Annotated in this window: 51 protein-coding genes (2 of these 51 running past the window's edge); 23 read left to right on the forward strand and 28 right to left on the reverse strand. The window is 73.1% G+C overall.

What is annotated here, in order from left to right:
* A protein-coding gene (locus GA0070604_RS03480; protein ID WP_091114007.1) for a MarR family winged helix-turn-helix transcriptional regulator crosses the window boundary here: on the reverse strand, positions 1-325 show its 5' portion. Its footprint begins 158 nt before the window's first position; the window shows 325 of its 483 coding nt (coding positions 1-325); it begins with the start codon at positions 323-325; the stop codon falls past the left edge of the window.
* A 57-nt stretch (positions 326-382) separates the two neighbouring features.
* Between GA0070604_RS03480 and yczE the strand changes: the two genes are divergently transcribed.
* The 4 genes from yczE to GA0070604_RS03500 all read left to right on the forward strand — a co-directional run bounded on the left by yczE (position 383) and on the right by GA0070604_RS03500 (position 3,189).
* Entirely contained in the window at positions 383-1,012 is a 630-nt protein-coding gene (gene yczE / locus GA0070604_RS03485) for a membrane protein YczE (RefSeq protein ID WP_091114010.1), read from the forward strand.
* A complete protein-coding gene (locus GA0070604_RS03490; RefSeq protein WP_091114013.1) occupies positions 1,000-1,569 on the forward strand; it encodes an NADPH-dependent FMN reductase in 570 nt (189 codons plus the stop codon). Before yczE ends, GA0070604_RS03490 begins: the two co-directional genes overlap by 13 nt.
* Before the next feature lie 76 nt (positions 1,570-1,645).
* Entirely contained in the window at positions 1,646-2,059 is a 414-nt protein-coding gene (locus GA0070604_RS03495) for a PPOX class F420-dependent oxidoreductase (protein WP_091114017.1), read from the forward strand.
* A 53-nt stretch (positions 2,060-2,112) separates the two neighbouring features.
* Positions 2,113-3,189: an adenosine deaminase gene (locus GA0070604_RS03500; RefSeq protein WP_091114020.1), complete on the forward strand. Its 1,077-nt coding sequence runs from the start codon at positions 2,113-2,115 to the stop codon at positions 3,187-3,189.
* Here GA0070604_RS03500 and GA0070604_RS03505 read toward each other — a convergent pair whose 3' ends face one another.
* Positions 3,190-3,786 carry a uridine kinase family protein gene (locus tag GA0070604_RS03505; protein WP_091114023.1) on the reverse strand — a complete coding sequence of 199 codons (597 nt, stop codon included), beginning with the start codon at positions 3,784-3,786 and terminating at the stop codon, positions 3,190-3,192.
* Positions 3,787-3,979: 193 nt separating this feature from the next.
* Between GA0070604_RS03505 and GA0070604_RS03510 the strand changes: the two genes are divergently transcribed.
* From GA0070604_RS03510 to GA0070604_RS03525, 4 genes are all read left to right on the forward strand, one after another.
* Positions 3,980-7,498, forward strand: a complete 3,519-nt coding sequence (locus GA0070604_RS03510; RefSeq protein WP_091114025.1) for a sensor histidine kinase — start codon at positions 3,980-3,982, stop codon at positions 7,496-7,498.
* Positions 7,495-7,899 (forward strand): roadblock/LC7 domain-containing protein, encoded by a 405-nt coding sequence (locus GA0070604_RS03515; RefSeq protein WP_091114028.1) that lies wholly within the window; start codon positions 7,495-7,497, stop codon positions 7,897-7,899. Before GA0070604_RS03510 ends, GA0070604_RS03515 begins: the two co-directional genes overlap by 4 nt.
* 100 nt (positions 7,900-7,999) lie before the next feature.
* Positions 8,000-8,377, forward strand: a complete 378-nt coding sequence (locus GA0070604_RS03520) for a DUF742 domain-containing protein (protein WP_091114031.1) — start codon at positions 8,000-8,002, stop codon at positions 8,375-8,377.
* Position 8,378: 1 nt separating this feature from the next.
* The gene (locus GA0070604_RS03525; RefSeq protein ID WP_091114034.1) at positions 8,379-8,972 is read left to right on the forward strand and encodes a GTP-binding protein; all 594 of its coding nucleotides are present in this window, start codon (positions 8,379-8,381) and stop codon (positions 8,970-8,972) included.
* A gap of 204 nt (positions 8,973-9,176) precedes the next feature.
* Here the strand turns inward: GA0070604_RS03525 and GA0070604_RS03530 are convergent, their stop codons facing one another.
* The 3 genes from GA0070604_RS03530 to GA0070604_RS03540 form a co-directional block, all read right to left on the reverse strand.
* A complete protein-coding gene (locus GA0070604_RS03530; RefSeq protein WP_091114038.1) occupies positions 9,177-10,403 on the reverse strand; it encodes an ABC transporter substrate-binding protein in 1,227 nt (408 codons plus the stop codon).
* A 135-nt stretch (positions 10,404-10,538) separates the two neighbouring features.
* The gene (locus GA0070604_RS03535; protein ID WP_208601968.1) at positions 10,539-12,917 is read right to left on the reverse strand and encodes a transposase; all 2,379 of its coding nucleotides are present in this window, start codon (positions 12,915-12,917) and stop codon (positions 10,539-10,541) included.
* 63 nt (positions 12,918-12,980) lie between these two features.
* The gene (locus tag GA0070604_RS03540) at positions 12,981-13,967 is read right to left on the reverse strand and encodes a DNA primase (RefSeq protein ID WP_091114048.1); all 987 of its coding nucleotides are present in this window, start codon (positions 13,965-13,967) and stop codon (positions 12,981-12,983) included.
* Positions 13,968-14,084: 117 nt separating this feature from the next.
* On the opposite strand from GA0070604_RS03540, the gene GA0070604_RS03545 reads away from it, so the two are divergent.
* A complete protein-coding gene (locus GA0070604_RS03545; protein WP_091114052.1) occupies positions 14,085-14,426 on the forward strand; it encodes a PadR family transcriptional regulator in 342 nt (113 codons plus the stop codon).
* A 9-nt stretch (positions 14,427-14,435) separates the two neighbouring features.
* Here the strand turns inward: GA0070604_RS03545 and GA0070604_RS03550 are convergent, their stop codons facing one another.
* The 10 genes from GA0070604_RS03550 to deoC form a co-directional block, all read right to left on the reverse strand.
* On the reverse strand, positions 14,436-15,107 hold the full coding sequence (locus tag GA0070604_RS03550) for a permease prefix domain 1-containing protein (RefSeq protein WP_091126877.1): 672 nt from the start codon (positions 15,105-15,107) through the stop codon (positions 14,436-14,438).
* 58 nt (positions 15,108-15,165) lie between these two features.
* Positions 15,166-17,124 (reverse strand): thiol reductant ABC exporter subunit CydC, encoded by a 1,959-nt coding sequence (cydC, locus tag GA0070604_RS03555; RefSeq protein ID WP_244161730.1) that lies wholly within the window; start codon positions 17,122-17,124, stop codon positions 15,166-15,168.
* Entirely contained in the window at positions 17,121-18,800 is a 1,680-nt protein-coding gene (cydD, locus tag GA0070604_RS03560) for a thiol reductant ABC exporter subunit CydD (RefSeq protein WP_091126879.1), read from the reverse strand. The genes cydC and cydD overlap by 4 nt, the downstream gene beginning before the upstream one ends.
* The gene (locus GA0070604_RS03565; RefSeq protein ID WP_091114057.1) at positions 18,797-19,804 is read right to left on the reverse strand and encodes a cytochrome d ubiquinol oxidase subunit II; all 1,008 of its coding nucleotides are present in this window, start codon (positions 19,802-19,804) and stop codon (positions 18,797-18,799) included. The genes cydD and GA0070604_RS03565 overlap by 4 nt, the downstream gene beginning before the upstream one ends.
* 11 nt (positions 19,805-19,815) lie before the next feature.
* Entirely contained in the window at positions 19,816-21,063 is a 1,248-nt protein-coding gene (locus GA0070604_RS03570; RefSeq protein ID WP_091114060.1) for a cytochrome ubiquinol oxidase subunit I, read from the reverse strand.
* Positions 21,064-21,161: 98 nt separating this feature from the next.
* A complete protein-coding gene (locus GA0070604_RS03575; protein ID WP_091114064.1) occupies positions 21,162-22,067 on the reverse strand; it encodes a M56 family metallopeptidase in 906 nt (301 codons plus the stop codon).
* Positions 22,068-22,077: 10 nt separating this feature from the next.
* Positions 22,078-22,533, reverse strand: coding sequence for a BlaI/MecI/CopY family transcriptional regulator (locus GA0070604_RS03580; protein ID WP_091114067.1), 456 nt, complete (start codon positions 22,531-22,533; stop codon positions 22,078-22,080).
* A gap of 136 nt (positions 22,534-22,669) precedes the next feature.
* Positions 22,670-23,494 carry an aldehyde dehydrogenase family protein gene (locus GA0070604_RS03585; protein ID WP_091114071.1) on the reverse strand — a complete coding sequence of 275 codons (825 nt, stop codon included), beginning with the start codon at positions 23,492-23,494 and terminating at the stop codon, positions 22,670-22,672.
* Positions 23,487-24,917 carry an aldehyde dehydrogenase family protein gene (locus GA0070604_RS03590; RefSeq protein WP_091114074.1) on the reverse strand — a complete coding sequence of 477 codons (1,431 nt, stop codon included), beginning with the start codon at positions 24,915-24,917 and terminating at the stop codon, positions 23,487-23,489. Before GA0070604_RS03590 ends, GA0070604_RS03585 begins: the two co-directional genes overlap by 8 nt.
* A gap of 5 nt (positions 24,918-24,922) precedes the next feature.
* A complete protein-coding gene (deoC, locus tag GA0070604_RS03595) occupies positions 24,923-25,882 on the reverse strand; it encodes a deoxyribose-phosphate aldolase (RefSeq protein WP_091114077.1) in 960 nt (319 codons plus the stop codon).
* Between the two features lie 135 nt (positions 25,883-26,017).
* Here deoC and upp point away from each other — a divergent pair, with 135 nt between their 5' ends.
* The 3 genes from upp to GA0070604_RS03610 all read left to right on the forward strand — a co-directional run bounded on the left by upp (position 26,018) and on the right by GA0070604_RS03610 (position 28,386).
* Positions 26,018-26,650, forward strand: coding sequence for a uracil phosphoribosyltransferase (upp, locus tag GA0070604_RS03600; protein WP_091114081.1), 633 nt, complete (start codon positions 26,018-26,020; stop codon positions 26,648-26,650).
* A 151-nt stretch (positions 26,651-26,801) separates the two neighbouring features.
* Positions 26,802-27,341 carry an RNA polymerase sigma factor gene (locus tag GA0070604_RS03605; protein ID WP_091114083.1) on the forward strand — a complete coding sequence of 180 codons (540 nt, stop codon included), beginning with the start codon at positions 26,802-26,804 and terminating at the stop codon, positions 27,339-27,341.
* Positions 27,342-27,351: 10 nt separating this feature from the next.
* Positions 27,352-28,386 (forward strand): CU044_5270 family protein, encoded by a 1,035-nt coding sequence (locus GA0070604_RS03610; protein WP_091114086.1) that lies wholly within the window; start codon positions 27,352-27,354, stop codon positions 28,384-28,386.
* A 112-nt stretch (positions 28,387-28,498) separates the two neighbouring features.
* Here the strand turns inward: GA0070604_RS03610 and GA0070604_RS03615 are convergent, their stop codons facing one another.
* Complete coding sequence (locus GA0070604_RS03615; RefSeq protein WP_091114090.1) at positions 28,499-30,166, reverse strand: phospho-sugar mutase; 1,668 nt, start codon at positions 30,164-30,166, stop codon at positions 28,499-28,501.
* Between the two features lie 49 nt (positions 30,167-30,215).
* Complete coding sequence (locus tag GA0070604_RS03620; RefSeq protein ID WP_091114093.1) at positions 30,216-32,363, reverse strand: serine/threonine-protein kinase; 2,148 nt, start codon at positions 32,361-32,363, stop codon at positions 30,216-30,218.
* A 206-nt stretch (positions 32,364-32,569) separates the two neighbouring features.
* Here GA0070604_RS03620 and GA0070604_RS03625 point away from each other — a divergent pair, with 206 nt between their 5' ends.
* Positions 32,570-34,153, forward strand: coding sequence for an acyl-CoA mutase large subunit family protein (locus tag GA0070604_RS03625; RefSeq protein WP_091114097.1), 1,584 nt, complete (start codon positions 32,570-32,572; stop codon positions 34,151-34,153).
* Positions 34,154-34,835: 682 nt separating this feature from the next.
* On the forward strand, positions 34,836-36,095 hold the full coding sequence (locus GA0070604_RS03630; protein WP_091114100.1) for an amidohydrolase: 1,260 nt from the start codon (positions 34,836-34,838) through the stop codon (positions 36,093-36,095).
* Here GA0070604_RS03630 and GA0070604_RS03635 read toward each other — a convergent pair.
* Entirely contained in the window at positions 36,052-37,044 is a 993-nt protein-coding gene (locus GA0070604_RS03635) for a DUF4349 domain-containing protein (protein WP_091114104.1), read from the reverse strand. The genes GA0070604_RS03630 and GA0070604_RS03635 overlap by 44 nt on opposite strands.
* Positions 37,045-37,165: 121 nt before the next feature.
* Between GA0070604_RS03635 and GA0070604_RS03640 the strand changes: the two genes are divergently transcribed.
* From GA0070604_RS03640 to GA0070604_RS03655, 4 genes are read left to right on the forward strand one after another with little or no spacing between them, the layout of a single operon-like run.
* Positions 37,166-37,795 carry an MBL fold metallo-hydrolase gene (locus tag GA0070604_RS03640; protein ID WP_091114107.1) on the forward strand — a complete coding sequence of 210 codons (630 nt, stop codon included), beginning with the start codon at positions 37,166-37,168 and terminating at the stop codon, positions 37,793-37,795.
* A 6-nt stretch (positions 37,796-37,801) separates the two neighbouring features.
* Positions 37,802-38,728, forward strand: a complete 927-nt coding sequence (locus GA0070604_RS03645) for a hypothetical protein (RefSeq protein WP_091114109.1) — start codon at positions 37,802-37,804, stop codon at positions 38,726-38,728.
* A gap of 37 nt (positions 38,729-38,765) precedes the next feature.
* Positions 38,766-39,506 carry an SCO6745 family protein gene (locus GA0070604_RS03650; protein ID WP_091126880.1) on the forward strand — a complete coding sequence of 247 codons (741 nt, stop codon included), beginning with the start codon at positions 38,766-38,768 and terminating at the stop codon, positions 39,504-39,506.
* Positions 39,507-39,547: 41 nt separating this feature from the next.
* Positions 39,548-40,510, forward strand: a complete 963-nt coding sequence (locus GA0070604_RS03655; protein WP_091114113.1) for a GNAT family N-acetyltransferase — start codon at positions 39,548-39,550, stop codon at positions 40,508-40,510.
* A gap of 73 nt (positions 40,511-40,583) precedes the next feature.
* Here the strand turns inward: GA0070604_RS03655 and GA0070604_RS03660 are convergent, their stop codons facing one another.
* Complete coding sequence (locus GA0070604_RS03660; RefSeq protein ID WP_091114117.1) at positions 40,584-41,039, reverse strand: gamma-glutamylcyclotransferase; 456 nt, start codon at positions 41,037-41,039, stop codon at positions 40,584-40,586.
* Between the two features lie 105 nt (positions 41,040-41,144).
* On the opposite strand from GA0070604_RS03660, the gene GA0070604_RS03665 reads away from it, so the two are divergent.
* Positions 41,145-42,548 carry an NAD(P)H-quinone dehydrogenase gene (locus tag GA0070604_RS03665; protein WP_091114120.1) on the forward strand — a complete coding sequence of 468 codons (1,404 nt, stop codon included), beginning with the start codon at positions 41,145-41,147 and terminating at the stop codon, positions 42,546-42,548.
* A gap of 92 nt (positions 42,549-42,640) precedes the next feature.
* Here GA0070604_RS03665 and GA0070604_RS03670 read toward each other — a convergent pair whose 3' ends face one another.
* Both GA0070604_RS03670 and GA0070604_RS03675 read right to left on the reverse strand, forming a co-directional pair.
* Complete coding sequence (locus tag GA0070604_RS03670; RefSeq protein ID WP_091114123.1) at positions 42,641-43,342, reverse strand: DUF998 domain-containing protein; 702 nt, start codon at positions 43,340-43,342, stop codon at positions 42,641-42,643.
* A 113-nt stretch (positions 43,343-43,455) separates the two neighbouring features.
* Complete coding sequence (locus GA0070604_RS03675) at positions 43,456-44,082, reverse strand: DedA family protein (RefSeq protein ID WP_091126881.1); 627 nt, start codon at positions 44,080-44,082, stop codon at positions 43,456-43,458.
* A gap of 394 nt (positions 44,083-44,476) precedes the next feature.
* Here GA0070604_RS03675 and GA0070604_RS03680 point away from each other — a divergent pair, with 394 nt between their 5' ends.
* Entirely contained in the window at positions 44,477-44,755 is a 279-nt protein-coding gene (locus GA0070604_RS03680) for an excalibur calcium-binding domain-containing protein (protein ID WP_091114126.1), read from the forward strand.
* 222 nt (positions 44,756-44,977) lie between these two features.
* Positions 44,978-46,195 (forward strand): threonine--tRNA ligase, encoded by a 1,218-nt coding sequence (thrS, locus tag GA0070604_RS03685; RefSeq protein ID WP_091114130.1) that lies wholly within the window; start codon positions 44,978-44,980, stop codon positions 46,193-46,195.
* Between the two features lie 115 nt (positions 46,196-46,310).
* On the opposite strand, the gene GA0070604_RS03690 is transcribed toward thrS, so the two are convergent.
* From GA0070604_RS03690 to GA0070604_RS03705, 4 genes are all read right to left on the reverse strand, one after another.
* A complete protein-coding gene (locus GA0070604_RS03690) occupies positions 46,311-48,356 on the reverse strand; it encodes an ABC transporter ATP-binding protein (RefSeq protein ID WP_091114131.1) in 2,046 nt (681 codons plus the stop codon).
* Positions 48,357-48,512: 156 nt separating this feature from the next.
* A complete protein-coding gene (locus tag GA0070604_RS03695; RefSeq protein WP_091114134.1) occupies positions 48,513-50,246 on the reverse strand; it encodes an ABC transporter ATP-binding protein in 1,734 nt (577 codons plus the stop codon).
* Positions 50,240-50,758: a MarR family winged helix-turn-helix transcriptional regulator gene (locus GA0070604_RS03700; protein WP_091126882.1), complete on the reverse strand. Its 519-nt coding sequence runs from the start codon at positions 50,756-50,758 to the stop codon at positions 50,240-50,242. The genes GA0070604_RS03695 and GA0070604_RS03700 overlap by 7 nt, the downstream gene beginning before the upstream one ends.
* 30 nt (positions 50,759-50,788) lie before the next feature.
* Positions 50,789-51,235 (reverse strand): DoxX family protein, encoded by a 447-nt coding sequence (locus tag GA0070604_RS03705; protein WP_091114137.1) that lies wholly within the window; start codon positions 51,233-51,235, stop codon positions 50,789-50,791.
* A gap of 88 nt (positions 51,236-51,323) precedes the next feature.
* On the opposite strand from GA0070604_RS03705, the gene GA0070604_RS03710 reads away from it, so the two are divergent.
* Positions 51,324-51,890, forward strand: coding sequence for a TetR/AcrR family transcriptional regulator (locus GA0070604_RS03710; protein WP_091114140.1), 567 nt, complete (start codon positions 51,324-51,326; stop codon positions 51,888-51,890).
* A 2-nt stretch (positions 51,891-51,892) separates the two neighbouring features.
* On the opposite strand, the gene GA0070604_RS03715 is transcribed toward GA0070604_RS03710, so the two are convergent.
* Both GA0070604_RS03715 and GA0070604_RS03720 read right to left on the reverse strand, forming a co-directional pair.
* Positions 51,893-53,332: a GuaB1 family IMP dehydrogenase-related protein gene (locus GA0070604_RS03715; protein ID WP_091114143.1), complete on the reverse strand. Its 1,440-nt coding sequence runs from the start codon at positions 53,330-53,332 to the stop codon at positions 51,893-51,895.
* A gap of 69 nt (positions 53,333-53,401) precedes the next feature.
* Positions 53,402-54,007 (reverse strand): LysE/ArgO family amino acid transporter, encoded by a 606-nt coding sequence (locus tag GA0070604_RS03720; RefSeq protein ID WP_091114146.1) that lies wholly within the window; start codon positions 54,005-54,007, stop codon positions 53,402-53,404.
* A 70-nt stretch (positions 54,008-54,077) separates the two neighbouring features.
* Between GA0070604_RS03720 and GA0070604_RS03725 the strand changes: the two genes are divergently transcribed.
* Entirely contained in the window at positions 54,078-54,974 is an 897-nt protein-coding gene (locus GA0070604_RS03725) for a LysR family transcriptional regulator ArgP (RefSeq protein ID WP_091126883.1), read from the forward strand.
* Between the two features lie 87 nt (positions 54,975-55,061).
* On the opposite strand, the gene GA0070604_RS03730 is transcribed toward GA0070604_RS03725, so the two are convergent.
* A protein-coding gene (locus GA0070604_RS03730) for an acetyl/propionyl/methylcrotonyl-CoA carboxylase subunit alpha (RefSeq protein ID WP_091114150.1) crosses the window boundary here: on the reverse strand, positions 55,062-56,363 show its 3' portion. Its footprint extends 450 nt past the window's final position; only the last 1,302 of its 1,752 coding nucleotides appear in the window; its start codon lies beyond the right edge, outside the window — the gene reads right to left on this strand; its stop codon occupies positions 55,062-55,064.

Genomic DNA, 56,363 nt, shown 5'->3' on the forward strand with positions numbered 1-56,363 from the left:
GCCGGCCCGCGGGGGTGAGCGCGATGACCGAACCCCGGCCGTCGGACGGGCATTCCTCCCGGATGACCAGGCCACGCTGCTGCATCCGGGTGAGGTGGTGGGACAGCCGGCTGCGTGACCAGAGCATCCGGTCGGCCAGCTCGCTGAGCCGTAGCCGCTGGTCGGGTGTTTCGGAGAGGTCGGAGAGGACGTCGTAGTCCGGCTCGGAGAGGCCGGCGTCCTGCATCAGTTCCCGGGCCAGCTCCAGGTCGAGCAGGCGGCGCATCCGGCGGTAGCCGCGCCAGGCCCGGTCTTCCCGCTCGTCGAGCCAGCGTGGTCCGTCCATGCCGCGATCCTAGCCCAGTTGTTGACATGTCATCTAGGTGGCCCTAGGTTAGGTGACATGTCAACCAGATTGCCGGCGCGCGTCGTCCGGCTTCTACTCGGGCTCGCCCTCTTCGGCGCCAGCGTGGCGCTGATGGTGCGGGCGGACCTCGGGCTCTCCTCCTGGGACGTGCTGCACCAGGGTCTGGCCGAGCGGACCGGCCTGCCGCTCGGCTGGGTGGTCAACGGCGTCGCGCTGGTCGTGCTGCTGCTCTGGGTTCCGCTGCGCCAGCGCCCCGGGATCGGCACGGTGGCCAACGTGGCCCTGGTGGGCCTGGCCCTCGACGGGGTGCTGGCCGTCCTGCCGCCGGTGCACGCCCCGGCCACCCGGTTCGGCCTGCTGCTCCTCGGCGTCCTGCTCAACGGGGTCGCGACCGCTCTCTACCTGGGCGCCCGGTTCGGCCCGGGCCCGCGCGACGGGCTGATGACCGGCCTGGCCGCCCGCGGTCTCCCGCTCGGTCGCGCCCGCACCCTGATCGAGCTGGGCGTGCTCGCCACCGGCTGGCTGCTCGGCGGCACCGTCGGCATCGGCACGGTGATCTACGCGTTGAGCATCGGCCCGCTCGCCCAGTTCCTCATCCCCCGACTCGCCGTGCCGGCACCCCGCCGACCCGCACAGACAGGAGTGACCTCGCCATGCCCCGCCTGAACGTGATCGTCGCCAGCACCCGTCCCGGCCGGGTGGGCCGACGGATCGGTGACTGGTTCACGGCCGCCGCCGTCCGGCACGGTGCCTTCGACGACGTACGCCTGGTCGACCTCGCCGAGGTCGGGCTGCCGTTCCACGACGAGCCGCACCACCCGTCCGAAGGGCGGTACCTGCATCGGCACACCCTGGAGTGGAGCGAGACCGTCGCCGCGGCCGACGCCTTCGTCTTCGTGATGCCGGAGTACAACCACGGCTTCAGCGCGCCGCTGAAGAACGCGATCGACTACCTCTTCCATGAGTGGCGGCACAAGCCGGTGGGCTTCGTCAGCTACGGGATGACCTCCGGCGGCCTCCGGGCGGTGCAGATGATCAAGCAGGTGGTCACCACGCTGAACATGGTGCCGGTCAACGAGGCGGTGACCATCTTCCTGCGGCAGGCGCTGGACGACGCCGGGGAGCTGCGCCCGGACCCCGGGCGGGAGGCGGCGGCGGACCTGATGCTCGACCAGGTGGCCCGGCTGGCCACGGCGCTCACCCCGCTGCGGGTGGCGGCATGAGCGAGCGTCAGCGAGTGAATCGTCAATGCAGTGCGGGTGTGCCTCAGGCCGGTGCCGAGCGAAGCGAGGTGGCGGCATGAGCGACCGGCTGTGGGAGCTGTTCGGCGAGCGGGGGCGCGGCGTGCTGGTGACCCTGCGCCGAGACGGCCGGCCGCAGCTGTCCAACGTCGACTACCTGGCGGAACCGGGGTTGATCCGCTGCTCCACCACCGGCGACCGGGCCAAGGTGCGCAACCTGCGCCGCGATCCCCGGGCCAGCTTCCACGTCACCACCGCCGACGGCGGGGCGTACGCGGTGGCCGAGGGGACGGTGACCCTCACCGCACCGGCCGCCGCGACGGACGACGCCACGGTCGACGAGCTGGTCGAGGTCTATCGGCGGATCCGGGGGGAGCATCCGGACTGGCCGGACTATCGGGCGGCGATGGTGTCCGACGGCCGGCTGGTGCTCCGGCTGACCGTCGAGCGGGTGTACGGGTGGCGTCCCTGAGGTCGGGTCCGGTCCCGTGTCGGGACCGGACCGCCGGTGACTAGTGTCTGAGCATGGTCGCAATCCGGTACGAGGACATCGTCAAGGTCCCGAAGGCGCTGCTGCACGATCACCTCGACGGCGGTCTGCGGCCTGCGACGATCGTCGAGCTGGCCGCCGAGGTCGGCCACGAACTGCCCACCACCGATCCGGAGGGGCTCGGCCGCTGGTTCGTCGAGGCGGCGAACTCGGGCTCGCTGGAGCGTTACCTGGAGACGTTCGCGCACACCGTGGCGGTCATGCAGACCGCGCCCGCGCTGCGCCGGGTCGCCCGCGAGTGCGCGCTCGACCTGGCCGCCGACGGCGTGGTCTACGCGGAGGTCCGGTTCGCCCCGGAGCAGCACCTGGAGCGGAACCTGACCCTGGACGAGGTGGTCGACGCCGTGGTGGCCGGCTTCGCGGAGGGCAGTGCCCTGGCCGCCGAGGCGGGCACCCCGATCCGGGTCGGCACCCTGCTCACCGCGATGCGGCACGCCGCCCGTTCGCAGGAGATCGCCGAGCTGGCCGTCCGGCACCGGGACACCGGTGTGGTCGGCTTCGACATCGCCGGTGCCGAGGCGGGCTTCCCGCCCACCCGACACCTGGACGCCTTCGAGTACCTCCAGCGGGAGAACTTCCACTTCACCATCCACGCCGGCGAGGCGTTCGGGCTGCCGTCGATCTGGCAGGCGATCCAGTGGTGCGGCGCGGACCGGCTCGGCCACGGCGTCCGGATCGTCGACGACATCACCCCGGGGCCGCCGCCGGTGCTGGGCCGGCTGGCCGCGTACGTCCGGGACAAGCGGATCCCGCTGGAGCTGTGCCCGTCGTCGAACGTGCAGACCGGGGCGGCGCCGTCGATCGCCGAGCACCCGATCGGGCTGCTGCGCGACCTGCGTTTCCGGGTGACCGTCAACACCGACAACCGGTTGATGAGCGGCACCTCGATGTCGCGGGAGATGGCGCTGCTGGTGGAGGCCTTCGGCTACGGCTGGAAGGAACTCCAGTGGTTCACCATCAACGCGATGAAGAGCGCCTTCATCCCGTTCGACGAGCGGCTGAAGATCATCGACGAAGTGATCAAGCCGGCGTACGCCAAGCTGCTCGGCTGATCACGGGTGGCCGGCGCGCAGGCCGGCCACCCGGCGCAGCACCTCCCGGGCCCGAGCCGCCTCGGCGCCCAGTCCGGTCTGCCGGCGCAGCACGGCCGGCTCGGTACGCAGCAGCGTGATCCCGCGCTGGATCAGCAGCCGGGGCGCCTTGCGCTGCTCGGACAGGTCGCGGGCGAGCCGGCGGACGAAGGTCGCCCCGCGCGGCCGGCGCAGCGCGTACGCCCCGGCGAGCAGACCGCGACGGCGGCACTCCTCGACGATCTCGGCGGCGAAGATCCCTTCGGCGACGAACAGTGGCGATCCGGCGACGTCGAACGGCCGGGTGGACACCCTACGGTCCGCGCCGATCGCATAAACCGGCACTTCGGCCTTGCCGTTCTGGGCCAGTCGGGCAATGGTTTCCACCGCTGCGGCCGCATCCCAGGACAGTGGTGACTCCCAGTCCACCTGTCCGTTCAGGCGCGGCAACGTAGGGTCATCGCCGTCCTTGTAGAAGTCGTCCAAACAGAGCACCGGAAGTCCGGTTCGTTGGGCGATGTACGACTTTCCGGAGCCGGAGGGGCCGGCGAGGAGGACGACGCGGTGAGGGGGCTTCATTACCTTGGGTTACTCCGGCCAGACGGATTGCTATCAAATTGCATCAACATCTCATCACACCTCTGGTGAGGGACAACCTGGGCTTTCTCTTTGCGGGGCGGCGTGATGGAATCTCGGAGGTCCGACCCGCCGGGTCGGTCGCTCGGCGTTGCCCAAGGGTGACGTCCGGACGCGGTAATGCGAGGGCGGTGACGTGAGCAAACGGCCAAAGACGGCGGGCTCCTTCCTGTCGCGACTGCGCCGGCCGGCCAGCCGGCTCCGCGACATGCCGATCTGGTCCAAGCTCGGTCTGATCATGATCGTGCCGACCATCGCCACGATCGTGGTGGGCACCAGCGGTCTGGTCGACCACCTGGGCACGCTCAACAATGCCAACCGGGCCGGTGACCTGGCCAACCTGATCGGCTACTCGGGTGACCTGGTCGACACCCTGCAGGACGAGCGGGTCAACGCCGTGCTCTTCCTCAGCGCCAACCAGGTCCAGACCAGGGCCCAGTATCAGGAGGCCTACAACCGGGCCAACTCGCGGGTCGACCAGCGGAGAGCGCCCTACTCCCGGCAACGGACCGCGATCGACAAGCTGCCGAAGAGCTTCGAGAAGCTGCTCGACGACATCGACCAGAGGCTTTCCGACCTGCCGGCCACCCGTAGCCAGGTGCACAACGGCAAGTTGAAGATCGACGAGGCCGAGAAGTCGTACGAAGGTCTGATCAACAACCTGCTCGCGATCCGCGACTCGGCCACCCAGCTGGCCGGCAACAACGACCTGAGTGACCAGATGCGCGTCGCCGCCGCGGTCGCCCGGCAGCGGGAGTACCTCTCCCAGCGCCGCGTGGTCGTCCACCAGGCGTTGTTGAGCAAGCGCCTCACCCCGATCCTGCGCGAGCAGTTCATCGCCAGCGAAACCGGCCAGGCGCAGGCGTTGCAGGCATTCAAGGCGGTCGCCACCACGACCGACTCCGAGTTCTTCGACCAGACCGTGGCCAGCTCGGACCTGCGCCTGTTGAAGAACTACACCTCGCAGGTCAAGGACGCCCGCGACGGCAACCTGAGCGACGTGACGTTCAAGACGGACCAGTGGGACGCCGCCATGGTGGCCAACGCCGGGGCGATGCGGACGGTCGAGGAGAAGCTCGACAAGGACGTGGTCCGGCAGGCCGAGCGGCTCCGCTCGGACACGAAGGTCCAGGTGTGGCTGGAGAGCGGCCTGCTGCTCAGCGTCCTGGTGCTGGCCATCCTCTTCGCGTACCTGGTCGCCCGGTCGATGGCCCGGTCGCTGCGCGAGCTGCGGCAGGGCGCCCTCTCGGTCGCCCAGTACGGCCTGCCGCAGGCGGTGGCCCGACTGCGTGATCCGCAGGTCACCGGCCAGCTCTCTCCGGTGCAGGTGGCCAACCAGATCGCCGAGCCGCTGCCGGTCCGCAGCAAGGACGAGTTCGGCCAGGTGACCGAGGCGTTCAACGCCGTCCACCTGGAGGCCGTCCGGACCGCCGCCGAGCAGGCCGCCCTCCGGGCGTCCGTCGCGACGATGTTCGTCAACCTGGCCCGCCGGTCGCAGATCCTGGTCGACCGGTTGATCGGCCACCTCGACCGGCTGGAGCGCGGCGAGGAGGACCCGGACCGGTTGGCCGAGCTGTTCCAGCTCGACCACCTGGCCACCCGGATGCGCCGCAACGACGAGAACCTGCTGGTCCTCGCCGGCGCGGACTCCACCCGCGTGCAGCGCGAGCCGGCCGCCCTCATCGACGTGCTCCGCGCCGCCCAGTCCGAGGTCGAGCACTACACCCGGATCGAGTTCGGCGTGATCGACCGGGACATCGAGGTCGCCGCCCACGCGGTCAACGACATGGTGCACCTCGTGGCCGAGCTGTTCGACAACGCCACCGCCTTCTCTCCGCCGGACTCGCACGTCATGGTCGAGGCTCGGCGGGTGGGCGACCGCGCCTCGCTCTACGTCGAGGACCGGGGCATCGGCATCAGCCCGGAGCAGCTGCGCGAGCTGAACGAACGGCTCGCCACTCCGCCGCAGGTGGACGTCGCGGTCTCCCGGATGATGGGTCTGGTCGTGGTCGCCCGGCTGGCGGCCCGGCACAGCGTCAAGGTCGAGCTGAGGCCGGGCACCGACCGGGGCACGGTGGCGGACGTCACCCTGCCCACCTCGGTCCTGGTGCCGCGGGCCCTCGCCGGCCGGGGGCAGCAGCCGCCCGCCCTCCCGGCTGCGGCCACCGGCCAGCAGCAGGGCAACAACCCGGCCCCGACGCTCGGTGCCTTCGCGGCCTTCGGCAGCGGTCCGGCCACCCCGCCGGCCCCGCGCCCCGGCGCGTCCGGCAACCAGGTGACGCTGGGCGGCCGCTCCTTCGATCCGGCGCCGTCCAACGGCTCCGGCACCCCGGCCAACGCCGGCGGGGGACGGTCGATGCCGGCCTGGTCCGACCTCACCGGGGCCACCCCCGCCGGGGGGAACGGGTTCCCGCGCGACGGCGCCTTCGCCCCGCGGACGCCCAACGGCCAGCCGATCGACCCGCTGCCGCAGCGGCGCGGCCCGGCCGGGAGTGACCCGGCCAGCGGCGGCCAGCAGCCGGCCATCCCGCGCCAGCTGCCGACCAGCCCCGAGGCGCACCCGTACAGCGCGCCGCCGGTCTCGGTGCCGCCGGTGCCGCCGGTTTCCGCGCCGCCCGTGCCGCCGGTCTCCGCGCCGCCCGTGCCGCCGATTTCCGCGCCGCCGTTCCCGCCGATCTCCGGCGTGCCGGTCTCCGCGGCGCCGGTCTCGGGTCAGCCCGTCTCCGCGGCGCCGGTCTCCGTGCCGCCGGTGAGCCAGGTGCCGCCGCGTCCGGCTCCGCCAACCGCCGCGCCGAGCGTCGGCGCCCCGCCGGCCTGGCCACCGGTCGCCGCGCCCGACCCGGCCGCCGCCCCGCCGGTGCCGGAGCGTCTCGCCGCTGGCCTCGACATGACCACCGAGCTGCCCCGGGTCACCCGCCCGGAGACGCCGGTGGCCGTCAGCCGGCCGGCGCCGATGCCGGCACCGACGGCTCCGCGGCAGGGGGCCAACCAACAGCGGTACGCGGACGAGACGATGGAGCTGCCGATCTTCCGCGAGCTCGAGTCGGCCTGGTTCCGTACCCGGCGGCCGGGGCCGGAGGAGTCGGCCGCAGCTCCGGCGGCCCCCGCCGCGGGCGGTGCCCCGACCCAGCAGTTCGCCAGGGTCGACACCGCCGGTCGGGCCGCCCAGCAGACCACACCCGGGACGACAGGTAACGCGCCGATGCCACACACTCCGACGACCGGCGGAGCGCCACACGACAACGGATCGTCGAGTGGGGGCGGTCGTCCCGGCTACGCCGAGGCCATGCCGAACCGCCGGGTGCCGCAGCAGTCACCCGGCTGGCAGACCGCGGCGGACGATGGTTGGCGGGCCGCCTCGGCGGCCACCGAGGTACCGGTCGCCGAGACCACCCGAAAGGGCCTGCCCAAGCGGGTGCCGATGGCACAGCTCGTTCCCGGTGGCATCGAGAAGCCGAGCACCTCGGTGCAGCGCCGGACGCCGGAGGCCGTTCGGGGTCTGCTCTCGGCCTACCATCGAGGCGTACAACGGGGGCGTAACCACCCGTCCGACAGCAACTCGGCCGGCCCGGAGGCGACTCCGGGCGGGCAGCAGTCTTCGCAGTCTGGCTCAGGCCCGGTGGCCGGGAGCGGGCAGAAGGAGCAACAAGGATGACTAGTACGCAGGATCTCGGTTGGCTGCTCGCCAACTTCGCCGACCGGGTGCCCGGTGTGGCGCACGCGGTCGCGGTCTCGGCCGACGGCCTGCTCCTCGCTGCGTCCCGTGACCTTCCGCGGGACCGTGCGGACCAGCTCGCGGCCATCGCGTCCGGCCTGGTCAGCCTGACCCAGGGCGCGGCGCGATGCTTCGAGGGCGGGGCGGTGCTCCAGACCGTCGTCGAGATGGACAACGGCTTCCTGTTCCTCATGTCCATTTCGGACGGTTCCTCGTTTGCGGTGCTCGCCGCTCGGAGCAGCGACGTCGGCCAGGTCGGTTACGAGATGGCCCTGCTCGTCGACCGGGTGGGCGATGCACTGACCCCGCAGCCGCGTACGGCTGTCGGGATGATGGGCTGATCGACGCGCTGACCGGTGGGTCAGGAGCGGCAACAACTACGACAACGACGGGTGTCACCGGAGCGAACCGGTAGCGGGTGGGAAGGAGGTGAGCGGCGACATGGTCGATCGTGACGAGCCGACCGGCGCGTTGGTCCGTCCATACGCCGTGACCCGAGGTCGTACCCGTCCCCGGCTCGAGATCGCCCTGGAGGCGCTCGTCGAGACGACGGTGCGCGGCCGGGCCGTTGCCACTGGCAATGGCGGCCAGAGCCGTGAGCACCAGTACATCGCCGCGCTGTGCGACGGACGTGTGCAATCGCTCGCCGAGATCGCGGCGCGGATGCAGCTTCCGCTCGGCGTGGCCCGGGTGCTCATCGCCGACATGGCGACGGACGGCCTGGTCGCGGTGCACGAGCCGACCATTTTGGAAGACTCCGACGACGCGGTGGGCACTGAACTGCTGGAGAGGGTGCTGAGTGGACTTCGCAGGCTCTGACATGTCGCACCGGCCGCCGGCCCAGAGCGGGCGCGTGACGTCGGCGAAGATCGTTATCGCCGGTGGATTCGGCGTTGGCAAGACGACGCTGGTCGGGTCGGTCTCGGAGATCACGCCGCTGACCACCGAGGCCATCATGACCTCCGCCGGCGTGGGCGTCGACGACACCCGGCAGGTGCCGGGCAAGACGACGACCACCGTGGCGATGGACTTCGGTCGTATCTCGATCGACCGCGACCTGATCCTGTACCTGTTCGGTACGCCGGGTCAGACCCGGTTCTGGTTCATGTGGGACGAGTTGGTCCGTGGCGCCATCGGTGCCGTGGTGCTGGTCGACACCCGTCGACTGGCCGACTGCTTCGCCGCCATCGACTTCTTCGAGCACCGGCGGCTGCCGTACCTGGTGGCCATCAACTGCTTCGACGGCATGCAGTACCACGACCCGCAGGACGTCCGGGACGCGCTGGCGATCTCCAGCCACGTGCCGGTGGTGGCGTGCGACGCCCGGAACCGGGAGTCGACCAAGCACGTGCTGATCTCGCTCGTCGAGTACGTGCTCACCATGCGGCGTTCGCGGGCGGTCGCGCCCGCCTGACCGGCGTGACAAAGCGCCCGCCTGACCGGCGTGACAAAGCGCCCGCCTGACCGGCGTGACAAAGCGCCCGCCTGACCGGCGTGACAAAGCGCCCGCCTGACCGGCGTGACGAAGCGCCCGGTGACCTGCGGTTACCGGGCGCTCGACGCAGCATCCCGGCCGGCCCGGCCCCGGGTGGCCCCGGGCTCGGCCGGCCGGATGGTCTCAGGAGTATCGGGTCCAGGCAGCCTGGCTGACCACGTAGACGCCGAGTGAGTCGCGTTCCATGCCGCCGTGGCGGATCGGGGCGAAGGCGTACCCGCCAGCGATGCCCTCGGTCACCTGCGTCTGGAGGTACGCCCGCAGCCGGCCACGGTCGACGCTGCCCGCCGATCGGGCCGCCCCGGCGAGCAACTGGAGCGCGTCCGAGGCGTACGGGGCGAAGCCGCTGAAGGTGCCGTGCCGCTGGATGTAGCTGTAGGTGAAGTCGCGCCGGGCCAGCTCCGCGGTGGTGGTCGTGGTCAGCGTGCTGACCGCGATGCAGGACGGATGGATGGCGTACGCCCCCTCGACAGCGGCGGCGTTCGGTCCGGAGAGGGTGTCCTCGACGACCGCCCCCGGGTCGAAGAAGAGCAGCCCCCGGTGACCGGCCCGGCGCAGTTCGCGGGCCGCTGCACCGGAGTCCGGGGCGGTGCTCCAGACGATCACTCCGTCCGGCTCACCGGTCGCGGCTCGCCGAGCGACCGAGGTGAGGCTCCGGCCCGAGGCGGGCATCCGGACGGTCCGCACCAGTTCCACGCCGACGTCGCGCAGCGCGCCACGTACCGCTCGTACGCCCGAGTCGCCGTACAGCCCGGCGGCGGCCAGCAGGGCGACCCGCCGGATGCCCAGCGACTCGATCAGGCGGGCCATCCGGCGGGCCACGTCGCCGGCATCCGGGGTGAGCTTGTAGATGTACGTGCGCTGAGCCAGCGGCAGTGCGATGTCGTCCCCGGCTGCCAGCGACAGGAACGGCACCTGGAGCTTCTGGGCGACCTCGACGATCGCCATCGAGGTCTCGGTGGAGGTGCCGCCGACCAGTGCGTGCACCTGGGTCCGCTGGGCCAGCTCGGTGGCCTGCCGGGCTGCCTCCCGGGGGTCGCTGCGGTTGTCCCGGATCTCCAGGCGGACGGTACGCCGCAGGTTGCCGACCGGGATGCCGGTGAGGTTCAGGACCTCTTGGGTGATCTCCATGGCCCGTTGCTGGGGCACGCCGAGAGCGGCTCCCCTGCCGGTCAGCTCCAGGCTGGCGCCGATCACCAGTTCGTGGCCGCCGGGCGCGCCACTGCCGGTCGGGTCGTCGTCCGGTTGTCGGTTCCGCTGCCCACAGCCGGCGAGCAGCAGACTGCCGGCCGCGGCGGCGAGGACGCCCCGACGGGTCAGCACGGAGGAGTCGAATGCCGGTGTTGCCATTGGAATCGCCTTCCCACCCCGGCGACGCCCGCCGCCGGGTGTTCCGCCGGGTATGCTCCCGGCCGGCCCGACCCGGCGTCAAATTATCCGGGTGTGGGCAGAAACACGCAGGTGGGAAGGGGGGGGCGGCTCCGATCAGGACCGGTAGCCGGCGGAACGGTACTCGTATTCCCGCTCGTCGTCGCGGTCCCCGGTGTCGCGGCTGAAGTCCCAGCCACCGGCCGCTTCCCGCCCCGGACGGCCGCCGACGGCGAAGCCGCCGATCTCCTGGCCGCGCCGCCAACCGCGGAAGTAGCCGGTGGTGTTCTCGGCGAGGCTGGCCGCGTTCCGCACGATCCGCAGTGGCCGCTCGTCGCGCAGCGGCGAGCCCGGCACCAGGTTGGCCTGCGGGACGCGCTTCGGCAGGCCGGCCTTGGTCTCCGAGCCGACCGCCGGGCGGGCCGCCTGCTCGGCGGCCTGCCAGCCGGTGTCGGCGGTGCTCGACCAGTCCAGATCGGCGTCGTCGCCGTGCCCGACGAACCAGGCGGACTTCGCCTGAGCGAAGATCAGCAGGTCGCCGTCGCCCTCGTCGGAGACCGGCGGCGGCCGGTGCTCCTTCGGCGCGGGCGGCTGCTCCAGGTCACGACGCGGCGTCAGACGCGCCGAGCTGGAGTGGTCGAGGCGCTCCGGCGAGCCGGGCAGGTCGGCGTGGGGTGCTGCCGGTCGGCCGGACCGGTCGGCCGGCTGCCGGTCGACCAGCCGCAGCGACGGGGTGTCCAGGCCCGGGTCGGTCGGCGGGTCCAACTCGTCGCGCAGTGCCCGGTCGGCCAGCGGCGGCGGCTCCACCAGCCGCAGCATCGGCGGCTCCTGGGGCAGGTCGTCGGCGAGCCACGGCGGCGTGACCCGGCTGGTGCCGGGATCGGTCGGCGGGTCGCCGCCCCGGTCGCCGTACGGGTAGCCGCCCGGCGTCTCCGCGGCGCGGTCGTCCTGGTCGCCGTTGTTGACCAGCGGCCAGTTGGCCCGGGAGCCCGGGGGGGCGGCCTCCTGCACGGGACGTGGTGCCGGCACCGGGACGCTCAGGTCGGTGGCGCTGAAGCCACCGGTGGGCGGCTCCTGGGGGGTGGTCTTGGGGCGCGGCGGGATGACCGTGCGCTGGCGCTCGGCGCGGGCCTTGTTGATCGCCGCGGTGGTCAGCGTCGGGCGGAACGGCTCGCCGGCCTCGGCCGGTGGCACCTTGCTCCGCTGCGCGGGGGCGATCGGGGTCATCCCCGGCGGCGGCGGAGGCGGCGCGGAGACCGGCCGGTTGGTGGGCCCGTCCACGCGCTGCGGCATCGGTGCGCCGGCCGACTCGGGACGCGACGGTGGTGCCGAGCCCGGCATGCCGGCCGCGGCGGCCGGGGTGATCGGCGCGGGGGCGACGGGCGGCGGCGTGACCGGTGACGGGGCGACCGGAGGTGGGCCGAGCGGTCGAGGCGACGCCGGGGCGGCCGGTCCGGAGACCGGCTCCGGAAGGCTGCGCCGGCCCACCGGCTCGGGCTCCGCCGGCCGGACCGTCCGCAGACCGGCGCCGGCGTTGGTGGGCTCGGGCCGCTCGCCGCCCGACTCGCCGCGCCGGGCGGCGGCCCGGCGGCCGGGCACCGTGGTGGGGGTGCCGACCCGGGCGCTGAGCGCGCTCACCAGCGCCGTGCAGCCGGCGTCGCAGGCCCGCACGGAGGAGACCGCCTGCCGTACCGTCTCGGCGACGGCGGCGGTGAGCGCCCGGTTGACGGTGGCCCGCCGGGGCGTCTCGGCGATGGCGACCCGCAGCGCGGTCACCGCGTCGTTGATGGTTTCGGCGTCGGCGACGCCCTCGGCCGCCAGGTGCGCGGCGACGGCGTCCGCCGCGACCGACACCTCGCGGCCCCGGGCCACCGTGCCGCTGAGCATGCTGGGCTCCGGCAGCGCGTCGAGGACGGCCAGGGAGACCGGCTCGGCCGGGTCCGGGTAGGCCCGGAGGGCGGCCGGGTAGAGCTCGCGGAGCACCTCGCGCAGCGCCACCGCGGCGGAGTGCCGCCCGCTGGCCAGTGCGGCGTGCGCGGCGAGGACCTGCTTGAAACCGGCGAGGTCGCGGGGCGCCGGCAGGGTGACCGCGGAGAGGGCGCCGGCCTGCAACGCCCGGGCCAGCCCGACCGCCCGGCGCACGGCCGGCGGGGCCTGCATCTCCTCCAGCGAGTCGTCGTCGGCGAAGCGCTCGGCGAAGTCGTCGACCGAGTCGTCGTCCGCGATCGCCAGCGGCCGGCCGGCCGCGCTGAGCAGCGAGGTGACCGTGTGGTCGTCACTGTCGGCAGCGATGGCCGCACCGCTCGGTCCGCCCGACCGCTCCACGAGCAGCGCGACCAGCTGGGCGTAGCCAGCGGGTTCGTCGCCGATCTCGCAGACATGCAGCAGACGGCCTGCGTCGTCGACCACAGCGGACGTCAGCGCCGAACCGGCCGAATCCGGCCGGTCGGCCGGATCCGCCGAGGCCAGGCCGCAGTACACGCGCACGAGCGCCACGGCGTCGTCCTCCTCCCGGACACAGGGCTTGCTCTGCCAGAGACTGATGCTCCCCGCTCCGGGTCAGTCGCGCCAGTCCACCACAGCAGAGATCTTGCCGACAATGGTGCGCCAACCCAAACTTGCGGTTTGTGCCCCGATTTTCTTCAGTCGGCGCCGACCCAGGAAACCGCCGATCCCGCCGTTGACCGTCGCGCGCAGGGCCTCGTCCAGGTCGTCGAGGCTGGAGCCGGCGGAGAGCATGTCCAGTACGGCAGGTAGCCGCATCGCGTACGCCACGTCACGAGCGATTTCGCCGGCCTCGATCAGGAGGGCGGGGTCCCACGCGTCGTGGCCGCCGCGGAGGTTCTCCACCACGAGGTCGAGCTCGTAGGTGTCCTCGTCCAGCGGCACGATGTCGGCCGGTTCCACCCGTTCGGACAGTTCACTCCAACTGTCCAGTTGAGACAGGTCGTTGGGTGCGCCGGAACGGACGAAACTGACCAGCGACTCCGGGGTCTTGAACAGCAGTAGCCGGCCGCGGTGGCTGAGGAAGGCCGGGACCTCCTCGTCGCCGGCGTCGTCCGCCTCGTCCTCGTCCTCGTCCGCCTCGTCCTCGTCCTCCTCGACCTTCTCCGCCTCGTCGGTCGTCTCGGCCTTACCGCGGCGGCGTCCCTTCGGCCGCTCGGTCCCGGCCTCCTCGTCGTCCTCGGCGGAGAGGGCGGCGAACTCCTCGTCGAGGATCACCACCTCCTCGTCGTCCTCGGCCTCGACGACCTGGCGGCGGGCCAGGAAGGGGTCCTCCTGGTCGCGCTCGGCGACGTCCGTGGGGGTCAGCTCCCGCGCCGGCCGGTACGCCCGGAGGGTGAAGCCGGTGCCGGCGGGCAGGGCGATCTCCACCGGGTCGATCCGCAGCTCCTCCCAGAGCGTGCGGTCCGGGGCCGGGCGGTCGGCCTCGACCTCGTCTTCGGCGGCCGACGCGGTGGTTTCGTCGAGCTCGGGCTCGTCGGCGTCGGGCCGTTGGGGCGACTGGCGGGCCACGCTGACCTCCGTGTGCTTCGGGTTGCCCACCCGGCGGCGCCTCCGGCCGCCGAGTGACTCTGCGCACATACCCTAGTGGGCGACCCGGTGTGGCCGGGAGTCCACCCCGGTGGCGTCCCGGCCGGTAGACAGGTAGCCTTGCTACACATGAAGGCGCAGGCGCTGCACGGACACCTGGACGCGCTGCTGCTGGCGGTGCTGGAGCAGGGCGCCCTGCACGGCTACGCCATCATCGAGGCGCTCCGGGCCCGCAGCGGGGGCACCCTGGATCTGCCCACCGGCACCATCTACCCGGCGCTGCGCCGGCTGGAGCGGGCCGGCTACGTGGCCAGCTCGTGGAGCACGGTCAACGGCCGGGAACGGCGCACGTACCAACTCACCGAGGCCGGCGGCCAGGCACTCGCCGGAGAGCGGGCCGGCTGGCGCGAGTTCAGCGCGACGGTGGGCCGCTTCCTCGGCACCGACGAGCCACCCGCCACGCCGGCCTGACGGCCACCGTCAGCCGGCGCTCACCAGCCAGTAGCGGGTCGCCCGGGCGAGCGCGAACCAACCGGCGCCGATCAGCACCGCGCCGATGATCATCGGCGGCCAGGTCAGGGCCGCCTCCCAGAGGCCGACCGACCAGCCGAACAGGGCGGCGCCGCCGAGCGCGCCGCCCGCCAACCCACCGGTCAGGCCGTAGCCCACCGCCCGGGCCCACCGGTCGAGCCGGGGTGACGCGTACCGGGCGGACAGGAAGCCGAGCAGCAGCCCGGCCAGCGCCAGGCCGGCGACCAGCGCCCAGATCCCGTGCAGCGAGGCGGAGAGCACCAGGTAGCCCGCCGGCGGCCGGGGCCCGTCGCTCCAGCTCGACCCGCGCCAGGTCAGGTCCCCGCCGGCCATCAGCGCCACCGCCACCACCAGCGCCCGTAGCGCCAGCCCGCGCAGCGCCCCCGCCGCCAGCTCGGCCTGGTAGCCGGGGACCAGCTGGGCCGGGCTGCCGAACTCGGCCACCGCCCGCCGCTCGGCCTCCGCCGGCGGCAGGCCACCCTCCCGGTACGCCTCGACGGCGTCCTGCAACGCGTGCCGCGCCTCGGTCAGCAGGTCGGCCTTGAGGCGGGCCGGCCCCCGCAACCGGCCGGCCAGCTCGCCGAGCCGCTGCTCCACGAGCACGTCCTGGTAGCCACGCATGGGCACCACCCTGCCATCCGGGGGCGGCGGCCGCGTCCGGGTATTTCCCGGACCGCGCTCAGGGGGCGAGAGCGAGGTAGCCGCGCTCGGCCGCGGCCTGGAGCAGCCACTGGTCGCGGTACCAGCCCGGTTGCGCCACCAGTTCGTCGTGCCGGCCGCGCTGTGTCACCCGGCCGGCGTCGAGCACCACGATCTCGTCGAACCCGGACAGGCCGCTGAGCCGGTGGCTGATCAGCAGCACGGAGCGGCCGGCCGGCGTGGCGGCCAGCGTCGAGGCGAGTACGGCGTCCGCAGCGGCCGGGTCGAGGCCCTCGGTCGGCTCGTCCAGCACCAGCACGGCCGGGGCGGCCAGCAGCGCCCGGGCCAGCGCGAGGCGCTGCCGCTGGCCGCCGGAGAGCTGCCCGCCCTGCTCACCGACCACGGTGTCCCAGCCGTCGGGCTGGGCGCGTACCCAGTCCAGCAGGCCGGCCGCCGCAGCGGCGGCGGTCAGCTCCTCCTCGTCGGCCCGCGGCCGGCCGAGCAGCAGGTTGTCCCGTACCGAGGCATGGAAGACGTACGCCTCGGCGAGCAGGCCGCCGACCAGCCGGGGCAGCTCCTCGGCCGGGTACGCGGACACGTCCACCCCGTCCAGGGTGGCCCGACCGGTGTCGGGGCGTACCGCCCCGGTGAGCACGGCGGCCAGGGTGCTCTTGCCGGCACCGCTCGGCCCGACCACGGCCACCCGGCGACCCGCCGGCAGGTCCAGGTCGATCCCGTCGAGGGCGGGTGCCGCGCCCTCCCGGTAGCGCACGGTCACCCCGGCGAACCGCACCTCGTGCCCGGCGGCTGCCGGCTCGCGCTCGGGACCGGAGCCCGGGGTGGGACCGGGAGCGAGGCCAGGGCCAGCGGCGGGTGCCGGGGCGGGCGCGGTGAGCAGGGCGGCCACCCGGACCAGGCCGGCCCGGAGCTGGGTGCGCTGTCGGGCGGCTCCGACCAGGGCGAGGGCGGTCTCGACGGCGGCCAGGGCACCGACGGCCAGGACGCCGACCAGCACCCCGCCCACGCCCGCGCGCAACGCCACCACGACCACGGCGGCGGCGGTCAGCCCGCCGACCAGCACCCCGGTCGCGTCGACCGCGAAACCGGTCGCGGCCAGCCGGCGTTCCAGCCGGGCGAGCCGGCGGGCCCGCCCCTCGGCGGCGGTGAGCGCGGTGCCGGTGGCCCCGAACGCGGCCAGGTCGGCGGCGCCGTGGGTCAGGTCGACCGCGTCCGCGGCGAGCGCCCCGCGCAGCGGAGCCACCTCGTCGGCGGCCCGTCGGGTGAGTGCGGTGGCCAGCGCGGGCAGGGCCACCCCGGCGACCAGCAGCCCGACGGCGAGCACCCCGGCCGCCGGCGGCGAGATCAGCGCGGCGCCCCCGACGGCGAGCAGGCTCACCAGCGCGGCGGCCGCCCCCGGGACGAGCACCCGCAGCAGCAGGTCCTGCACCGCCTCCACATCGGAGACGAGCCGGCTCAGCGCGTCCCCGGTCCGCTGGGCGGTGGTCTCCCGCCGGGTGGCCAGCGCGGCGAAGACCCGGGCCCGGACGTCGGTGATCATGCGGAGCACCGCGTCGTGCCCGGCGAGCCGTTCGGTGTAGCGGAACACGCCCCGGCTGACCGCGAGGGCCCGGACCGCGACGATGGCCACGGTCAATCGGTCCAGCGGCGGCCGCCCGGCGGCGCTCATCAGCAGCCAGGTGGCGGTGGCCATCAGGGCCAGCCCGGCGAACTCGGTGGCCGCGGCGAGCAGCCCGGCCCCCAGCAGCCGGCTCAGGTACGGCCGCGCCAGCCGCAGCACGGCCCGCTCGGCGCCGGCCCGGCGGTCGCGGGCGGCACCGGCGCGCGGGCCGGTCGGGGCCAGCTCGACCGGGTTCGGCTCGGCGGCGGTCGGCGTGCCGGGATCCCGGGCGGCCGGGGTCACGCCGTCGGGCGAGGTCCCGCCCGGTACGGCCCGTACCGGCTGGTCGGGGCGCTCCGGCCCGACCGGTCCGTCGGTCATCCCGCCACCTTCCCCGCCGGCACCGGAGTCAGCTCGGTGACCCGGCCGTCCTCGACCCGCAGGATCCGGTCGGCGTCCTCCAGCAGTGCGGGCCGGTGCGCGACCAGCAGCGCGGTACGCCGGGCGACCAGCCGCCGGGTGGCGGCCAGCACGACCGCCTCGCTGGCGGTGTCCAGCCGGGCGGTCGGCTCGTCGAGGAGCACCAGCGGGGCGTCCCGGAGGAACGCGCGGGCCAGCGCCACCCGCTGCCGTTGCCCGCTGGACAGGCCGTGCCCGCGCTCGCCCAGCGTGGTGGCCAGCCCGTCGGGCAGGGCGGTGATCACCTCGTCCAGCGCCGCGTCGGTGACCGCGCGGGCGAGCGCGGCGTCCGGGGTGTCGGGCGCGCCGAGGCGGATGTTGTCGGCCAGCGAGCCGGCGAAGAGGTGGGCCCGCTGCGGCACCCAGGCCACCTGGCGCCGCCAGGCGTCGAGGTCGACGTCAGCGAGGTCGACCCCGTCGACGGTGACCCGGCCGGCGGTCGGGGTGACGAACCCGAGCAGCAGCCCGAGCAGCGTGCTCTTGCCGGCGCCGCTGGGCCCGATGACCGCGATTCGCTGGCCGGGGCGGATGGTGAGGGTGACGTCCCGCAGCGCGGTGGTCCGCTCGTACTCGACGGTGACGCCCTCGAAGCGGATCTCGCCGGACCCGTCCGGCGTGGTGCGCCGCTCGCCCGCCGGTACGGTGGACGCCGGCTCGGCGGAGACGCTGAGCGCCTCGTCCAACGCGGTCAGCCCCTCCATGCTGGCGTGGAACCGGCTGCCCGCCGCCCGCAGGGGCAGGTACGCCTCCGGGGTGAGCAGCAGCACCAGCAGCGCGGTGGAGAGGGTGATCCCGCCGCCGAGCAGCCGGATGCCCACCGGCACCGCGACCAGCGCCACCGAGAGGGTGGCGACGAGTTCGAGGACCAGCGCGGAGAGGAACGCGATCCGCAGCGTCTTCATGGTGGCCTGGCGATGCCCGTCGGCCATCCGACGGACGACGTCGACCTGGGCCCGGGCCCGGCCGAACGCGCGCAGCGTGGGCAGCCCGGCCACCATGTCGAGGAAGTGCCCGCCGAGCAGCGACAGCCGCCGCCACTGCCGTTCGGTGGCGGCCTGCGCCTGCCAGCCGAGCAAGGCGCCGAAGATCGGGATGAGCGGGATGGTCAGCGCGATGATCACCGCCGAACTCCAGTCGGCGAGGACGATCCGGGCCAGCACGGCCAGCGGCACGGTCACGCTCAGCACGAGCTGCGGCAGGTAACCGGTGAAGTAGGGGTCGAGCGCGTCCAGGCCGCGCCCGGCGAGGGTGGCGAGCTGCCCGGCCCGCTGGCCGGCCACCCAGGTGGGGCCGTGCCGGCCGACCGCGCCGAGCAGGTCGGCGCGGAGCGTGGCCTTCACCGTGGCCGCCGCCCGCGCCGCCACCGTGCCCTGCGCCCAGCTCACCAGCGCCCGGGCGGCGACCGCCGCCACGAAGCCGGCCAGCGCCGGCCGGTGCAACCGCCCGTCGACCGCCGTCGCCAGCAGCGTGGCCAGTGCGGTGGCCTGCGCGACCACCAGCAGGGCGGTCAGCCCGCCCAACGCCGCGAGCATGGCGAGGTCGCGCCGGGCCGCGGGGACCCGGCGCAGCAGTCTCGGGTCGAACGGGCGGCGGTTCACCAGTACACCGGTGCCCTGCCGTCGGTCCGTCCCCGGAACACCCACCAGCACATCGCCTGAAAGCCTAGTAGGGCCGGCAGGAGCGGCAGCGCGAGCCAGCCGAGCAGGGACAGCGTGGGCCCGCTCGCGGCGGCGTCGGCGACGGTCAACGAGGTGCCCGGGTCGCCGGTGGAGACCAGCACCCGGGGCCAGAGGGCGGCGCCGACCAGCAACACCGGCAGCGCCAGCGCCGCGCTGCTCGCCGTGAAGGCCATCCCGGGCCGACCCCGGCCGAGCGCCGCGCGGGCCACCAGCAGTGCCGTGACCAGCGCAAACGGCAGGAGTACGGCGAGCGCCGGCCGTGCGACGGCGGCGCGTACCCGATCGGAGAGCAGGCCCAGGACGGTGGCTGCGGCGACCGCGGCGAGCGCCACCGGCACCAGGCCGCGCGCCAGCCGGGCGACCGGCGGTACGTCGGCGGCCGGCAGCCGGAGGGTGAGGAATGTCGCACCGTGCACGGTGATCAGCGCCAGCATCGCCAGCGCGGCGGCGGCCACGAACGGGGTGAAGAGGTGGCCCACTCCGGCGACGTGCCCGTCGGCTCGCAGCGGCACCCCTTGCAGCAGCCCGCCGAGCAGGGCACCCCAGGCGAGGGCGGCGAGCGTGCTGCCGGCCACCACCACCCGGTCCCAGCCGGCGCGGGCCGACTCGGCGCGCGGCCGGCTGCGCAGTTGCACCCCGGCGGTCACCAGGACCACCCCGGCGACCGCGCCGAGCACGACCGGGTAGAAACCGGAGAGCAGTTCCCCCTCCAGGAGTGGGAACGCGCCGAACAGGATGCCGACGGCGGCCACCAGCCAGACCTCGTTGCCGAGGAAGAACGGCCCGACGGCGGTGAGCGCGGCCCGGCGGGTCGCTGGGGTTGCGCCGCGGGCGAGCAGCAGCCCGACACCGTAGTCGTAGCCGCCGAGGACGAGATAGGTGGCGAAGAAGAGGCCGAGCAGGGCGTACCAGGCGAGTTCCACGGCGGGCTCCCTCAGGCGAACACGGGGTCGGGGCGGTGGTCGGTGTCCGGCGCGGGCGGCCGGCCGAGGGCCGGGTCGTGCGCGCCCCGGGCGGCGTGCCGGGCCAGCAACACCCAGTTGCTGACGGCGAGGGTGCCGAGCAGCAGGCTGAAGCCGACCAGCGAGGTGAGCATCAGGCCGGTGTTCACCGGTGAGACGGCCTGCCCGGTCGGCAGCAGCCCGTACGCGGCCCAGGGCTGGCGGCCGACCTCGCGGGCGAGCCAACCGAGGATCACCGCGATGAAGGGCAGCGGCAGGGCGATCAGGATCAGCCAGAGCGGGAACTGCAACCGGATGATCCAGTCCCGCCAGAGCAGCGGCACCACCAGGATGCCGAAGAAGAGCGCCATCCCGATGAGGATCATGAAGCCGAGACTGACGTTGGACAGTGCCGGCGGGGTGTAGTCGCCGGGGCCGAACCGCGTCGTCCACTCGGCGATCAGCGCGTCCCGGTCCGCCCCGCCGCCGAACTTCGTGGGCTGCAGCTTCCCGACCGGGCCGAACTGGGCGAAGCCGAACCCGATCAGAAAGATCACCGCGACCGCGAAGGTGAGCAGCCCGAGCCGCAGCGACTTCCGGAAGAGCGCGAAGTCGGGAGTACGCCGGACCAGGTGCCAGGCGCTGACCGCCGCCATCAGCATCCCGCCGGTGACCAGGCTCGCCGACACCACGTGTCCGAAGGCGAAGCCGAGGGTGGGGTTGGAGAGCAACGCGCCGAAGTCGGTGAGGTGGGCGACGCCGTCGCGCAGTTCGTAGCCGACCGGGTGCTGGAGCCAGGAGTTGGCGACCATGACCCAGAACGCCGAGGCGTACGCGGTGACCGCGACTCCCCAGAGCATCGCGAGGTGGACGCCGCGGCGCAGCCGGTGCCAGCCGAAGATCCACATGCCGAGGAACGTGGACTCCAGGAAGAACGCGACCAGCGTCTCGATGGCCAGCGGCGCGCCGAAGACGTTGCCGACGTAGCGCGACAGGCCGCTCCAGTTCAGCCCGAACTGGAACTCCATCACGATGCCGGTGGCGATACCGAGCACGTAGTTGATCACGTAGAGCTGGCCCCAGAAGCGGGTCAGCCGCTCGTACACCGGTTTGCCGGTGACGAAGCCGGCGGTCTGCAACGCGACGAGCAGGGTGACCAGGCCGAGGGTGACCACCACGAACAGGAAGTGGATCGAGGTGGTGGTGGCGAACTGCAGGCGGGCGAGGAGCAGGGAATCCATGGTCGATCTCCCACGGGTTGACTCGCTTGTCATAGCGAGCCTACACGTAGGTTGTCTACCTATCGAAATCGCCGGAACCCCGCCGGGTCATGGATCGGTCAGTTCAGGAAGAGGGAGATCGGCAGGGCCACCAGGGTGGCCGCGACGGTCAGCGCGGTGGCGCCGAGCAGCCGGGGCGTGCGGTCCGGCACCAGCAGCCGCTGCACCCGTACGTCGAGGTCGCGGTCGCCGAGGCCGAGCGCGCCGGCCGGCGTGATCCGGTGCCCGGCGGCGGCGAACCGGCGCAGCGCCCCGGCCAGCGGCGCCTCGGCGTGCAGCTCGCGCGCCTTGTCGTCGGCCCGCATCTCGACCAGTAGGGCCACCCGCTCGTGTGCGTGGCGCACCCAGCGGAACCAGGGCAACGCCCGGCAGAGCGCGGTGAACGGCAGGAGCACCAGGTCGTGCCGCTCCTCGGCGTGCGCCCGCTCGTGGGTGAGCACCGCCGCCAGCTCGGCGCGGTCCAGCAGACTGAGCGTGCCGGCGCTGACCACCACCCGGGGCCGCACCCCCGGCAGGCAGTACGCCGCCGCGCTCGGGTGGTCGAGCACCAGCGCGCCGGGCACGGTCGGGTCCTGGCGGGCAACCAGGCTGAGCAGCTCCCGGTGCCGGCGCTGGGCGCGGAGGGTGCCGTGGATGCTGCGTACCGTCGTGGTGAGCAGCACCGCGCCGATGCCGAAGCCGACCCCGACCAGGCCGAGGTGGACCACCCCTACGCCGGCCGGCAGGCTGCCGTGGGCCAGGTCGCCGGCGAGGGCGAGCAGCGCGCTCCCGGTCGGTTGTTCGTACGCGGCCAGGCCGAGCGCCATCGGCAGGCCCATCGCGGAGAGGCCGAGCGCCAGCCCGATCGCCTGCCAGCAGACGATCGCCACGCGTGGGGCCTGCCAGGTCCACCTCGAAACGGCGAGGACCTGCGCGGTCAGCCAGCAGGCCAGAATGCTCGCGGCGAAGTGCAACGCGTACGCCACGGCCGTCGCCCTACCGCTCCGTCGCCTCGTCGGCCAGTGTCGGCCGACCGGCCCGCGGGTCCTCGACCCGGTCCGTCAGTGCGGTCTCGTGCCCGGCGGTGAGGCCGGCCTCGGCGCTCAGCGCCGCGCGCAGCACCTCCGCCTCGGTGCCGGTCACCGAGCGGGCGAAGCGCACCAGCGCGGCGTCCCGGCTGCCGCCGAGATCGAGGGCATCGAGCATGAGCTGGGCGATGTGTGCCTCGCGGCTGGCCGCGGGCCGGTAGCGCCAGGCCCGCCCCTCCCGCTGGCGTTGGACCATGCCCTTGCCGGCGAGCCGGTCCAGCACGGTCATGACCGTGGTGTACGCCAGCTCGCGCCCGTCCAGGGCGTCGGCCACCTCGCGCACGGTGACGCCGCCCGACGCGCCCGGGTCCATGTCCCACAGCACGTCCATCACCGCACGCTCAAGATCGCCCAGCCGAGTCACCCCCCAATCCTACCCCTCGTAGTAGAACCGCCGTCCGGTAGGTGCGGAAGGCCCTCTTTCACGGAAAGAGTGGCCATCCGGCGCGCGGAGGCCACTCTCTCCGTGAGGTTGGGCAGATCTTGTGCGACCCGCGCGGCTACACGCCCTTGGGGTGCCAGACGGTCTTCGTCTCCAGGAAGGCGGTCATTCGGGTGGTGCCCGGGTCGGCGGACCAGTCCTGGTCGGCCGGGGCCGGCCGGAGCACCCGCTTGAGGTTCTCCGCCGCCTTGACCTCCAGCTCCGCCGCCAGCTCGGCGTCGGCCACCCCGGTCAGATCGATCGCGTTGACGTCCATGTGCCCGGCCAGCGTCGGCACCGTCTCGCTGATCCGGCCGGTGAGGATGTTGACCACACCGCCCGGCAGGTCGGAGGTGGCCAGCACCTCGGCCAGGGTCACCGCCGCGAGCGGCGCCGACGGGGAGGCGGCGACCACCACCGTGTTGCCGGTGACGATGGCCGGAGCGATCACGCTGACCAGACCGAGCAGCGCCGGGGCCTCGGGGGCCACCACGGCCACCACCCCGGTCGGCTCGGGCGCCGACAGGTTGAAGTACGGCCCGGCCACCGGGTTCGCGCCGCCGTACACCTGGGGGAGCTTGTCCGACCAGCCGGCGTACCAGACCCAGCGGTCGATCGCCGCGTCCACCTCGACGGCCGGCACGCCGAGCGCGACGAACTGCTCGCGGCGGCCCTCCAGCATCTCGGCGACCCGGTAGAGGATCTGACCCCGGTTGTACGCGGTCGCCCCGGCCCAGCCCTTCACGGCGGCCCGGGCGGCGACGACCGCGTCCCGCGCGTCCTTGCGGGACGCCAGTGCGACGTTGGAGTCCTGCACGATGTACGACCGTCCCGACTCGCTGCGCGGGAACTTCCCGCCGATGAAGAGCTTGTACGTCTTGCGTACCGCGACCCGCTCAGACATTGAGGTACGCCTCCAGCCCGTGCCGGCCGCCCTCGCGACCGTAGCCCGACTCCTTGTAGCCGCCGAACGGCGAGGTGGGGTCGAACTTGTTGAACGTGTTGGCCCAGACCACGCCGGCGCGGAGCCGGTCGGCCATCCACAGGATCCGGGAGCCCTTGTCGGTCCAGATCCCTGCCGACAGCCCGTACGGCGTGTTGTTCGCCTTCTCCACCGCCTCGGCCGGGGTGCGGAAGGTGAGCACGGACAGCACCGGGCCGAAGATCTCCTCGCGGGCGATCCGGTGGGCCTGGGTGACCCCGGTGAAGATCGTCGGGGCGAACCAGAAGCCGCGCTCGGGCAGCTCGCAGGCGGGCGACCAGCGCTCGGCGCCCTCGGCGGCGCCGGCCTCGGAGAGCTCCCGGATCCGGGCGAGCTGGGCGGCCGAGTTGATCGCGCCGATGTCGGTGTTCTTGTCCAGCGGGTCGCCGACCCGCAGCTGCGCCATCCGGCGCTTCAGCGACTCCAGCACCCGGTCGGCGACGGACTCCTGCACCAGCAGTCGCGAGCCGGCGCAGCAGACGTGCCCCTGGTTGAAGAAGATGCCGTTGACGATGCCCTCGACGGCCTGGTCGACCGGGGCGTCGTCGAAGACGATGTTGGCGGCCTTGCCGCCCAGCTCCAGGGTGAGCTTCTTGCGGGTGCCGGCGACCGCGCGGGCGATGGCCTTGCCGACCTCGGTCGAGCCGGTGAACGCGACCTTGTCCACGCCCGGGTGCTCGACCAGCGCCCGGCCGGTCTCCCCGGCGCCGGTGACGATGTTGACCACGCCGGCCGGCAGGTCGGCCTGCTGGCAGATCTCGGCGAAGAGCAGCGCGGTCAGCGGGGTGGTCTCGGCCGGCTTCAACACCACCGTGTTGCCGGCGGCGAGCGCGGGGGCGATCTTCCAGGCCAGCATGAGCAGCGGGAAGTTCCACGGGATGACCTGCGCGGCCACGCCGAGCGGCTGCGGATTCGCCCCGAAGCCGGCGTGCTCCAGCTTGTCGGCCCAACCGGCGTAGTAGAAGAAGTGCGCGGCGACCAGCGGGACGTCGACGTCCCGGGATTCCTTGATCGGCTTGCCGTTGTCCAGCGACTCCAGCACGGCCAGCTCGCGGGAGCGCTCCTGGATGATCCGGGCGATCCGGAACAGGTACTTGGCCCGGTCACGGCCCGGCATCGGACCCCAGACCTTCTCGTGCGCCGCCCTCGCGGCGCGGACCGCGCGGTCCACGTCCTCGTTGCCGGCCTCGGCGATCTCGGCGAGGACCTCCTCGGAGGCCGGGTTGATCGACTTGAAGCTGCCGCCGTCGACCGGGTCGACGAACTTCCCGTCGACGAAGAGCCCGTACGAGGGCTTGATGTCCACCACCGAACGCGACTCGGGGGCGGGGGCGTATTCGAACATCGCGCTCAGTCCAGGGTGAAGTAGTCGGGACCGGAGTAGACGCCGGTCTTCAGCTTGGTCCGCTGCATGAGCAGGTCGTTGAGCAGGCTGGACGCGCCGAACCGGAACCAGTCCGGGTCCAGCCAGTCCGCGCCGACGGTCTCGTTGACCATGACCAGGTATTTGATCGCGTCCTTGGTGGTCCGGATGCCGCCGGCCGGCTTCACGCCGACCTGCCGCCCGGTGGCGGCGCGGAAGTCGCGGACCGCCTCCAGCATCACCAGGGTCACCGGCGGGGTGGCCGCGACCGGGACCTTGCCGGTGGAGGTCTTGATGAAGTCGGCGCCGGCCAGCATGGCCAGCCAGGATGCCCGCCGCACGTTGTCGTACGTGGTCAGCTCGCCGGTCTCCAGGATCACCTTGAGGTGGGCGTCCCCGCACGCCTCCTTGGTGGCGACGATCTCGTCGTACACCGCCTGGTAGCGGCCGGCCAGGAAGTCGCCCCGGCTGATCACCATGTCGATCTCGTCGGCCCCGGCCGCGACGGCTGCCCGGGTGTCGGCGAGCTTGACCTCCAGCGGTGCCTGGCCCGACGGGAAGGCGGTCGCCACGCTGGCCAGGTGCACGGCGCTGCCGCGCAGCACCTCGGCCACGTACGGGACCATGGCGGGATAGACGCAGACCGCGCCGACGTGCGGGCAGGACGGGTCGGCCGGGTCGGGGCGCAGCGCCTTGGTGGCCAGCGCCCGCACCTTGCCGGGGGTGTCGGCCCCTTCGAGGGTGGTCAGGTCGACCATCCGGATCGCCAGGTCGATCGCCTGGGCCTTCGCGGTGGTCTTGATGGATCGGGTGCCGAGTTGCGCCGCCCGCTGCTCCGCGCCCACCTGGTCCACGCCGGGCAGGCCGTGGAGGAAGGTCCGCAGAGCGGTCTCGGATCGTCCCAGCTCGGAGAGGTCCGACCGGGCCGACGTCGCTGTCGCCGTCATGCCGTGAATAGTACGCATCTCGCGGTGCTGTGATCTTGGTCACGGAGGCCGGTCAGGGGTTCCGTACGTGAGCGAGGTCGCTGGTCAACCGGCGCGTGCGGTGCGCGGCGACGCGGCCGGGTAGGTTGAGCGTTCGTGGACGTACACCTCATTGACCACCCGCTCGCCCAGGCGCGGCTGACCGCCATGCGGGACGAACGGACCGACTCGCCGTCGTTCCGGGCCGCACTGCGCGAACTCACCACCATGCTGGTGTACGAGGCGGCGCGCTCGTTCCCCGTCGAGAAGTACTCGATCCAGACCCCGGTCACCGCGACCGAGGGCACCCGACTGGCGAACCCGCCGCTGCTCGTGCCGGTGCTGCGGGCCGGTCTCGGCATGGCCGACGCCGCGCTCGGGCTGCTGCCCGAGTCGTCCATGGGCTTCGTCGGCCTGGCCCGCGACGAGGAGACGTTCGAGCCGCGCGCGTACATGGAGTCGCTGCCCCGGGACCTGAGCGGCCTGCCGGTGCTGGTGCTCGACCCGATGCTGGCCACCGGCGGCTCACTGGAGCACTGCTGCCGGCTGCTCGCCGACCGTGGCTGCACCGACATCACGGTGCTGTGCGTCCTGGCCGCGCCGGTCGGCATCGAGCGGCTGGAGCGCTCCGGCCTCCCCCTGCGCCTGGTCACCGCCTCCATCGACGAGGGCCTCAACGACCGCAAGTTCATCGTCCCCGGCCTCGGCGACGCCGGCGACCGCCAGTTCGGCGGCATGCCCCGCTTCTAGTCCCCTCTTCCGATGGCCCGCCGCCCCGGCCAGCGCCGCGGCGGCGGGCCATCGTCGTCGCGCCCGTCGCGCGCCCGTCGGTAACGATCTGCCCCGCCGGTGACACATACCTGCTGTCCATGTCAGGAACTCCGGTCGGGAGAGCGATCAGATGAAACCCGTGGGTGAGCGGGACGAGGACTGGTTCACCAGCCTCTACGCCACGCACTACCCGGACATCGTCAGATACGGACTGCGGCGGCTTCCGAATGCCGACGCGGCCACCGAACTCGCCCAGGACGTTTTCATCGTCGCCTGGCGGCGGCGGAGCGAGGTCCCCGAGCGCCCTCTTCCGTGGCTCTACGCCGTCGCACGGCACACCGTGGCGAACCGCTGGCGGCACGGGCGCACCGTTCCCACCCTGCTCCCGCTCGCCGAGGCCGATCAGGTGCCGGCGGGGTTCGTCGAGCCCGACGCCATGGCACCCGTGCTCGACCTGCACCGGGCGCTGCGTGAGCTACCCGAAGCCGACCAGGAGATTCTCCGGCTGGTCGGCTGGGAGGACCTCAGCGTCGCGGACGCAGCCGTCGCCATGGGCTGCACCCGCTCCGCCGCTGCGGTACGGCTCTTCCGGGCCCGGCGTCGACTGCGTTCCGCCCTGGCCACACCCGTGCCGCTCAACAACCCCCGATCGGTGTCAGTCCATGTCTGAAAGGAGCACCATGCGCACCCAGCAGCAGGTTCGGAACCTCCTGGGCCCGGCCGATCCGGCGCGTGGCGTGGCCCTGCCGCCGTCATCGCTCTCCGCACACGACGTGATCATGCGGGCGGAGACCAGCGCGCCTCCCGCGCCGGTGCCGGCTCGCCGACGTACGAGCCGCCGCACGGTCCTGGTCGGCGCGGCCGTCGCGGCGGCCGCGGTCGCGTCCGCCGGCGTGGTGCCGCTTCTCCAGGACGGCAGCGCACCCACCGAGCCGACGCGGCCGGTCGACGGGATCGTGCTGCAACCGGTGGGCTACGAGATCGCCTCCGACGCAGAACCGGCCGGGCCGCACCTGCGGGCGCTTGCCGGGCGCATCACCGACGCGTCCTACGACCGGGAAGGCGGTCGCTACGCCTACCACCGGGTCAAGTCCTGGGGCGGCTCGATGCAGCAGTCGCAGGAGGGTTACCTGGTCAGTTACGTGGAGGAACGCCGGAGCTGGGCCACGCCCGACGGCCGCCGGTGGACGGACCGCACGGAGCTGGGCATGGAGTTCCCCGACGCGGCGTCCCGGGACTACTGGACGAGGCAGCTGCCCGCGCCCGCCGTCAGCCAGGCGGCCGCAGGGCCCGTCGAGGAACCACGGGATCAAGCTGACAGGCGCCTGCCTGCCGACCGTGCGGCACTCGCCCGTCTGCTCCGGACCGACCTTCCGGCTCTCGACATGGCCGATGCCGTGTACAACACGTACGTCCGGCACCTGGTGCCGCGGCGGACCCGTGCCGACATCCTGACCATCCTGGCCGACAAGCCCGGTTTCGTGTGGCGTGGCCGGGTCGTCGACCGGGCCGGCCGCCCGGGCCTGGCCGTCACCGCCGACCTCACCCTGGCCGCGGACCGGCCCGAGGACACGCAGCGCTACCAGATGTTGCTGATTTTCGATCCGGGTACCGGTGAACTGCTCGCCCAGGAGTACCTGGAGCAGGCCCCTAAGCAGCGCGTGCTCCACTACGGGCTGCTGCTCCAGGCCAGCCATACCGACACGCTCGGCTGACCGGTACGGGGTCCGGCTGGCGTGGGCGGGGCAGGCGTCCCGCCCACGCCAGCGGTGCCCGCACGCCATCAACGGAGGTTCGCGCGCGGAGCACCGGGGGCGGCGGGTCGGATCAGAGGCCGAGGGTGGTGGCGATCTCGGTGCGGAGGGCCGCCACGGCGTCCGTCGCGCGGGCACGGGCCGCCGGCACGTCGCCGTCCGCGACCGGCTCCACCACCTCCAGGTACGCCTTCAGCTTCGGCTCGGTGCCGGAGGGGCGGATCACCACCCGGGCCGCGTCGGTACGCAGGATCACCACGTCCGCGTCCGGCAACAGGTCGGACGCCTCGGTCACCGGGTGCCCGAGCAGCGAGGCCGGGACGGCCGTCCGGAGTCGCGTCATCATCTGCGTGATCTTCCGCAGGTCGTCCACCCGTACCGAGAGCTGGTCGGTGTGGTGCACGCCGAACTCGGCGGCCAGCTCGTCCAGCCGGTCGGTGAGCGTACGGCCCTCGGCCTTCAGGCCGGCCGCCAGTTCGGCCACGGTCAGCGCGGCGGTGATGCCGTCCTTGTCGCGTACGTGCTCCGGCGCGACGCAGTAGCCGAGCGCCTCCTCGTACCCGAAGACCAGCGGCTGGCTCCCGCCGCCGGCCCGGACGATCCACTTGAACCCGGTCAGCGTCTCGTCGTATGGCAGGCCACGGGCCGCGCACATCGCCCGGAGCAGGGACGACGACACGATGGTGGTGGCGTACAGGCCGGTGACCCCGCGGCGCATCAGGTGGTCGGCGAGCAGTGCGCCGACCTCGTCCCCGCGCAGCATCCGCCACGTTCCCGCGCCGTCCGGGACGGCCACCGCGCAGCGGTCCGCGTCCGGGTCGTTGGCGATGGCGAGGTCCGCGCCCGTCGAGCCGGCCAGCGCGACCAGCTTGTCCACCGCGCCCGGCTCCTCCGGGTTGGGGAAGTTCACCGTCGGGAAGGCCGGGTCCGGTTCGGCCTGATCGGGCACCACGCCGGGGGTCGGGAACCCGGCCCGGGAGAAGGCGGCGGTCAGCACCGCGGCACCCACCCCGTGCAGTGGCGTGTACGCCACCTTCAGGTCGCGCGGTCCGGCCGGGTCGACCACCGCGACGGCCCGCTCCACGTACGCGGCGACCAGATCGTCGCCGAGCACCTCGCCGGCCGGGCCGAGCGGCACCTTCGCCAGCGGGCCGACCGCCCGGATGGCCGCCTCGATGCCGGCGTCGGCCGGCGGCACGATCTGCGCGCCCGCGCCGAGTTCCCCGCCGAGCTGCGCGCCCAGGTAGACCTTGTAGCCGTTGTCCCGCGGCGGGTTGTGGCTGGCGGTGACCATGACCCCGGCCACCGCGCCGAGGTGCCGCACCGCGTACGCCAGCACCGGGGTGGGCAGCGGGCGGGGCAACACCAGGGCCGGGCGACCCGCGCCGGTGGCGACCTGTGCGGTGCGCTCCGCGAAGGCCCGCGACCCGTACCGGGCGTCGTACCCGATGACCAGCGGACCGGTGCCGCCCTGTTCGGCGAGCCAGGCGACCAGCCCGGCGGCGGCCTGGGTGACCACCGCGAGGTTCATTCCGTTCGGGCCGGCGCGCAGCGGGCCGCGCAGCCCGGCGGTGCCGAAGGTCAGTGGTCCGGCGAACCGGTCGGCCAGCTCCGGTGCGCTGCCCGGCAGCTCGTCCAGGACCGCGCGCAGCTCGTCCCGGCTGGCCGGGTCGGGGTCGTCGTCGAGCCACCGGAGGGCCTGCGCGCGAAGTTCGTCAAGGTCAGTGGTATCCGCCGCCATTGCCCCTTGATAGCACGGCGCCGGATCACCACCGTCCGTCGGCCTCGGCTCAGTTGCTCCCGGAGAACTGGAACGACCGGACCATCGCGTCGAAGATCGGCTTGCTCTCGGCGAAGTCGGCGTCGTTCGAGGTCAGGTAGAACGAGTAGACCTTGCCGCCCTGCACCACCCCGCGCCACACGCCGTGCCGCATCGAGTCGCCCTCACCGCAGGTGTACTCGAACTCCGCCGCCGGCTTGCCGGCCAGCTCCTGCTCGGTCACCGACACCTCGGTGTACGGCTCCGAACAGGTCTTGCTGTCGGGGGCCTTCTTCTTGAGATTCCGGGAGGCGGACTTGGCCCAGCTCATCGAGTCGCCCTTCCACGTCTCGGCGAGCACCCGCACCTTCCGGCCCTCCTGCTGCGGGTCGACGAAGTCGACGTAGACGCCGCCGGAGTCCTTCCGCTCCCAGCCCTTCGGCACCTGGACGGTGACGCCCTTGATGGACTGCTCCTGCATCTCCACCGGCGGGGCCTCGGCGCCGGCGGTGGGCAGCGAGTTCACGATCGGCGGTTGGGGCTCGTCGCCGCCGCTGTTGAGCGCGATCACGGTGATCAGCAGCAGTACGGCGACGCCGCCGGCCACCCCGAGCTGCACCTTGCGCGGCCAGCCCTTGACGGTGTCGACGAGCTGGTTGCCGAGGCTGCGGGCCTTGCCGAGCGCGCCCCCGTCGGCGGGTGCCGGCGCCGGGGCGGTGGGCCACGGCTGGCCGGTGCCGGGCACCGACCACTGGGCGCCTGCGTAGACCGGCTGGGTGGCGTCGGCCCCGTGGCCGTAGACCGGCTGGGTGGCGTCGGCCCCGCGGCCGTAGACCGGCTGGGTGGCGTCCGGGTGGGCGCCGCCCGGCTGGATCGCGGCGGCCCCGTGGCCGTAGACCGGCTGGGTGGCGTCGGGGTGGGCGCCACCGAGGCGCTGCGTGGCGTCCGGGTGGCCGGCCGCCAGCCGCTGGGTGGCGTCGGGCGAGATCCGCTGGGTGGCCTCCGGGGCGGCGGTGGGTGCGGGCATCGCGCCGGTGGGCGTGTCCAGCGGGCTGGCCAGGGCGTCGGCGCTGGTCTCGTCGAGCGCCGCGGCGGCCGGGACGGCCGGCGGCTCGGGACGCTCGCCCCGGCGCAGGGCGGCGAGCCGGTCGGTCAGCGACTCGCCGGGGGCGATCATCGCCCGGCCGCCGATCTGGCCGGTCGGCTTCGGCTCGGGCGTGATGATCGCGGGCGGCGTGGCCGGCCGCTGCACCGGCACCACCGCGTACGGGTCGGTGACCGAGTTGACCGCGGTGGCGTTGCTGGTCAGCGGGCCGGCGAGCAGCTCGCGCAGCATGGCCCGAGCGGTGTGCACGTCCATCCGCCGGGCCGGGTCCTTCTCCAGCAGGCCCATCAGCACGCGGGTCAGCGCGCCGCTGCGCTGCGGCGGGGCCGGCGGGTCCTCGACCACCGCGTGCATGGTCTCGATCGGGTCACCCTTGTCGAACGGGGGACGCCCCTCGACGGCGGTGTAGAGCGTCACGCCGAGGGAGAAGAGGTCGCTCGGCGGGCCGAAATCCTGGCCCATCGCCCGCTCGGGCGAGATGAAGTGCGGCGACCCGAGGACCATGCCGGGCGTGGTGAGCTGCACGTCGGTGGGCATCCGGGCGACGCCGAAGTCGGTCAGCACGCAGCGGCCGTCGGTGCAGATGAGCACGTTGGCCGGCTTGACGTCGCGGTGCAGTACGCCGATCGCGTGCGCCACCTCCAGCGCGCCGAGCAGGGCGATGCCGATCTTGGCGACCGCGCGGGGCGCGACCGGCCCGTCCTCGATCACCATGTCGGCGAGGCTGCGCGCGTCCAGCAGCTCCATCACGATCCACGGCCGGCCACCCTCGGTGACCACGTCGTACACCTGGACCACGGCGGGGTGCTGGATCGCGGCGGCGGCGCGGGCCTCACGGAGGGTGCGCTCGTACATCGCGTCACGGTCGCTGGGGGCCAGCCCCGGCGGGAGGACGACCTCCTTCACCGCCACGTCGCGGCGCAGCAGGGTGTCGGTGGCACGCCATACCGTCCCCATGCCGCCGTTGCCCACCGGAGAGCGCAGTGAGTAGCGACCGCCGATGGTCGTGCCGGGTGCCGCGCGTCCAGTGGGGGGACTGACTGGTCCGCCGCTCCACGTCGGGATCTGAGTCACAGAAAAGCCACCGGGGGATATCGAGGGGCTGGGACACAACCCCCCTATCTTGCTGGTTCCGACGCCGGATGCGAAACCCGACGCGGCGGACGTTTACCTACTCGACGGTACGCGGTCAGCTGCTCACCCCCTGCCGAGGCGCGCCGGACCCCTGGTGTGCCCTATCCCTCAGCCATCGACGGCCCGCCGCGTCCTACCATCCGGGCATGAGCGAACGGCGGTCGAGCGAGTCCGGTTTCCCGATCAAGGGCGTCTACACGGCGGACGACCTCCCCGAAGGGTTGCCGGAGCGGCTGGGCGTCCCGGGCGGATACCCGTACACCCGCGGGGTCTACCCGACGATGTACACCTCCCGCCCGTGGACCATGCGGCAGTACGCCGGCTTCGGCACCGCCACCGAGTCCAACGCGCGCTACCACCAACTCCTGCGCGCCGGCACCATGGGCCTGTCGGTCGCCTTCGACCTGCCCACCCAGATGGGGTACGACTCCGACGACCCGATCGCGCACGGCGAGGTGGGCAAGGTCGGCGTCGCCATCGACTCGATCGAGGACATGCGGCTGCTCTTCGACGGCATCCCGCTGGACAAGGTCTCCACCTCGATGACCATCAACGCGCCCGGCTCGGTGCTGCTCCTGCTCTACCAGCTTGTCGCCGAGGAGTCCGGGGTGCCGGGGGCGGCGCTCAACGGCACCATCCAGAACGACATCCTCAAGGAGTACATCGCCCGCGGGACGTACATCTTCCCGCCGAAGCCCTCGCTGCGGCTGGTGGCCGACACCTTCGCGTACTGCCGGGCCGAGGTGCCGAAGTGGAACACCATCTCCATCTCCGGCTACCACATGGCCGAGGCCGGCGCGACGCCCGCGCAGGAGATCGCGTTCACCCTGGCCAACGGCGTGGAGTACGTCCGGGCCGCGCTCGCCGCCGGGCTCGCCGTCGACGACTTCGCGCCCCGGCTGTCGTTCTTCTTCGTCGCCCGGACCACCCTGCTGGAGGAGGTCGCCAAGTTCCGCGCGGCCCGGCGGATCTGGGCCCGACTGATGCGCGACGAGTTCGGGGCGCAGAACCCGAAGTCGATGATGCTGCGGTTCCACACCCAGACCGCGGGGGTGCAGCTCACCGCCCAGCAGCCGGAGGTGAACCTGGTCCGGGTGGCGATCCAGGGGCTCGGCGCGGTGCTCGGCGGCACCCAGTCGCTGCACACCAACAGCTTCGACGAGGCGATCGCGCTGCCCACCGAGAAGGCGGCCCGGCTGGCCCTGCGTACCCAGCAGGTGCTGGCGTACGAGACGGACCTGACCGCGACCGTGGATCCGTTCGCCGGGTCGTACGTGGTGGAGGCGATGACCGCCGAGATCGAGGCGGCCGCCGACGAGCTGATGCAGCGGGTGTTCGACCACGGCTCGGCGGTGGACGCGATCGAGGCCGGTTTCCAGAAGCGGGAGATCGAGCAGTCCGCGTACCGGATCGCGCAGGAGATCGACTCGGGTGACCGGGTGGTGGTCGGGCTCAACCGGTTCCAGATCGACGAGGAGGAGCCGTACGAGCCGCTGCGGGTGGACCCGGCGATCGAGGTCGCGCAGGCGGAGCGGCTGGCGAAGCTGCGGGCCGAGCGGGACCCGGGCGCGGTCGAGCGGGCCCTCGCGGAGCTGCGCGCCGCCGCCGAGGGCACCGGGAACGTGCTCTACCCGATGAGGGAGGCGCTGCGTGCCAGGGCCACCGTCGGCGAGGTGTGCGGGACGCTGCGCGCGGTGTGGGGGACGTACCGGCCGAGCGACCGGTTCTGAACCGATGCGGTCCCGCCGGTGCCCACCCGGGTTGACCGGCGTGGCCGTCGTGCTGTCCGAACCTCGTCTGAGCTGGGAAGACGCGCTGGTTCCGGCGTACAGTCGATGCTCTCCCCGTACATCGGCGGAAGCGGTGGCGGCGTTGCGAAGGTGCCGGCGGGCTCGTGCCGGCCCGCCCGGCGGCACCTTCGGCGCGGACCCTCCGGGCGACGTCGCCCGGCTCGTCCGTCGGGGCCGTGGGGCAGTGGCGCCCGGGCCGTGGCGCGCGTGTGCGGATCGGGAATGCGGGTAACCCGATCGGGTGAACGGGACGGACAGACTGTGCGGTCGCACTTCCGGCCGTCCTGTCACTGTCGGGAGTTGTCCGGCAGCCGGCCGTTGTCACGCAATTGTCGGAGTGCCAGTTAATTGCCGCGACTAATGCGACAATTCGGAACGGCGGCCCATGATTTTGTGACCGCTGAATCGGTTACGCGTTGTAGGAGGTGTGGGGCAGATGACGGCGTTCGACCGCGATCTACCTGCTGTCCCGCAGATGCTTGAGCCCTCTCACCAGGGCATTCGTGACGCTGCGCGGTCCGATCGCTACTCGAAAGAGGTTGCCCAGCGTCACCGGCGGAGGTCTAGGCTGTCTGCTGTTCTGCCCGATGATCCATCCACTTCTAGTGATCGAGAATTCGACGTGACGAGTGCGTTGACGCTGCCTTCCGGCAGCCCGCTGGCGTCGTCCTGGCCGGAGGCGCCATCCGGGTCCCAGCCCCTGCCTTTCGAGCTCGACCATCTGTTGGCGCTACGGGTACCCGGCCTCATCGCCACCCGACGTCATATCCACTCCCACCCGGAGCTTTCCGGCCAGGAGTTCGAGACGGCCGCGCTGATCCACCGGGAGCTCTCCCTCGCCGGGCTGAAACCACGCCTGCTGCCCAAGGGCAACGGCGTCATCTGCGACATCGACGGGCGCCCGGACGGCCCGGTGATCGCCCTCCGCGCCGACATCGACGCCCTCCCGCTGACCGACCCGAAGGACGTGCCGTACCGGTCCACGGTGGACGGCGTCTGCCACGCCTGTGGACACGACGTGCACACCACCGTGATGCTCGGCGTGGGCATGCTGCTCGCCCAGCTCGCCGACCTCGGCCAGCTCGACGGCCGGGTCCGGCTCATCTTCCAACCGGCCGAGGAGATCCTGCCCTGCGGCTCGCTGGAGGTCATCGAGGCCGGCGGCCTGGACGACGTGGTGCAGATCTTCGCGGTGCACTGCGACCCGAACCTGCCGGTCGGCCGGGTCGGCCTGCGGGTCGGCCCGATCACCGCCGCCGCCGACAACGTCACCGTCCGGCTCACCGGCCCGGGCGGGCACACCGCCCGCCCGCACCTCACGGTCGACCTGGTTGACGCGCTCGGTCGGCTGGTCACCGAGGTGCCGGCGCTCGTCAGCCGCCGGGTGCCGGCCAACAGCGGGCTGCTGCTGGTGTTCGGTCACGCCTCCGCCGGCACCCGCTACAACGTCATCCCCTCCGAGGCCTCCGCCGCCGGCACCCTGCGGGTGATGGACCGCGACACCTGGGACCAGGCCCCGAAGATCGTGGCCCAGGTGGTCCGCGACGTCATCGCGCCCACCGGTGCCACCGTCGACCTGGAGTACCTGCGCGGTCGCCCGCCGGTCACCAACGATGCCCGGGCCATCGGCGTGCTCACCGCCGCCACCGCCGCGTCCCTCGGCCCGGAGGGGATCGCGGAGACCCCGCAGAGCATGGGCGGCGAGGACTTCTCCTGGTACCTGGAGCACGTGCCCGGCGCGCTCGCCCGCCTCGGGGTCGGCCGGGACGGGCCCAACGTGGACCTGCACCGGGCCTCGTTCGACGTGGACGAGCGCGCCATTCCGGTCGGCGTACGCCTCATGGTCCAGACCGCGCTGCGGGCACTGGCGGCGGCGCGCTAGGCGGCGGACCACCCACCGGCCCGGCCGGTCCCGGCACCATCGGCGCCGGTCCGGCCGGCGGCGTCCGCCGCCGGGCCAGCCGGATCAGCACCGCCACCGGTACGCCGATCACCAGCGCGAACGGCAGCACCGCGCCCAGCACGGTGAGGGCCACGCTCAGCGTGCTCAGGAACGCCGACCAGCCGCCCCGCAGTCCGACCAGGAAACCCAGCTCGTCGTCGTCCTCCGTGACGGTCACGGCCTGGGGGCCGACGAAGGTCACGGTGATCGTGGAGAGCGCGGTCAGATCGGCGAGCCGGCGCTTCTTCGCCTCCAGCGACGCGAGGTCGGCCTCCCGCCGGCCCACCTCGTTCTCCAGCGTGACCAGGTCGTTGATCGAGGTGGCCCGGGCCAGTAACTTCCGGGCGCTGTCCACCCGGGCGCGCTGGGTGGCGATCCGGGCGTCCAGGTCGACGGTCTCCTCGGTGACGTCCTCGGTGCGGATCTCGCGTCGTTCCTGCTTGCCGAGCCCGGCGAGTCCGTCGATGACCGCGGTGAACCGGTCGGCCGGCACCCGCAGGGTCAGCTCGGCCTTGGCGTCCGCCGACTCGCTGGTCCGCTGGTCGCCACCGACGAATCCGCCCGCCTCGCGGGCTCGGGCGATCGCATCGCGGGCCGCCCGCTCCACGTCGTCCACCCGGACCTGCATCGTTCCGGTGTAGATGATCGACCGCTGGTCCACCCGCAGGTCGGCCGCGCCCGAGCCACCCGCCGCGCCCGTGTCCTGGCCCGCGCCGGCTTCCGCCTTGGCGGCCCCGTCCGCGTCGACCGCCCCACCCACGGCGGGCCTCGCCTGGGAGTCGCTGGCCCCGCTCCCGCCGTCCGCGGAGCAGGCCCCCACGGCCAGCACCGCCACCAGCCCCACCGCCGCCAGCGGCACGGCCCGGCGCAGTCCCTCTCGTTCTCGCATCTCCCCGCTCCGATCCTCAGCGACCCCGCGTCGGGGTCGATACCTCGGACGTGGCGCGCCAACGCCCCGGTTCCGGCAGACTGCGCTGAGGACGTCACGATTCGATAATCGAGGAGTCACGATGCAGCTCACCAAGTACGGCCACTCCTGTGTCCGGCTGGAGCACGACGGGGGAGTGCTCGTGGTGGACCCCGGGGTCTACAGCGAACCCGAGGCGCTGGACGGGGCGGACGCGGTGCTGATCACCCACGAGCACCCCGACCACGTGAACGTCGAGGCGCTGACCCGGGCGCTGGAGCGGCGGCCGTTCACCGTCAACGGGCCGGCGTCGCTCGCCGACATCCTCGGTGACGCCGCCGAGGCGCTGGTCGTGGTCGCGCCCGGTGAGTCGTTCACCGCCGCCGGCGTCCCGGTCCGCGCGTACGGCGGGCAGCACGCGGTCATCCACCCCGACATCCCCGTGATCCAGAACGTGGGCTACCTGTTCAACGACGTCGTCTACCACCCGGGCGACTCGCTGGTCGTACCCGACGACGTTCAGGTGGACACCCTCTTCGCCCCGATCCACGCGCCCTGGTCGAAGTTCTCCGAGGTGGTCGACTTCATCCGGGCGGTGGCCCCGCGCCGGGCGTACGCGCTGCACGACGGGCTGCTCAACGCCAACGGCTTCGGCATCTACGACCGGCAGTACACCGCGCTGTCGAAGACCGACTACCGCCGCCTCGAACCGGGTACCCGGATCGACGCCTGACCGGCGATGGCCGGTCCACCCCCGGAGCTGGTCCAGCGGCTCTACGCGACGCCGCCGGACCGGTTCGTCGCGGCCCGGGACGCCGCGGTCGCCGAGGCGCGCCGGTCCGGCGACCCGAAGGCGGCCCGGGAGATCGCCCGGCTGCGCCGCCCCACCGTTGCCGCCTGGCTGGTCAACCTGCTGGCCATCCACCGGCCGGAACTGGTGGCCGACCTGGCGCAGCTCGCCGAGTCGCTGCGCGTCGCCCAACGCGAACTGCGCGGCGGCAAGCTGCGCGAGCTCTCCGCGCAGCGCCGGGCCGTCGTCGGCGCGCTGGTCGGCGAGGTACGCAAGCTGGCCGCCGCCGAACCGGCCGCCCCGCCGGCCGGCAAGCTGCCGCTCGCCGAGGTGGAGGCGACGCTCAACGCCGCCCTGTCCGACACCGAGGTGGCCGAGCAGATCCGGGCCGGCCGGCTGCTCCGGGCCACCCACTACGCCGGCTTCGGCGAGGTGCCCCGGCCGCAGCTGCGGCTGGTCACCGGTGGTGCGGAGGAACCGCCCGTACCCGAGCGGGCCGGGACCCGGCGGGCCCGCGACGAGCAGGCCGCCGAGCGGGCGGCCCGGGCCGAACGGGCGAAACGCCGCCGCGCGCTGGACCGTGAGCTGGCGAAGGCCCGTGGCGACCAGGACCGGGCCGAGCGGGAGCTGACCGAGGCCGTCCGGTCCGAACGGGACGGCGCCGCGACGCTGGACCGGATCGAGACCGAACTGGCCGAGCTGGAACGCCGCCGGGCCGTCGCCGAGCAGGAGCTGAGCCGAGCCAAGCTGACCCGGCGGGGCGCCGAACGCTCGGTAACCGCCGCCCGCCGGCGCACCGGCGAGGTGGAGGCGGCGCTGGAGGCGCTGGACGCCGAAGAGGGGGATGCCGCGGACGGTGGTCACCGGGCAGACTGAGCGTGATGGATGACCATGGTGGATGGACGGCGCGCCGATGACGCCGGAACAGGTCGCCGCCGCCAGTAAACCGCTGGTGCTGGAGCTCGGGGAGACCTTCTCCCGCCGTCCGGCGACGCTGCGCCGCGCTCGGCTGCTCGGCATCTCGGGCTGGGCGTTCTACATCACCGGCCGGGCCGGCGCGCTCGGTGACGTCCGAGCCGAGACGGTCGCCGCCGCGCTCGGGTTCATCGCCCCCGAGGCGGTCGCCGACGGCTGGGACGCCGCCGCCCGTACGGTCCGGCCGCTGGAGGTGGCCGGCGCGAACCTGGCCGAGTGCTGCCGGTGGGGTGCCGAACAGCTGGGCGACGCGCCCCAGGCGCCCCGCCTGGCCGGCCTGCTGGAACGCGTGGCCGACGCGGCCGACAGCAGCGGGATGCCGCTCTTCGCCGCGTGGCGGTCCATGCCGGTGCCGGATCGCTCGCCGGGCGCGCGGGCGGCCGTCGCGCTGCTGCTGCTCCGCGAGCACTTCGCCGGGGCGTACCTGCTGGCCGTCCGAGCGGCCGGGATGACCCCGCTGGAGGCGGTGCTGGCCGGGCCGGAGGGCGAGGCGGGGGCCGCCGCCTGCGGCTGGGCGCCCCCGTACCCGCCGGTCGGGCCGCTGGTGCGGCGGCGGCTCTGGGCCGAGGCGGTGACCGACCGGTTGGCCTCGACGGCGTTCCGGGCGCTCGCCCCCGGCGAGGGGGCGGAACTGCTCAACCTGCTCACCGCCGCCAGGCTGCACCTGCGCGGCGGATAAATGAGAGGCACGGCCGTCGGAGGGCTGCCAGGATCGGCGCCGTGACGCTTCCCGCCGGCTGGACCGCCCGCCGTCCCACCCTCGACGACGTACCCGCGATCCTGAAGGTGGTGCACGCCGCCGACACCTTCGCCGTGGGCTACCCCGACTTCGACGCCGACGACGTGCGGACCGCGCTGACCGCTCCGTTCGTCGACATGGCTCGGGATTCGTGGCTGGTCACCGAGCCGGACGGTACGGCGGTCGGCTGGACGATCCTGAGCAACCCGACCGGGGTGGGCCGGGAGTTCATCGAGGTCTACGTGGACCCCGACCGGGGAGGCGTCCTGCGCGCGCCGCTGTTGGACCGGCTCCTCGACCGGATCGCCGAGCGGGCCGCCGAGCGCCGCCTGCCCGCGCTGACCGTCCGCACCGCCGTCTTCGCCCCGGAGACGCGCTGGGCGGCCGAGCTGGTCGAGGCGGGCTTCACCCGGGTCAAGCGGTACGTCCGGATGACCCGCTCGCTGACCGACCTGCCCGCCGAGCCCGCCCCGCCGGCCGGGGTGACCATCCGGTCGCTGCGCCCCGACGACGAGGCCGACCTGCGGGAGTTCCACCGGATCTTCGACACCGCGTTCCGGGACACCCCGGACTACGAGCCGCTCGGCTTCGAGGCGTGGCGGGAGCAGCTCCCGTCCTACGGCAAGGTCTGGGACGAGTGGTTCGTCGCCGAGGTCGACGGGGAGCCGGCCGGTGCCCTCCAGTCCTCCGACCAGGCTCTCGACCGGGACATGGGCTGGGTACGCACGCTGTCGGTGCTGCCCGCGTACCGGCGGCGCGGGGTGGGGGCGGCGCTGCTGCGCCGGGCGTTCGCGGTCTACGCCGCGAAGGGCCGGGTTGGCGCCGGGCTGGGCGTCGACCTGGCCAATCCGACCGTCCCGGTGACCCTCTACCGCTCGGTCGGGCTGCGCGAGGTGCGCTGGACCGACATGTACGAGCGGACGGTCGCCGCCACGGAGGTGTGACCCGTTACCCGCGCTCCGGGGTCGCCGCCCGGCCGGGTGATCGGCCGGGGAGACTGGACGCGTGCGATACGCGCTACGCGGAGGCGGTGCCGGTGGGGCGGGAACGCAGCTCGGTGACGTAGTCGTCCGGCGCGCCCGCCTTCTCCGCCGCGTTCGCGATCTCGGAGAGGTACCACGACGTCGGCAGGCCGCCCTCGTACCCGTCGAAGACGTAGACCCACGCGGTCATGTCCCCGTCGAGGGTGGAGATGCGGACGGTGAGTTTCCGGTACGTCCCGGCGGCCACGCCCTCGATCTCGTCGAGCTGCGCGGCGTCGTACGGGTGGATGTCGTAGAGCGCCACGAAGACCCGGTCGCCCGGGGACTCGACGACGGTGCTGACCGAGCCCTCCCAGCCAATGACGCCCTCGCCCGCGAAGGTGAGCCGCCACCCCTCCAGCCAGCCGGTGCCCACCATCGGCGAATGCGGGCAGTAGGCGCGCATGCGGGCGGGGTCCAGGTTTGAGCCATAAGCGGCGTACAGACGCACGGCGATGACGATAGCCCGGCTGACGCGTGGGGGAGAATACGACGGTGCGTGTCGAACGCGACGGGAGAAGAAAGTCACTGTGAGCACTGATGAGGGGCGAGCGCTGTGAGCCAGATCGTGATCATCGGCGGGGGACCGGCCGGGTACGAGGCGGCGCTGGTCGCCGCCCAGCTGGACGCTGATGTCACCGTGGTCGAGGCGGAGGGGGCCGGCGGCGCGTGCGTGCTTTCCGACTGCGTCCCGTCGAAGACCTTCATCGCCAGTTCAGAGGTGGTCACCGGCTACCGGGACACCGAGGAGTTCGGCGTGCACTCGGACGGGCTGGAGGCGGTGACCGTCGACGCCCCGGCGGTGCACGAGCGGGTCAAGCGGCTCGCCCTGGCCCAGTCCGCCGACATCCACGCCAAACTGGTCAAGGCCGGGGTCGAGTTCGTCGCCGGCACCGCGCGGCTCGGCGAGGACACGCTGGGTCACACCCACCGGGTGATCGTCACCCCCGACGGCGGAGGCGAGGCGTACTCGATCGCGGCGTCCACCGTCCTGATCGCCACCGGCGCCACCCCGCGCCAGCTCCCCACCGCCGTCCCGGACGGCGAGCGCATCCTCACCTGGCGTCAGGTGTACGACCTGCCGGAGCTGCCCGAGCACCTGATCGTGGTCGGTTCCGGCGTGACCGGCGCCGAGTTCGCCAGCGCGTACCTGGCGATGGGTGTCCAGGTGACCCTGGTCTCCAGCCGGGACCGGGTGATGCCGCACGAGGACGCCGACGCGGCGATGGCGATCGAGCGGGTGTTCCGCAACCGGGGCATGACCATCCTCAACAACTCCCGCGCCGAGGCGGTCCGCCGGATCGGCGACGGTGTCGAGGTGGTGCTCGCCGACGGCCGGGTGGTGGTCGGCTCGCACGCGCTGATCGCGGTCGGCTCGATCCCCAACACCGCCAACCTGGGCCTCGCCGAGTACGGCGTCGAGCTGGCCCGGGGCGGCTACGTCACCGTCGACCGGGTGTCCCGGACCAATGTCCCCGGCATCTACGCCGCCGGTGACTGCACCGGGGTGCTGCCGCTGGCCAGTGTCGCCGCCATGCAGGGCCGGATCGCGATGTGGCACGCGCTCGGCGAGGCGGTCCGGCCGCTGCGGCTGCGTACCGTCGCCGCGAACGTCTTCACCGACCCGGAACTGGCCACGGTCGGTGTCTCACAGGACGAGGTGGACGCCGGCAAGGTGCCGGCCCGCCAGGTGATGCTGCCGCTGTCCGGCAACGCCCGGGCCAAGATGGACGACCTGGCCGACGGTTTCGTCAAGCTGTTCTGCCGCCCCGCCAGCGGCCAGGTGATCGGCGGTGTGGTGGTGGCGCCGAAGGCCAGCGAGCTGATCCTGCCGATCACCATGGCGGTCGAGAACAACCTCACCGTCAACGAACTCGCCCAGACCATCACCATCTACCCCTCGCTGTCGGGCTCGATCACCGAGGCGGCCCGCCAGCTCATGCTCCACGAACTGGAGTGACCCGCCGCGTCCACCTCCCGACCGGCCGTGCCGGTCGCCCCCGTCACCAGGATCATCTCGGCCTCCTCGTCCGACCGGCCGCCGTCGACCCGTCAGTCGGACGCCAGGAGGTGAAGCCTGCTTGAGGTCAACGGCGCGGACGCGGCTTCCGCCTCCGGGGCGGCCCCGGCGACGGGGCCGGCCGGCCGGCGGGTCAGGCTCACCGCGACCACGCTGAGCAGGGTCACCTCGGTGAGGATGAGCAGGCGTTCGACCAGGCCGAGCAGCATCCGGTCACCGGGGTAGGCGGACCAGACCATCGCCCCGGCCAGCAGCAGGCTGACCATGGTGAGCGCGCGCAGCCAGCCGGCGGCGCGGCCACCCAGGTGCCCGGCGAGCAGCCAGCCGGCGACCGGCAGGGCGAGAAAGGCCACCACCGAGGCGTAGCGGTGCAGATAGGCCGCGGTGTCCATGGGCAGGCCGGGCTCGTTGGTGGGCACCACGGCGGCGGTCAGCAGGCCGGCGGTCCAGGCCGCCATAAACAGCGCCGCGACCCGTTGCCGCCGTCGCGGCCCGCCGGGCTCCGACCCCGATCCGGTACGCCAGAGGGCCGGGATCAGCATTGCCGTCGCGGCGGCGAGCAGCGCCATGGCCACGTCGATCACGCCGCCCCGGTCCGATACGGCGAAGTCGCTGACGGTCAGGGACCAGGGGTCCAGGTCGTCGTTGACGACGACGTGACCAAGCACGGCGAGTACCGCCGCCAGGGCGATCCCGCCGAGAGCGAGCAGGCCGTTTCTCTGGTTTTCGGGCATGCCTCAGCCTGTCGCTGAAACCACCCGAAACGGATCCGGGACGGGCACCCACTTTGGTCCCGGGAATTTCCCCTACCGGCTGCTCCGGGTCCGGCGATCCGTCCACATCGGCATCAAGAGGCTGCCGTCGATTCCTCCACCAGCGCCTTGGCACGGCTGTTGCGGGCGGTGATCGCGGTCACCGCCCAGCCGGCCGCCGCGAACCCGGCCGCCGCAGCCGCGCCGATGAGCGCGAGCCGCCATGCCGACTGGGTCAGCGCCGTGCCGCCCAGGTGGCCGACCAGCGCTCCGTACGCCGACCAGCAGGTCGCCGCCAGCCCCTCGTAGATCAGAAAGAGGCGGTACGGGTAGCGGCTGCGGCCCGCCGAGAAGCAGGCGGCCATCCGCCCGCCGGGCACGAAGCGGCACAGCAGGATCACCAGTGGCCCCGGCTCGCGTAGTCCCCGGGTGACCCGCGCGGCGGCGCGACGGGCCCGGCCGGGCATCGTGGGCCGCGTCGCCCGGCGGTTCGGGGCGCTCCGGCCCAGCAGGTAGCACGCGAGATCGCCGGCGAAGACGCCGAGCGCGCCGACGGCGATGGTGAGCGGCAGACTCAGCCCGCCGTAGACGGTGAGCGCGCCGCTGGTGATCATGACGACCTGGGTCGGTACGACCGGCACGAAGGCGTCGGCGGCCAGCAGCCCCAGCAGCGCCAGGTAGGCCCACGTCGGCGACGCGACGTTAGAGATGAGTTCGAGCACGACCACCTCGCCGGATTCCCCCGTTCGACCGCACTGAGCCTGACGGCGTGTCCCACGTCACTGCGGGCACCCCCGTCCGGTCGTGACCACTGACACCAGCGGGCCACCAGTGGAGAACGATGCCGCGGTGGCCGATGTGACGACGCTTCGACGTGTCGGCGCGCACCGGAGCGGGCGGCGGAAGGGCGATCCCCGGCGTACCGTTGTCGGAACGCGGTCCCGCCCGTCGGACCCCCGTCCCCGACGACCGGGCCGCCGCGGGTCGCCGGCAGGTCCCGTGCCGGCGACCCGCCCCACAGCATCGTTGTCGGACCTCCGACAGCACATCCCCTTCGAGGTAGCCGCCGGATACGATCCCGGGCTCAACCGACAATCCCATTCGGGAGGCTCCTCGATGGTTTCCAGGCTCGTTCGGGGTGTGCTGGCCCTGTCCCTGGCGCTTGGCGGCAGCACCTTCGTCGCCGTCGGCCCGGCGGAGGCGGCGGCAAAGCGATACAAGAACTGCACCGCACTGAACAAGGTCTACAAGCACGGCGTGGGCAAGAAGGGCGCGAAGGACAAGGTCCGCGGCAAGACCAAGCCGGTCACCAACTTCAAGGTGTCCAACGCGATCTACGCGAAGAACACCCACCTGGACCGGGACCGGGACGGCATCGCCTGCGAGAAGCGTTGACCTCGTACGGACGGCGGTGGCGGCCGGAAAACCGCTCGCCCCGGGTGCCGTGCCGGTCGTACGGTCGCCGTATGCGCAGCGCGGTGGTGACCACGACGCCGGGAATCCCCGGCGCGCCGCACTGACGTTTCCGTCGACGAGGCCCCGGGGCGAACCGCCCCGGGGCCTCGCGGCGTTCCGGGCCCGCTCGCCTCCGGGTCGTACCCGATCAAGGAGAGCGACATGATCGACCACCGCAGGCTCGGCCGGGACCTGGAGCTGTTCGCCTCGGACCCGCTCGCGGGCGCCGGCCTGCCCATCTGGCTGCCGGCCGGCGCCGCCGCCCGGCACGCCGTCGAGGAGTACGTACGGGAGCTGGAGCGCCGGGCCGGCTACCGGCACGTCTACTCGCCACCGCTGGGCCGGCGGGAGCTGTTCGAGCTCTCCGGGCACCTGGGCTACTTTGCCGATGACATGTTTCCGCCGATGCGGCTCTCCGCCGACGACGAGTTCGTGCTCCGGCCGGCGCTCTGCCCGCACCACGCGCTGGTGTACCGGGCCCGGGGCCGGTCCTACCGGGAGTTGCCGCTGCGCGTCGGCGAGCTGGGCGGAATGTACCGGGCGGAGCGCTCCGGGGTGCTCGGCGGTCTCGCCCGGGTACGCGCCATCTCCCTCAACGACGCGCACAACTTCTGCGCGCTGGAGCAGGTCGGTGACGAGGTGCACGAGATCCTCCGGTTGATCCGCGAGGCGCACGCCGCGCTCGGCGTACGGCCGGCCGGGTTCCGGCTGTCGCTGCGCGGGCCGGGCGAGAAGTACGTCGGGGACGACCGCTCGTGGGCGCGGGCCGAGGAGCTGCTCCGCGAGGCGCTCGACGGGGTCGACTTCACCGAGGGGCCGGGCGAGGCCGCCTTCTACGGACCGAAGATCGACATCCAGATCGTCGACGCGGCCGGCCGGGAGTCGACCATCTCCACCATCCAGCTCGACTTCGACAAGCCGGAGAAGTTCGACCTGTCGTACACCGCCGCGGACGGGAGCCGGAAGCGGCCGGTGATGGTGCACCGGAGCCTCGTCGGCAGCATGGAACGGCTCTTCGCGTACCTGATCGAGGTGCACGCCGGTGCCTTCCCGGCCTGGTACGCCCCGGTGCAGCTGGTGCTGCTCCCCGTCGACGACGGCCAGGCGGACCCGGCCGTCGACCTGTGCCGCCGGGCCGAGGCGGCGGGGCTGCGGGCCGAGGTCGAACTGGCCGGCTCGCTGGGCGCCCGGATCCGGGACGCGGCCCGCCGGAAGGTTCCGTACGTCGGGGTGGTCGGCCCCCGGGAGGCGGCCGACGGGTCGGTGTCCCTGCGCCTGCGCGACGGCCGTGGGCTCGACCCGATGCCGGTGGCCGACGCGCTGGGATTGATCGGGCGGGTGGTCGCCGCCCGTTCGGCCGGCCTGCTCCCGGCCACCTGACGGCCGCCGGTCCGGGCCACCGCCGGGATCCTGACCGGCTCTCCGGGCACCGGCCGGCGCCGGCTTCCCGCCCTGAGGGTGGGAAGCCGGCGCCAGGCCGGTCACCCGATGCACGTCAGTTCTTGGCCGGCGCGGCCGCCGGGAGCGTCCCGGCCGGCGCGCCCCCGGTCGGCGGTGCCGGGATCTCGTCGGTGATCACCGCGCCGGTGAACTGCGACCGGTACAGCCGGGCGTACGCCCCGTCGGCGGCGAGGAGCTGGTCGTGGCTGCCCTGCTCGACGATCCGGCCCTGCTCCATCATCAGGATCAGGTCGGCGTCGCGGATGGTGGAGAGCCGGTGCGCGATGACGAAGCTGGTCCGATCCGAACGCAGCGCCGCCATCGCCCGCTGGAGCAGAACCTCGGTGCGGGTGTCCACCGAACTTGTCGCCTCGTCGAGGATCAGCAGCGACGGCTCGGCCAGGAACGCCCGGGCGATCGTGATGAGCTGCTTCTCGCCCGCGCTGACGTTGCTGCCCTCCTCGTCGATCACGGTGTCGTACCCGTCGGGCAGGCTGCGTACGAACCGGTCCACGAAGGTGGCCCGGGCCGCCGCCAGAATCTCCTCCTCGGTGGCGCCCGGCCGCCCGTACGCGATGTTGTCGCGGATGGTTCCGCCGAAGAGCCAGGTGTCCTGGAGCACCATGCCGATCCGGCCGCGCAGCTCGTCCCGGCGCATCGTGGTGATGTCCACCCCGTCCAGGGTGATCCGGCCCGCGTCCAGCTCGTAGAACCGCATGATCAGGTTGACCAGCGTGGTCTTGCCGGCACCGGTCGGGCCGACGATGGCCACCGTGTGCCCGGGCTCGGCGACCAGGGACAGGTCGTCGATCAGGGGCTTGTCCGGGGCGTACCGGAAGGAGACGTGCTCGAACTCGACGCGGCCGTGCGGGTCGGCGATCCGGGCCGGTCGCGCCGGCTCCGGGGTCTGCTCCTCGGCGTCGAGGACGGCGAAGACCCGCTCGGCCGAGGCCACCCCGGACTGGAGCAGGTTCGCCATCGAGGCGACCTGGGTGAGCGGCTGGGTGAACTGTCGCGAGTACTGGATGAACGCCTGCACGTCGCCGAGGCTCATCGTGCCCGAGGCCACCCGTAGGCCGCCGACCACGGCGATCGCCACGTAGCTGAGGTTCCCGATGAAGAACATCGCCGGCATGATGATCCCGGAGACGAACTGCGCGCCGAAGCTCGCCTGGAACAGTTGCTCGTTCTTGGCGTGGAAGGCGGCCTCCACCTCCTTCTGCCGGCCGAAGACCTTGACCAGCTCGTGGCCGGTGTACGCCTCCTCGATCTGCCCGTTCAGCTCGCCGGTGTGCGTCCACTGGGCGATGAACTTGCCCTGCGACCGCTTGGCGATCTGGCCGGTGACCACCACCGACAGCGGCACCGCCACCAGGGCCACCAGCGCCAGCAGCGGCGAGATCCAGACCATCATGGCCAGTACGCCGACGACGGTGAGCAGCGAGGTGACCAGCTGGCTCAGCGTCTGCTGGAGGGTCTGCGAGATGTTGTCGATGTCGTTGGTGACCCGGCTGAGCAACTCGCCGCGGGGCTGCCGGTCGAAGTAGGGCAGCGGCAGCCGGTTGAGCTTGTCCTCCACCTCGGCGCGCAGCCGCAGGATCGTCCGCTGCACCACGCCGTTGAGCACCCAGCCCTGCGCCCACATCAGCACGGCGGCCCCGACATAGAGCGCCAGCGCCAGGGCCAGCACCCGGCCCAGCGCGGCGAAGTCGATGCCGACGCCGGGCACCACGTGCATCTTGGCCAGCATGTCGGCGAAGTTGCCGTTGCCGGATGCCCGGGCCGCGGCCACCGCCTGCTCGGTGGTGGTGCCCTCGGGCAGACGCCGGCCGATCACCCCGCTGAAGATCAGGTCGGTGGCGTGGCCGAGCACCTTCGGCCCGATGACGCTGAGCCCGACGCTCGCCACGGCCAGCGCGAGCACGCCGGTCAGTTGCACCCGGTGCGGCCGGAGCCGCCCCAACAGCCGCCGGGCGGACGGCCCGAAATTCATCGCCTTCTCGGCGGGCATGCCCATGCCCATGTGCGGCGGACCGCCGCCGCCGCGCCGCCCGGCCGGTGGCAGCCGCTTCGGCGTCTCCTTCTGCTTGACAGCGCTCATGCCGCCACCTCGCTTCGCTCGGCGTCGCCATGAGGCACCACGGCGCTGCACTGATGATTCGCTCGCTGACGCTCGCTCATGCCGCCACCTCGCTTCGCTCGGCGTCGCCATGAGGCACCACGGCGCTGTGTTGATGATTCGCTCGCTGACGCTCGCTCATGCCGCCACCTCCGCGGTCTGCTGGGACGCCACGATCTCGGCGTACGTGGGGCAGGTCTGGAGCAGGTCCTCGTGTCGGCCCATCCCGACGACGCCTCCGTCCTCGAGCACGAGGATCTGATCGGCGTCGATGATCGTGGAGACCCGCTGGGCCACGATCACCACCGCCGCCTCCGCGGTGACCGGTTTCAGGGCGGCCCGCAGCCGGGCGTCCGTGCCGAGGTCGAGCGCGGAGAAAGAGTCGTCGAACAAGTAGATCTCCGGTTTGCGGACCAGTGCGCGGGCGATCGCCAGTCGCTGCCGCTGACCGCCGGAGACGTTCGTGCCGCCCTGCGCGATCGGCGCGTCCAGGCCGCCCGGCATCTCGGCGACGAACTCCCGGGCCTGGGCGATCTCCAGCGCCGCCCAGAGGTCGGCGTCGGAGGCGTCCGGGTTGCCGTACCGCAGGTTACTGGCGACCGTGCCGCTGAACAGGTACGGTCGCTGCGGCACGAGCCCGATCCGCCGCCACAGCTCGTCCGGGGCCAGTTCGCGGACGTCCACCCCGTCGACGAGGACCATCCCCGTGGTCGGGTCGACCAGCCGCGGGATCAGGGTGAGCAGGGTGGTCTTGCCGGCGCCGGTGGAGCCGATGATCGCCGTCGTCCGCCCGGGCTCGGCGCGGAACGAGATGTCGTGCAGCACCGGGGCGGTCGCCCCCGGGTACTGGAAGCCGACCCCGCGCAGTTCCAGCTCGCCCCGGGCGGACACCTCGGTCACCGGCCGGGCAGCCGGCGCCACCGAGGACTCGGTGTCCAGCACCTCCACGATGCGCTCGGCGCAGACCGACGCGCGGGGCACCATCATCAGCATGAAGGTGGCCATCATGACCGCCATCAGGATCTGCATCAGGTACTGGAGGAACGCGGTCAGCGCGCCGATTTCGATCTGGCCGGAGTCCACCCGGCCGGCGCCGAACCAGAGCACCGCGACGCTGGAGACGTTGAGCACCAGCATCACCAGCGGGAAGATCAGTGCCTGGAGCCGGCCGATCCGCAGCGCGGTCGCGGTCAGGTCGCCGTTCGCGACCCCGAAGCGCTCCGTCTCGTACGGCTCGCGGACGAAGGCGCGGACCACCCGGATGCCGGTGATCTGCTCGCGCAGCACCCGGTTCACCGTGTCGATCCGGGTCTGCATCAGCCGGAAGCCCGGCACCATCCGCCGGATGACCAGGCCCAGGGCGACCGCCAGGACCGGCACGCACACCAGCATCAGCCAGGAGAGCCCGACGTCCTCGCGGAGCGCCATCACCACGCCGCCGATGCTCATGATCGGCGCGGCCACCAGCATGGTGCAGGTCAGCAGGACGAGCATCTGCACCTGCTGAACGTCGTTGGTGTTCCGGGTGATCAGCGAGGGTGCCCCGAACCGGGCCACCTCGCGGGCGGAGAAGCGGTTGACGTGGCTGAAGATGGCGGCCCGGACATCGCGGCCGAACCCCATCGCGGTCTTCGCGCCGAGGTAGACGGCGGCGATCGAGCAGGCGATCTGGAGCAGGCTGACGAGCAGCATCCAGCCGCCCGTACGCATGATCTGGCCGGTGTCGCCGACGGCCACGCCCCGGTCGATGATCTCGGCGTTGAGGCTCGGCAGGTAGAGCGAGGCCATCGTGCCGACGAACTGGAACGCCACCACGGCGGCCAGCGGCCTCCGGTACGGGCGTAAGTGGTTACGGAGTAGGCGGATCAGCACAGCCGGGGCCCCCGTGTCATGTCGGTGGATTCCTTGTCTGGGTTCAACCGGCCGATGGCCCCGTCGGACATCGTCGTGATGAGTTCGGCGAGGAACTCACGGATCACTGCCCGTTTGGCCGGGTCGGCGTCGACGGAGGTGAGCGGCCGGTCACTGTGGATCATTTCAATGAGGGCCTGGGCGTGCTCCCGGCCCTTGTCGGTCAGCGTGAGTTGGACGCTACGTCGGTCGTTGACGTCCCGGCGGCGTTCGACGAACCCGTCCCGTTCGAGGGTGTCGACGATCCCGGTGAGGGTTGCCGGGCGGACGAAGCACCGCTCGGCGACCTCCCGGTGGGTGCTCTCGCCGGTGCCCGCCAGGATGAACAGCACCCGCATGCCGGCCGAGGTGAGCCCGTGGTGCTCGGCCAGGTAACGCCCCCAGTGCTGCTCGACCAGATGCCCGGCGATCGCGATCAGCCGACCGAGCGGCGCGTGGTGCAGGGCGTCGGGGAAGCGGACGAGCGGTTCCATCTTCACGCGGCCACGTTAGACCCCTGATCGTCAGGCTCCAAACGAAATTGGGAGGGCGGCGGCGACGAAAACGATCTGCAACACCGTGCGTACGCCGAGCGGGGTCACCGGGCGGCCGGCCAGGGTGAGCTTCCGGCGGGCCGCGGAGACGTTCGCCGGGAACATGGCGATCATGAGCAGGGCCAGCCCGGCCGCCGCCGGACGGGCGGCGGCCGGGACGAGCAATGCCACCGCCCCCGTCAGTTCCAGCACGCCGGTCGCGGTGACGAGGAGCGCGGGTCGAGGGAGTCGGGGCGGCACCATCGCGATCAGGTCGGCCCGACGGCGGGAGCCGAAGTGGGCGCCGCCGGTCACCAGGAACATCAGGGCGAGCCCCACCCGCAGGGCGGGGTGCCAGCCGTCGAGCGCGTCCACTCCGGCCAGGCCGGCGAGCCGCGCGAGCGTGGTGCCGAGGAGCAGGGCGATCAGGGGTGCCATGCCGGCATCTCCTTGGGATCGGGAATCTTGTCGTTGTAAAGATTCCCGCCGACGGGAGATCTTGTCAATGACAAGATAGGATTGCGGCATGACGGAGACTCGCGGCTACCATCACGGCGACCTGCGTCGTGTTCTGCTCGCGGCCGCGATCGAGGTGATCGAGGAGTCGGGGCCGGGGGCGGTCAGCCTGCGCGACCTGGCCCGCCGTACCGGCGTGTCACACGCCGCCCCCGCCCACCACTTCGGCGACAAGGCCGGTCTGCTCACCGCGCTCGCCGTCGAGGGCTTCGGCCTGCTGGCCGAGGCGCTGGAGGGGGCCGGCGACGACCTGCTGGCGGCCGGCGTGGCGTACGTCGACTTCGCGGTCCGGCACCGGGCGCACTTCGAGGTGATGTTCCGCCGCGACCTCTACCACTGGGACGCGCCCGAGGCGCGGGCGGCCCGGGATCGCTCCGGCGCGGCGCTGCACTCGGGGGTGGCCCGGCTGCCGGCGGGACGCGCGACCGCGGCGGACCCGCAGGGAGACGCCATGGCCGCCTGGTCCATCGTGCACGGGTTCGCCACGCTCTGGCTCGCCGGCGTGCTGCCGCCCCGGGTGGGCGACGACCCGCGCGCCGCCGCCGGGGCGGTCATCCACCGTCTCTTCGCCGTGTGAGCTCACCAACTCGTCGGCAGCGGCATGCCCTCCGTGTAGCCGGCGGCGCTCTGCACGCCGACCAGAGCCCGCTCGTGGAACTCCTCCAGGTTGCGCGCACCGGCGTAGGTGCAGGCGCTGCGTACCCCGGAGACGATCTCGTCGATCAGGTCCTCCACACCCGGCCGGGTCGGGTCCAGGTACATCCGGGCCGAGGAGATCCCCTCCTCGAAGATCGCCTTCCGGGCCCGTTCGAACGCGCTGTCCTCGGCCGTACGCGCGCTGACCGCCCGGGACGACGCCATGCCGAAGCTCTCCTTGTAGCGCCGGCCGTCCGCGTCGGTGTAAAGGTCGCCGGGGGACTCGTAGGTGCCGGCGAACCAGGAGCCGATCATCACGTTCGAGGCGCCCGCCGCCAGGGCCAGCGCCACGTCCCGGGGGTGCCGTACGCCGCCGTCGGCCCAGACGTGCCGGCCCAGCGACCGGGCCGCCGCGGCGCAGTCGAGCACCGCCGAGAACTGCGGCCGGCCCACGCCGGTCATCATCCGGGTGGTGCACATCGCGCCCGGCCCGACACCGACCTTGACGATGTCGGCACCGGCCTCGACCAGGTCGCGTACGCCGTCGGCGGTGACCACGTTGCCGGCCGCGATCGGAACGGCCGGGTCGAGCTTGCGGACCGCCCGCAGCGCGGAGAGCATCCGCTCCTGGTGGCCGTGCGCGGTGTCCACGACCAGGGTGTCCACCCCGGCCTCCAGCAGTGCCCTGGCCTTGCCGGTCACGTCGCCGTTGATGCCCACCGCGGCGGCGATCCGCAGCCGGCCCCGGTCGTCCACCGCCGGCTTGTAGAGCGTGGCGCGCAGCGCGCCCGGCCGGGTCAGCACGCCGACCAGCCGCCCCTCGGCGTCCACCACGGGGGCGAGCCGCCGCCGCCCGGCGGAGAGCCGGTCGAAGCCGGTACGCGGGTCCGCGTCCGCCGGCACGGTGTGCAGCTCGGTCGACATCACGTGCCGGAGCTGGGCGAAGCGGTCCACGCCCACGGTGTCCGCGTCGGTGACCACGCCGAGCGGCCGGCCCGCCTCGTCCACCACGATCACCGCGCCGTGCGCGCGCTTCGGCAGCAGGTGGATCGCGTCGCCGACGGTGTCGGTCGGGCCGAGGGTGATCGCCGTGTCGTGCACCAGGTGCCGCTGCTTGACCCAGGCGACGACGTTGGCCACCACCTCGATCGGGATGTCCTGGGGGATCACCGCGACGGCACCCCGGCGGGCCACGGTCTCGGCCATCCGCCGGCCGGCGACGGCCGTCATGTTCGCCACCACCAGCGGGATGGTCGTGCCGGTGCCGTCTCCGGAGGCCAGGTCGACGTCGAGCCGGGAGCCCACCTCGGAGCGGTTGGGGGCCATGAAGACGTCGTTGTAGGTCAGGTCGTGCGCGGGAACCGCGCCATGAAGGAACCGCACCGGAACATCATTCCCGGCCGTCACCCGTCCCGGCCCGCGATGGTCACGGAAAACACCCTCCGGTCGCGTTCAACCGAGCAGCAGCGCCGCGGCGGTCCCGGTCATCACGACGGCGACCGCGCCGTCGAGCACCCGCCAGGCGGCGGTACGGGCGAGCAACGGCGCCAGCCGGTGTGCTCCGACGCCGAGTGCGGTGAACCAGACCGCGCTGGCCGCGGCCGCGCCGACGCCGAACGCCCAACGCTGCTCGTACTGCTGCGCCACGCCGCCGAGCAGCAGCACGGTGTCGAGGTAGACGTGCGGGTTGAGGTAGGTGAAGGCCAGGCAGGCCAGCAGGGCCGCCCGAAGGGTGGTCGGGGGACGGTCGGTGGGGGTGAGGGTGCCCGGACGCAGCGCCCGGCGGGCGGCGAGCACGGCGTACCCGAGCAGGAACGCGGCCCCGGCCCAGCGGATGGCGGAGAGCAGCCCCGGCCGGTCCGCCACGGCGGTGCCCAGGCCGGTGATGCCCGCGGTGATGAGCAGGGCGTCCGAGGCGGCGCAGACGACCACCACGGGCAGCACGTGCTCACGGCGGAGCCCCTGACGGAGCACGAAGGCGTTCTGCGCGCCGATGGCGACGATCAACGCGAGCGATACGGAGAACCCGGCGACGGCCGAGGGGAGTGGGTCGGGCACGGGTCAGAAGCTAGGGACCGGCGCCAGGTGCAGTCCAACTAATCTTTCTGAAGCTCCATAAGATGTGCTGATGGAAGGGCTCGACACGACCCAGCTACGCACCCTGGCCGCCGTGGTCGGCGAGGGCAGCTTCGAGGGTGCGGCGCGCGTGCTGCATGTCACCCCGTCGGCGGTGAGCCAGCGGATCCGCGCGCTGGAGGAGGTCGTCGGCCAGGTGCTGGTCCGGCGCAGCCGCCCCTGCCAGGCGACCGACGCGGGGCAGCCGCTGCTCCGCCTGGCGGTCCAGTTGACGCTGCTGGAGCGGGAGGCGGTCGCCGAGGCGCGCGGCGTGGTGGACGGGGCGGCCGGGCCCACCCGGGTGCCCGTGGTGGTCAACGCCGACTCGTTGGCCACCTGGTTCGTGCCCGCGTTGGCCCGGGTCCCGGCGGACTTGGCGGTCTGCTTCGACGTACGCCAGGACGACCAGGACCACACCGCCGAGCTGCTGCGCGACGGCGCGGTGCTGGCGGCGGTGACCGCCCAGCGGGAGCCGGTGCAGGGCTGCCGGGTACGCCCGCTCGGTGCGATGCGCTACCGGGCGCTCGCCGCCCCGGCGTTGGTCGCCCGCTGGTTTCCCGACGGGCTGGCGGTCGAGGCGCTGGCCAGGGCGCCGGTGCTCGTCTTCGACCGCAAGGACCGGGTCCAGCACCGTTTCCTGCGGGCGGTGACCGGCCGGGAACTCGACCCGCCGGTGCACCACGTGCCGTCGGTGCCGGCGTTCAGCGAGGCGATCCGGTGCGGCCTCGCCTGGGGGCTGGTCCCGGAGCGGCTGGCCGAGCCGGATCTGGCCGACGGCTCCTGCCTCGATCTCGATCCGGGGCGGCACGTCGACGTGCCGCTCTACTGGCAGCACTGGCGCCTGGAGTCCCGGCTCCTCGACGCCCTCACCGACGCCGTCCGCGCCGAGGCGGCCGTCGCGCTCCGCTGACGTCGCGCTCCGCTGAGTCCGGGCTGCGCTGTTAGGAGGGGGCCCTTCCTATGCCGGAGACGTTAAGAAGGGGCCCCTCCTTACCGCTCAGGCGATGGTGCAGATCGGGGCGCCGGCGGTGATGACCGCACCGACCTCGGCGGCCAGGCCGCTGACGGTGCCCGCCTTGTGGGCGTGCAGCGGCTGCTCCATCTTCATCGCCTCCAGGACGACGACCAGGTCGCCCTCGGCGACGGTGTCCCCGTCCCCGACGGCGATCTTGACGATGGTGCCCTGCATGGGGGAGGTGAGCGTGTCGCCGCTGGCCGCCGCGCCGGCCTTCGCGCCGCCACCCCGGCGGGCCGGCTTCTTCGCGGCGGGCGCGGCGGAGGCCGTACCCGCGCCGAGGCCGGCGGGCAGTACCACCTCCAGCCGCTTGCCACCGACCTCGACCACGACGGTCTCGCGCTCGGCCGGGCCCTCGACCGCGCCGGCCGGGGCGGTGAACGCCGGGACGGTGTTGTCGAACTCGGTCTCGATCCACCGGGTGTGCACGGTGAACGGCTCGGCGGTGAACGCCTCGTCCCGGACCACCAGGCGGTGGAACGGGAGCGCGGTGGCCATGCCCTCGACGACCATCTCGTCCAGCGCCCGGCGGGCCCGCTCCAGCGCCTCCGTACGCGTCTCCCCGGTGATGATCACCTTGGCCAGTAGCGAGTCGAAGTTGCCGCCGATCACGTCGCCCGCCGAGATGCCGGTGTCCACCCGGACGCCCGGCCCACTCGGCAGCCGCAGCGCGGTGATCGTGCCCGGGGCGGGCAGGAAGTTGCGGCCCGGGTCCTCGCCGTTGATCCGGAACTCGATGGCGTGCCCGCGCGGGGTCGGGTCCTCGGTGAAGCGCAGCTTCTCGCCGTCGGCGATGCGGAACTGCTCGCGGACCAGGTCGATGCCGGCGGTCTCCTCGGTGACCGGGTGCTCGACCTGGAGCCGGGTGTTGACCTCCAGGAAGGAGATGGTGCCGTCGACACCGACCAGGTATTCCACCGTGCCGGCGCCGTGGTAGCCAGCCTCCCGGCAGATCGCCTTGGCGCTGTTGTGGATCTGGGCGCGCTGGGCGTCGGTGAGGAACGGTGCGGGGGCCTCCTCGACCAGCTTCTGGTGCCGCCGCTGGAGTGAGCAGTCCCGGGTGCCGACCACGATCACGTTGCCGTGCTGGTCGGCGAGGACCTGCGCCTCGACGTGCCGGGGCCGGTCCAGGTAACGCTCGACGAAGCACTCGCCCCGGCCGAACGCGGCGACCGCCTCGCGGGTGGCCGACTCGAACAGCTGCGGGATCTCCTCCATGGTGCGGGCCACCTTGAGGCCGCGCCCGCCGCCGCCGAAGGCCGCCTTGATGGCGACCGGCAGGCC

This window comes from Micromonospora eburnea, assembly GCF_900090225.1.
Lineage (GTDB): Bacteria > Actinomycetota > Actinomycetes > Mycobacteriales > Micromonosporaceae > Micromonospora > Micromonospora eburnea.

Bases quoted from the DNA above. Each gene is read 5' to 3' on its own strand.
- yczE (WP_091114010.1), top strand. From the start codon at position 383: ATGTCAACCAGATTGCCGGCGCGCGTCGTCCGGCTTCTACTCGGGCTC.
- GA0070604_RS03490 (WP_091114013.1), top strand. From the start codon at position 1,000: ATGCCCCGCCTGAACGTGATCGTCGCCAGCACCCGTCCCGGCCGGGTG.
- GA0070604_RS03495 (WP_091114017.1), top strand. From the start codon at position 1,646: ATGAGCGACCGGCTGTGGGAGCTGTTCGGCGAGCGGGGGCGCGGCGTG.
- GA0070604_RS03500 (WP_091114020.1), top strand. From the start codon at position 2,113: ATGGTCGCAATCCGGTACGAGGACATCGTCAAGGTCCCGAAGGCGCTG.
- GA0070604_RS03505 (WP_091114023.1), bottom strand. From the start codon at position 3,786: ATGAAGCCCCCTCACCGCGTCGTCCTCCTCGCCGGCCCCTCCGGCTCC.
- GA0070604_RS03515 (WP_091114028.1), top strand. From the start codon at position 7,495: ATGACTAGTACGCAGGATCTCGGTTGGCTGCTCGCCAACTTCGCCGAC.
- GA0070604_RS03520 (WP_091114031.1), top strand. From the start codon at position 8,000: ATGGTCGATCGTGACGAGCCGACCGGCGCGTTGGTCCGTCCATACGCC.
- GA0070604_RS03525 (WP_091114034.1), top strand. From the start codon at position 8,379: ATGTCGCACCGGCCGCCGGCCCAGAGCGGGCGCGTGACGTCGGCGAAG.
- GA0070604_RS03530 (WP_091114038.1), bottom strand. From the start codon at position 10,403: ATGGCAACACCGGCATTCGACTCCTCCGTGCTGACCCGTCGGGGCGTC.
- GA0070604_RS03545 (WP_091114052.1), top strand. From the start codon at position 14,085: ATGAAGGCGCAGGCGCTGCACGGACACCTGGACGCGCTGCTGCTGGCG.
- GA0070604_RS03550 (WP_091126877.1), bottom strand. From the start codon at position 15,107: ATGCGTGGCTACCAGGACGTGCTCGTGGAGCAGCGGCTCGGCGAGCTG.
- cydC (WP_244161730.1), bottom strand. From the start codon at position 17,124: ATGACCGACGGACCGGTCGGGCCGGAGCGCCCCGACCAGCCGGTACGG.
- GA0070604_RS03570 (WP_091114060.1), bottom strand. From the start codon at position 21,063: ATGGATTCCCTGCTCCTCGCCCGCCTGCAGTTCGCCACCACCACCTCG.
- GA0070604_RS03585 (WP_091114071.1), bottom strand. From the start codon at position 23,494: ATGTCTGAGCGGGTCGCGGTACGCAAGACGTACAAGCTCTTCATCGGC.
- GA0070604_RS03590 (WP_091114074.1), bottom strand. From the start codon at position 24,917: ATGTTCGAATACGCCCCCGCCCCCGAGTCGCGTTCGGTGGTGGACATC.
- deoC (WP_091114077.1), bottom strand. From the start codon at position 25,882: ATGACGGCGACAGCGACGTCGGCCCGGTCGGACCTCTCCGAGCTGGGA.
- GA0070604_RS03605 (WP_091114083.1), top strand. From the start codon at position 26,802: ATGAAACCCGTGGGTGAGCGGGACGAGGACTGGTTCACCAGCCTCTAC.
- GA0070604_RS03610 (WP_091114086.1), top strand. From the start codon at position 27,352: ATGCGCACCCAGCAGCAGGTTCGGAACCTCCTGGGCCCGGCCGATCCG.
- GA0070604_RS03615 (WP_091114090.1), bottom strand. From the start codon at position 30,166: ATGGCGGCGGATACCACTGACCTTGACGAACTTCGCGCGCAGGCCCTC.
- GA0070604_RS03625 (WP_091114097.1), top strand. From the start codon at position 32,570: ATGAGCGAACGGCGGTCGAGCGAGTCCGGTTTCCCGATCAAGGGCGTC.
- GA0070604_RS03635 (WP_091114104.1), bottom strand. From the start codon at position 37,044: ATGCGAGAACGAGAGGGACTGCGCCGGGCCGTGCCGCTGGCGGCGGTG.
- GA0070604_RS03640 (WP_091114107.1), top strand. From the start codon at position 37,166: ATGCAGCTCACCAAGTACGGCCACTCCTGTGTCCGGCTGGAGCACGAC.
- GA0070604_RS03645 (WP_091114109.1), top strand. From the start codon at position 37,802: ATGGCCGGTCCACCCCCGGAGCTGGTCCAGCGGCTCTACGCGACGCCG.
- GA0070604_RS03650 (WP_091126880.1), top strand. From the start codon at position 38,766: ATGACGCCGGAACAGGTCGCCGCCGCCAGTAAACCGCTGGTGCTGGAG.
- GA0070604_RS03670 (WP_091114123.1), bottom strand. From the start codon at position 43,342: ATGCCCGAAAACCAGAGAAACGGCCTGCTCGCTCTCGGCGGGATCGCC.
- GA0070604_RS03680 (WP_091114126.1), top strand. From the start codon at position 44,477: ATGGTTTCCAGGCTCGTTCGGGGTGTGCTGGCCCTGTCCCTGGCGCTT.
- thrS (WP_091114130.1), top strand. From the start codon at position 44,978: ATGATCGACCACCGCAGGCTCGGCCGGGACCTGGAGCTGTTCGCCTCG.
- GA0070604_RS03690 (WP_091114131.1), bottom strand. From the start codon at position 48,356: ATGAGCGCTGTCAAGCAGAAGGAGACGCCGAAGCGGCTGCCACCGGCC.
- GA0070604_RS03700 (WP_091126882.1), bottom strand. From the start codon at position 50,758: ATGGAACCGCTCGTCCGCTTCCCCGACGCCCTGCACCACGCGCCGCTC.
- GA0070604_RS03705 (WP_091114137.1), bottom strand. From the start codon at position 51,235: ATGGCACCCCTGATCGCCCTGCTCCTCGGCACCACGCTCGCGCGGCTC.
- GA0070604_RS03710 (WP_091114140.1), top strand. From the start codon at position 51,324: ATGACGGAGACTCGCGGCTACCATCACGGCGACCTGCGTCGTGTTCTG.
- GA0070604_RS03725 (WP_091126883.1), top strand. From the start codon at position 54,078: ATGGAAGGGCTCGACACGACCCAGCTACGCACCCTGGCCGCCGTGGTC.